58 protein-coding genes and 2 pseudogenes (1 of these 60 running past the window's edge) are annotated in these 56,813 nt (G+C 42.8%); 23 read left to right on the top strand and 37 right to left on the bottom strand.

What is annotated here, in order from left to right:
* On the top strand, positions 1-42 hold the 3' end of the coding sequence (locus tag NHN17_RS12625) for an AroM family protein (RefSeq protein ID WP_255042915.1). Its footprint begins 630 nt before the window's first position; only the last 42 of its 672 coding nucleotides appear in the window; its start codon lies off the left edge, out of view; it ends in the stop codon at positions 40-42.
* Positions 43-293: 251 nt separating this feature from the next.
* On the opposite strand, the gene NHN17_RS12620 is transcribed toward NHN17_RS12625, so the two are convergent.
* On the bottom strand, positions 294-686 hold the full coding sequence (locus NHN17_RS12620) for a hypothetical protein (protein WP_255042914.1): 393 nt from the start codon (positions 684-686) through the stop codon (positions 294-296).
* 421 nt (positions 687-1,107) lie between these two features.
* On the opposite strand from NHN17_RS12620, the gene NHN17_RS12615 reads away from it, so the two are divergent.
* Entirely contained in the window at positions 1,108-2,055 is a 948-nt protein-coding gene (locus NHN17_RS12615) for a hypothetical protein (RefSeq protein WP_255042913.1), read from the top strand.
* Between the two features lie 169 nt (positions 2,056-2,224).
* On the opposite strand, the gene NHN17_RS12610 is transcribed toward NHN17_RS12615, so the two are convergent.
* The 4 genes from NHN17_RS12610 to NHN17_RS12595 form a co-directional block, all read right to left on the bottom strand.
* The gene (locus NHN17_RS12610; protein WP_255042912.1) at positions 2,225-2,914 is read right to left on the bottom strand and encodes an RraA family protein; all 690 of its coding nucleotides are present in this window, start codon (positions 2,912-2,914) and stop codon (positions 2,225-2,227) included.
* 9 nt (positions 2,915-2,923) lie between these two features.
* Positions 2,924-4,363: a sodium:solute symporter family protein gene (locus NHN17_RS12605; protein WP_255042911.1), complete on the bottom strand. Its 1,440-nt coding sequence runs from the start codon at positions 4,361-4,363 to the stop codon at positions 2,924-2,926.
* 98 nt (positions 4,364-4,461) lie between these two features.
* A complete protein-coding gene (locus NHN17_RS12600; RefSeq protein ID WP_255042910.1) occupies positions 4,462-6,183 on the bottom strand; it encodes an IlvD/Edd family dehydratase in 1,722 nt (573 codons plus the stop codon).
* Between the two features lie 155 nt (positions 6,184-6,338).
* On the bottom strand, positions 6,339-7,031 hold the full coding sequence (locus NHN17_RS12595) for a FadR/GntR family transcriptional regulator (RefSeq protein WP_255042909.1): 693 nt from the start codon (positions 7,029-7,031) through the stop codon (positions 6,339-6,341).
* A 443-nt stretch (positions 7,032-7,474) separates the two neighbouring features.
* On the opposite strand from NHN17_RS12595, the pseudogene tnpA reads away from it, so the two are divergent.
* Positions 7,475-7,827, top strand: a pseudogene (gene tnpA / locus NHN17_RS12590) (IS200/IS605 family transposase); the annotation flags it as partial.
* 323 nt (positions 7,828-8,150) lie between these two features.
* On the opposite strand, the gene NHN17_RS12585 reads toward tnpA, so the two are convergent.
* Positions 8,151-8,402, bottom strand: coding sequence for a hypothetical protein (locus tag NHN17_RS12585; RefSeq protein WP_255042908.1), 252 nt, complete (start codon positions 8,400-8,402; stop codon positions 8,151-8,153).
* Between the two features lie 880 nt (positions 8,403-9,282).
* Here NHN17_RS12585 and NHN17_RS12580 point away from each other — a divergent pair.
* The gene (locus tag NHN17_RS12580; RefSeq protein WP_255042929.1) at positions 9,283-10,746 is read left to right on the top strand and encodes a cobyric acid synthase; all 1,464 of its coding nucleotides are present in this window, start codon (positions 9,283-9,285) and stop codon (positions 10,744-10,746) included.
* Positions 10,747-10,808: 62 nt separating this feature from the next.
* Positions 10,809-11,348 (top strand): GNAT family N-acetyltransferase, encoded by a 540-nt coding sequence (locus tag NHN17_RS12575; RefSeq protein ID WP_255042907.1) that lies wholly within the window; start codon positions 10,809-10,811, stop codon positions 11,346-11,348.
* A gap of 79 nt (positions 11,349-11,427) precedes the next feature.
* On the opposite strand, the gene NHN17_RS12570 is transcribed toward NHN17_RS12575, so the two are convergent.
* The 4 genes from NHN17_RS12570 to NHN17_RS12555 form a co-directional block, all read right to left on the bottom strand.
* Positions 11,428-12,321: an amino acid ABC transporter permease gene (locus NHN17_RS12570; protein ID WP_255042928.1), complete on the bottom strand. Its 894-nt coding sequence runs from the start codon at positions 12,319-12,321 to the stop codon at positions 11,428-11,430.
* A 27-nt stretch (positions 12,322-12,348) separates the two neighbouring features.
* The gene (locus tag NHN17_RS12565) at positions 12,349-13,125 is read right to left on the bottom strand and encodes a transporter substrate-binding domain-containing protein (protein WP_373689562.1); all 777 of its coding nucleotides are present in this window, start codon (positions 13,123-13,125) and stop codon (positions 12,349-12,351) included.
* A gap of 118 nt (positions 13,126-13,243) precedes the next feature.
* Positions 13,244-14,074 carry an amino acid ABC transporter permease gene (locus NHN17_RS12560; RefSeq protein WP_255042905.1) on the bottom strand — a complete coding sequence of 277 codons (831 nt, stop codon included), beginning with the start codon at positions 14,072-14,074 and terminating at the stop codon, positions 13,244-13,246.
* Between the two features lie 10 nt (positions 14,075-14,084).
* Positions 14,085-14,822, bottom strand: a complete 738-nt coding sequence (locus NHN17_RS12555) for an amino acid ABC transporter ATP-binding protein (protein ID WP_255042904.1) — start codon at positions 14,820-14,822, stop codon at positions 14,085-14,087.
* Between the two features lie 288 nt (positions 14,823-15,110).
* Between NHN17_RS12555 and aroG the strand changes: the two genes are divergently transcribed.
* Positions 15,111-16,163, top strand: a complete 1,053-nt coding sequence (aroG, locus tag NHN17_RS12550; RefSeq protein WP_255042903.1) for a 3-deoxy-7-phosphoheptulonate synthase AroG — start codon at positions 15,111-15,113, stop codon at positions 16,161-16,163.
* A gap of 57 nt (positions 16,164-16,220) precedes the next feature.
* Here the strand turns inward: aroG and NHN17_RS12545 are convergent, their stop codons facing one another.
* From NHN17_RS12545 to NHN17_RS12475, 15 genes are all read right to left on the bottom strand, one after another.
* Positions 16,221-17,312 carry a tetratricopeptide repeat protein gene (locus NHN17_RS12545; protein ID WP_255042902.1) on the bottom strand — a complete coding sequence of 364 codons (1,092 nt, stop codon included), beginning with the start codon at positions 17,310-17,312 and terminating at the stop codon, positions 16,221-16,223.
* 22 nt (positions 17,313-17,334) lie between these two features.
* Positions 17,335-18,300: a type II secretion system F family protein gene (locus tag NHN17_RS12540; RefSeq protein WP_255042901.1), complete on the bottom strand. Its 966-nt coding sequence runs from the start codon at positions 18,298-18,300 to the stop codon at positions 17,335-17,337.
* A 1-nt stretch (position 18,301) separates the two neighbouring features.
* The gene (locus NHN17_RS12535; protein WP_255042900.1) at positions 18,302-19,273 is read right to left on the bottom strand and encodes a type II secretion system F family protein; all 972 of its coding nucleotides are present in this window, start codon (positions 19,271-19,273) and stop codon (positions 18,302-18,304) included.
* Positions 19,273-20,649, bottom strand: a complete 1,377-nt coding sequence (locus NHN17_RS12530; protein WP_255042899.1) for a TadA family conjugal transfer-associated ATPase — start codon at positions 20,647-20,649, stop codon at positions 19,273-19,275. The genes NHN17_RS12535 and NHN17_RS12530 overlap by 1 nt, the downstream gene beginning before the upstream one ends.
* Before the next feature lie 2 nt (positions 20,650-20,651).
* Positions 20,652-21,887, bottom strand: a complete 1,236-nt coding sequence (locus NHN17_RS12525; protein ID WP_255042898.1) for a CpaE/TadZ family protein — start codon at positions 21,885-21,887, stop codon at positions 20,652-20,654.
* A gap of 8 nt (positions 21,888-21,895) precedes the next feature.
* Positions 21,896-22,381, bottom strand: coding sequence for a TadE/TadG family type IV pilus assembly protein (locus tag NHN17_RS12520; protein WP_255042897.1), 486 nt, complete (start codon positions 22,379-22,381; stop codon positions 21,896-21,898).
* A complete protein-coding gene (locus NHN17_RS12515) occupies positions 22,381-22,827 on the bottom strand; it encodes a TadE/TadG family type IV pilus assembly protein (RefSeq protein ID WP_255042896.1) in 447 nt (148 codons plus the stop codon). The genes NHN17_RS12520 and NHN17_RS12515 overlap by 1 nt, the downstream gene beginning before the upstream one ends.
* A complete protein-coding gene (locus tag NHN17_RS12510; RefSeq protein ID WP_255042895.1) occupies positions 22,827-24,122 on the bottom strand; it encodes a pilus assembly protein TadG-related protein in 1,296 nt (431 codons plus the stop codon). Before NHN17_RS12510 ends, NHN17_RS12515 begins: the two co-directional genes overlap by 1 nt.
* A 32-nt stretch (positions 24,123-24,154) precedes the next feature.
* Positions 24,155-24,409, bottom strand: a complete 255-nt coding sequence (locus NHN17_RS12505) for a hypothetical protein (RefSeq protein WP_255042894.1) — start codon at positions 24,407-24,409, stop codon at positions 24,155-24,157.
* Positions 24,410-24,419: 10 nt separating this feature from the next.
* Positions 24,420-25,895: a type II and III secretion system protein family protein gene (locus NHN17_RS12500; RefSeq protein ID WP_255042893.1), complete on the bottom strand. Its 1,476-nt coding sequence runs from the start codon at positions 25,893-25,895 to the stop codon at positions 24,420-24,422.
* Positions 25,896-25,913: 18 nt separating this feature from the next.
* A complete protein-coding gene (gene cpaB / locus NHN17_RS12495; protein ID WP_255042892.1) occupies positions 25,914-26,693 on the bottom strand; it encodes a Flp pilus assembly protein CpaB in 780 nt (259 codons plus the stop codon).
* Positions 26,686-28,014: a DUF8689 domain-containing protein gene (locus NHN17_RS12490; RefSeq protein ID WP_255042891.1), complete on the bottom strand. Its 1,329-nt coding sequence runs from the start codon at positions 28,012-28,014 to the stop codon at positions 26,686-26,688. The genes cpaB and NHN17_RS12490 overlap by 8 nt, the downstream gene beginning before the upstream one ends.
* A gap of 18 nt (positions 28,015-28,032) precedes the next feature.
* Positions 28,033-28,539, bottom strand: coding sequence for an A24 family peptidase (locus NHN17_RS12485; protein ID WP_255042890.1), 507 nt, complete (start codon positions 28,537-28,539; stop codon positions 28,033-28,035).
* Positions 28,540-28,599: 60 nt separating this feature from the next.
* On the bottom strand, positions 28,600-28,839 hold the full coding sequence (locus NHN17_RS12480; RefSeq protein WP_255042889.1) for a Flp family type IVb pilin: 240 nt from the start codon (positions 28,837-28,839) through the stop codon (positions 28,600-28,602).
* Between the two features lie 290 nt (positions 28,840-29,129).
* A complete protein-coding gene (locus tag NHN17_RS12475) occupies positions 29,130-29,648 on the bottom strand; it encodes a DUF4136 domain-containing protein (protein WP_255042888.1) in 519 nt (172 codons plus the stop codon).
* A gap of 514 nt (positions 29,649-30,162) precedes the next feature.
* On the opposite strand from NHN17_RS12475, the gene NHN17_RS12470 reads away from it, so the two are divergent.
* The 4 genes from NHN17_RS12470 to NHN17_RS12455 all read left to right on the top strand — a co-directional run bounded on the left by NHN17_RS12470 (position 30,163) and on the right by NHN17_RS12455 (position 32,486).
* Positions 30,163-30,666 carry a hypothetical protein gene (locus NHN17_RS12470; RefSeq protein WP_255042887.1) on the top strand — a complete coding sequence of 168 codons (504 nt, stop codon included), beginning with the start codon at positions 30,163-30,165 and terminating at the stop codon, positions 30,664-30,666.
* A gap of 65 nt (positions 30,667-30,731) precedes the next feature.
* The gene (locus NHN17_RS12465) at positions 30,732-31,538 is read left to right on the top strand and encodes a crotonase/enoyl-CoA hydratase family protein (RefSeq protein ID WP_255042886.1); all 807 of its coding nucleotides are present in this window, start codon (positions 30,732-30,734) and stop codon (positions 31,536-31,538) included.
* Positions 31,539-31,578: 40 nt separating this feature from the next.
* Positions 31,579-32,154 carry a rhomboid family intramembrane serine protease gene (locus NHN17_RS12460; RefSeq protein ID WP_255042885.1) on the top strand — a complete coding sequence of 192 codons (576 nt, stop codon included), beginning with the start codon at positions 31,579-31,581 and terminating at the stop codon, positions 32,152-32,154.
* Complete coding sequence (locus NHN17_RS12455) at positions 32,148-32,486, top strand: DUF1840 domain-containing protein (RefSeq protein ID WP_255042884.1); 339 nt, start codon at positions 32,148-32,150, stop codon at positions 32,484-32,486. Before NHN17_RS12460 ends, NHN17_RS12455 begins: the two co-directional genes overlap by 7 nt.
* A gap of 9 nt (positions 32,487-32,495) precedes the next feature.
* On the opposite strand, the gene NHN17_RS12450 is transcribed toward NHN17_RS12455, so the two are convergent.
* The 3 genes from NHN17_RS12450 to NHN17_RS12440 form a co-directional block, all read right to left on the bottom strand.
* Positions 32,496-33,143, bottom strand: a complete 648-nt coding sequence (locus NHN17_RS12450) for a DJ-1/PfpI family protein (RefSeq protein WP_255042883.1) — start codon at positions 33,141-33,143, stop codon at positions 32,496-32,498.
* Positions 33,144-33,421: 278 nt separating this feature from the next.
* Positions 33,422-34,546 (bottom strand): endonuclease/exonuclease/phosphatase family protein, encoded by a 1,125-nt coding sequence (locus NHN17_RS12445; protein ID WP_255042882.1) that lies wholly within the window; start codon positions 34,544-34,546, stop codon positions 33,422-33,424.
* A 90-nt stretch (positions 34,547-34,636) separates the two neighbouring features.
* Positions 34,637-35,905 carry an O-acetylhomoserine aminocarboxypropyltransferase/cysteine synthase family protein gene (locus tag NHN17_RS12440; protein WP_255042881.1) on the bottom strand — a complete coding sequence of 423 codons (1,269 nt, stop codon included), beginning with the start codon at positions 35,903-35,905 and terminating at the stop codon, positions 34,637-34,639.
* A 256-nt stretch (positions 35,906-36,161) separates the two neighbouring features.
* On the opposite strand from NHN17_RS12440, the gene NHN17_RS12435 reads away from it, so the two are divergent.
* Complete coding sequence (locus tag NHN17_RS12435) at positions 36,162-37,367, top strand: anaerobic sulfatase maturase (RefSeq protein WP_255042880.1); 1,206 nt, start codon at positions 36,162-36,164, stop codon at positions 37,365-37,367.
* Between the two features lie 14 nt (positions 37,368-37,381).
* Positions 37,382-38,878: a sulfatase family protein gene (locus tag NHN17_RS12430; RefSeq protein ID WP_255042879.1), complete on the top strand. Its 1,497-nt coding sequence runs from the start codon at positions 37,382-37,384 to the stop codon at positions 38,876-38,878.
* A 58-nt stretch (positions 38,879-38,936) separates the two neighbouring features.
* Here the strand turns inward: NHN17_RS12430 and NHN17_RS12425 are convergent, their stop codons facing one another.
* The 3 genes from NHN17_RS12425 to NHN17_RS12415 all read right to left on the bottom strand — a co-directional run bounded on the left by NHN17_RS12425 (position 38,937) and on the right by NHN17_RS12415 (position 41,512).
* Positions 38,937-39,608, bottom strand: a complete 672-nt coding sequence (locus NHN17_RS12425) for a Crp/Fnr family transcriptional regulator (protein WP_255042878.1) — start codon at positions 39,606-39,608, stop codon at positions 38,937-38,939.
* Between the two features lie 310 nt (positions 39,609-39,918).
* The gene (gene rodA, locus NHN17_RS12420; protein WP_255042877.1) at positions 39,919-41,001 is read right to left on the bottom strand and encodes a rod shape-determining protein RodA; all 1,083 of its coding nucleotides are present in this window, start codon (positions 40,999-41,001) and stop codon (positions 39,919-39,921) included.
* Positions 41,002-41,083: 82 nt separating this feature from the next.
* A complete protein-coding gene (locus NHN17_RS12415; RefSeq protein ID WP_255042876.1) occupies positions 41,084-41,512 on the bottom strand; it encodes a hypothetical protein in 429 nt (142 codons plus the stop codon).
* Positions 41,513-41,781: 269 nt separating this feature from the next.
* Between NHN17_RS12415 and NHN17_RS12410 the strand changes: the two genes are divergently transcribed.
* Positions 41,782-42,255: an outer membrane lipoprotein gene (locus NHN17_RS12410; protein WP_255042875.1), complete on the top strand. Its 474-nt coding sequence runs from the start codon at positions 41,782-41,784 to the stop codon at positions 42,253-42,255.
* Positions 42,256-42,349: 94 nt separating this feature from the next.
* The gene (locus tag NHN17_RS12405; RefSeq protein WP_255042874.1) at positions 42,350-43,012 is read left to right on the top strand and encodes an alpha/beta hydrolase; all 663 of its coding nucleotides are present in this window, start codon (positions 42,350-42,352) and stop codon (positions 43,010-43,012) included.
* A gap of 83 nt (positions 43,013-43,095) precedes the next feature.
* Here NHN17_RS12405 and NHN17_RS12400 read toward each other — a convergent pair whose 3' ends face one another.
* The 4 genes from NHN17_RS12400 to NHN17_RS12385 all read right to left on the bottom strand — a co-directional run bounded on the left by NHN17_RS12400 (position 43,096) and on the right by NHN17_RS12385 (position 45,030).
* Positions 43,096-43,722: a 3'-5' exonuclease gene (locus tag NHN17_RS12400; protein ID WP_255042873.1), complete on the bottom strand. Its 627-nt coding sequence runs from the start codon at positions 43,720-43,722 to the stop codon at positions 43,096-43,098.
* A 51-nt stretch (positions 43,723-43,773) separates the two neighbouring features.
* Positions 43,774-44,196 (bottom strand): DUF3859 domain-containing protein, encoded by a 423-nt coding sequence (locus NHN17_RS12395; RefSeq protein ID WP_255042872.1) that lies wholly within the window; start codon positions 44,194-44,196, stop codon positions 43,774-43,776.
* A 129-nt stretch (positions 44,197-44,325) separates the two neighbouring features.
* Positions 44,326-44,748, bottom strand: coding sequence for an Hsp20/alpha crystallin family protein (locus tag NHN17_RS12390; protein WP_255042871.1), 423 nt, complete (start codon positions 44,746-44,748; stop codon positions 44,326-44,328).
* 105 nt (positions 44,749-44,853) lie between these two features.
* Positions 44,854-45,030, bottom strand: a complete 177-nt coding sequence (locus NHN17_RS12385) for a hypothetical protein (RefSeq protein WP_255042870.1) — start codon at positions 45,028-45,030, stop codon at positions 44,854-44,856.
* A gap of 76 nt (positions 45,031-45,106) precedes the next feature.
* On the opposite strand from NHN17_RS12385, the gene NHN17_RS12380 reads away from it, so the two are divergent.
* Both NHN17_RS12380 and NHN17_RS12375 read left to right on the top strand, forming a co-directional pair.
* Positions 45,107-45,556: an AraC family transcriptional regulator gene (locus NHN17_RS12380; protein WP_255042869.1), complete on the top strand. Its 450-nt coding sequence runs from the start codon at positions 45,107-45,109 to the stop codon at positions 45,554-45,556.
* A gap of 450 nt (positions 45,557-46,006) precedes the next feature.
* Entirely contained in the window at positions 46,007-47,173 is a 1,167-nt protein-coding gene (locus NHN17_RS12375; RefSeq protein WP_255042868.1) for a sodium:proton antiporter, read from the top strand.
* 133 nt (positions 47,174-47,306) lie between these two features.
* Here NHN17_RS12375 and NHN17_RS12370 read toward each other — a convergent pair whose 3' ends face one another.
* A complete protein-coding gene (locus NHN17_RS12370; RefSeq protein ID WP_255042867.1) occupies positions 47,307-48,692 on the bottom strand; it encodes an MATE family efflux transporter in 1,386 nt (461 codons plus the stop codon).
* Between the two features lie 83 nt (positions 48,693-48,775).
* On the opposite strand from NHN17_RS12370, the gene NHN17_RS12365 reads away from it, so the two are divergent.
* Entirely contained in the window at positions 48,776-49,678 is a 903-nt protein-coding gene (locus tag NHN17_RS12365; RefSeq protein ID WP_255042866.1) for an AraC family transcriptional regulator, read from the top strand.
* A 91-nt stretch (positions 49,679-49,769) separates the two neighbouring features.
* Here the strand turns inward: NHN17_RS12365 and NHN17_RS12360 are convergent, their stop codons facing one another.
* A complete protein-coding gene (locus tag NHN17_RS12360; protein WP_255042865.1) occupies positions 49,770-50,120 on the bottom strand; it encodes a hypothetical protein in 351 nt (116 codons plus the stop codon).
* A gap of 409 nt (positions 50,121-50,529) precedes the next feature.
* On the opposite strand from NHN17_RS12360, the gene NHN17_RS12355 reads away from it, so the two are divergent.
* The 6 genes and pseudogenes from NHN17_RS12355 to NHN17_RS12330 all read left to right on the top strand — a co-directional run.
* Complete coding sequence (locus tag NHN17_RS12355; RefSeq protein WP_373689561.1) at positions 50,530-52,590, top strand: alpha-amylase family glycosyl hydrolase; 2,061 nt, start codon at positions 50,530-50,532, stop codon at positions 52,588-52,590.
* Positions 52,591-52,697: 107 nt separating this feature from the next.
* Positions 52,698-53,018 carry a divalent-cation tolerance protein CutA gene (gene cutA / locus NHN17_RS12350; RefSeq protein WP_255042863.1) on the top strand — a complete coding sequence of 107 codons (321 nt, stop codon included), beginning with the start codon at positions 52,698-52,700 and terminating at the stop codon, positions 53,016-53,018.
* Positions 53,019-53,123: 105 nt separating this feature from the next.
* Positions 53,124-54,071 (top strand): YbgA family protein, encoded by a 948-nt coding sequence (locus tag NHN17_RS12345; protein WP_255042862.1) that lies wholly within the window; start codon positions 53,124-53,126, stop codon positions 54,069-54,071.
* Positions 54,061-54,882 (top strand): MerR family transcriptional regulator, encoded by an 822-nt coding sequence (locus NHN17_RS12340; protein ID WP_255042861.1) that lies wholly within the window; start codon positions 54,061-54,063, stop codon positions 54,880-54,882. The genes NHN17_RS12345 and NHN17_RS12340 overlap by 11 nt, the downstream gene beginning before the upstream one ends.
* Positions 54,869-56,311 carry a deoxyribodipyrimidine photo-lyase gene (gene phrB / locus NHN17_RS12335; RefSeq protein ID WP_255042860.1) on the top strand — a complete coding sequence of 481 codons (1,443 nt, stop codon included), beginning with the start codon at positions 54,869-54,871 and terminating at the stop codon, positions 56,309-56,311. Before NHN17_RS12340 ends, phrB begins: the two co-directional genes overlap by 14 nt.
* A 94-nt stretch (positions 56,312-56,405) precedes the next feature.
* Positions 56,406-56,813: pseudogene (locus tag NHN17_RS12330) on the top strand (transposase); the annotation flags it as partial.

Genomic DNA, 56,813 nt, shown 5'->3' with positions numbered 1-56,813 from the left:
CGACTAGTAGCTAAGATTGTTGCTGAACTATTGAATGCATAATTAGGATCGGTTGAGTCGGTGGCTGCCAGCAATCTTTGGAGTTGGCGCAGGAGAAAGGTCTTGTGTTCCGTCTCCACCGTCGACAATACCATCCCTATCATCTGTTCCATTCCCTGAGTCACTATTAGAGCTGTCACCAGAGCCTCAACCACAACCACTGATCAACTAACCTGTGCATAAAATTTGCTGAAGAAAACCTTGTCTTTTTCGCTGAACGGATTGAGCAAGATATCACTGAGACCTGTATTAACTTAGACTGCCATCTGCCGAGGGCCATAAACACGAGTCAAATTAAGTTGACCACTACAGTCTCCCTTGGTGTACGTTTTTACCTCCACTTCTTGGTCTGACGTATCCCGTTTCTTTGATAGTACCTTGAGTACTTGAGCGGCATCATCCACAGTTAAAAAAAAGCCTCTTATTATTTTCTCAAAGATGGCGAACCGCGAGCCAACTTGAGCACCAGCACGAGCAGCAGCATTAAGTCCTACCAGACCGAATATGGCATCCATGTAGACAGATAACCATAGGGCAAAGATAATCAGCACAATATCCAATTTTAAATGCCACAGCACAGCACCAAACCTCTTTATCCCATTAGTAGGAAGAGGATCTGCTAATTGATATCCATTCCAATAAACCATGCACGGCTACAACAATCACAAGCCAAAACATAGAGATGGTCATGCTCAAAACAATGGCAGAACCAACGTAGAGTAGCGTAAAGAGCCATTTATCATCATGGTCATTGACCCATTCTATAATGTTGTGTTTCAAAGAACTCTCCTTGTTATCTTTGAATCTATGAAATGACGTTATCCGGAAACATCTTTGCAGGTCAAATATAGTGACATGGAAAGTGAGGTTAATCATTCCTGTCTGTCGAATTGAATAACCACCGACTTGATAGACACGCCAGAGTTGGATTCACTACTTCACGGTGAGTAGTCACCTTAACGCTCACAGAAAGAGTGCATTAACAGTGTGGTTATTCCCTTGAGTGCAACTAGTATTATATATGGTGTCTATTCGTTCTACTGCAACTGATCATGGAGGTCGTTTAGTATGAAACACACAGATGAAATTGAATTCTTTGACTCAGATGACATTGAAGTACTCAATGCGAAACATATTAATGCGTTGTCACCTGACGAAAAATCTGCTTTGATTAGTGCCGAAGCAAGGCTGAAAAGCAGTCATATCGAAAAGCAACGTCTCATGAGTATGTATACTGATGAGATTAAGCAATCTGGAAAAACACTGGGCTTTAAGCATCAAAAAGCCTCAACGTCGAAAAAAGAGTTCATAGAGAAATCTCAGGATCCTAACTACTTCAAACACTTGGCTGGGATTAAAGAATATTTCGAGTCTAATGAGAACCTAATCGCTTTCAAAAATACTGGCGGTCTTTTTAACGCGGGTGTGTGCTGGTGGCATTCGCGCTTGCAGCGCGCTGCGTTATACCTTACCACATACAGGCCAAATGAACCGAAATGCTCCAAGAAAGAAGCAAAAAAGATCATCCGCAACCTAATAAAAGGCAAAGAGGTCTTAGAGATTAGCGGGTTCAATAACTTTGCTGAGTTTTCAATCGAATTCAAAGAGGAAATTCAGAAGTATTTAAATCTATGGCAGCTTTTTGATGGTGTCCTGCTTTGGCAGTGGATCAATGGGCTTTCTGGTAGTTATGAGACAACACCTGAAAAGCTAAAAAAGTACATGGATGAGATCTATGAAGAGGTAGCGGTTAGAAAAAGAGTAGCTTACGTAAAATTGCAAATAAAAGGGATCGATTCTCATGCATTATTAATCACTGAAATTGAAAAAACCTCCAATGGTCAGGGGTACATCTTTAATTTCATTGATAGCAACAGTCCTGATTCAGCTTTTACTACTAACTATACCTACGGACAAACTTACCTACACCTATACAATAAATCCGTACCGTATCTGCAAAGAGAGGATGATATCGATAAGTTTCTAAGTGCAATCGATGAGTACAGCACTAGCTGATGATCCTGGCCAGCCACATATAGGATGGCTGGATTAGAAAGCGGGGAGCAGGTCATGACCTTGTGATCAATGCTGACCTAGAGCTGTTGATGGTTTGCTTAAAATCATCTCACTGATAAAAGGCAAACGCAAAATCGATAAGCACTGCGCTTGCCTCTTTTCAATACTATTACATAATCCCGAACTTTTGGAAAGCCTCGACAGTTGTCATACCTTTTTCCAGAGCTTGAAGCACTTCATTTTCACCCTCAGCCTTCTCAAATGCTCCCTGAAAGGCTTCGGTTGCCGCTTCTTGTGGGATAACTAGGACACCATCTCGGTCTCCAAAAATAATGTCGCCATTTTTGACTGATACACCATCAACTTCAATAGGTACTCGCCAGTCAATAACCTTTCCTCGCACGCCTTGATCTTGGGCATAACTCCCAAAGGAGGCAACAGGAAAATTAAGACGTTCAATCTCGTTGGTGTCCCGATGAAAGCCATGCACAACTGCGCCTGCAGCACCACATTGTAAAGCACGGGTTGACATTAGCCCTCCCCACAATGCATATCGGTGTGAGCTGCCTGAACAGATATACACCTCGTTCTCTTTCAGGTCATCGAGGGCTTCAAACATACGACCAAATGGTTGTTGAGTGATTTCAGAATGACCGGGGTGATCGCCGTAAAAATCTGCTTCGAGTACCGGCATGGCACGGCCAATGATCACCATATCATTCCGTATCGGTTTCAATTGAGGTGATAGAAATTGATGGTGGTATCCCATTTTATCTAAAATATCACCGACCAAAGCGACAAATAACTTCTCTTTGGCCAACTTGAATAACTCAGTATCATTGTTCCATTTCATAGACATTTATTCTCCTTAAATTGTTCTTTCTTCTTTTAATTGCATCAAAACTTCTTCCGGGTCGAAATCCTCCCGTCTGGTAGATAGGCTCACAATCACACCACAGAGAATTGCCATGACTAATGCCGGTACAGCAGGGTGCCCAACCGCATTTGATAATGTAGGGAACGTCATTACAGCCAACGAGGTGAGGGAACCGCCGAAAATTGAGGCCAAACCGCCTTGCCAGGTCGCACGGGGCCAAAACCTGCCGAGTATTATTGCGATAGCTAAGCCTGTTGTGATGGTTGAAAGCATCTTGGTTAGGTAAGAGAGAACGTCGTTTGCTGTTATCGAGAACAAGAGGGCTGTTACGATAGTGATGACGAGGCTGAACCGTGAAATTTTCACGACCAAATCACTAGGTGCTTGTTTACCTTTTGTTAGGACAGGATATAGGTCACGGACAAGAATTGATGTTCCTGCCATTGCATCAGAACTGGCTGAAGACATGGTTGCTGATAGGCCAGCGATTACTACAAGCAAGCCAACAGCTGGGGTCAAAATGGTCGCAGCCATTTGGGGGAATGCGAAATTGGCTTTGTCTAGGTCGGGAATGAGTATTGAGGCTGATACCCCGACAATAGCAGGGATAAATGCAAACATGGCACAAACAATACCGGAGACAATAAAGCTTTTCTTAATGGTTTTGGTGTCTTTGCCTGAGTAAATGCGTTGGCGAATTGATGGGGTGGCGATGATGCTAATGGAACTCGCTACAATAATAGCCAGGAACGCTCCCCAACCCATATTATCAATACCAAAAGATAAAATACGCCCGCCAGCCACTTCTTCAAGGGGACTAATCCCACCGACAAGGTAAACCGACACACCGGCCATGATCAGGAACCCGAAGAACAGCACAAACGCCATAATGGTATCTGTCCATACAACTGCGACATAACCGCCGATTACTGTGAATAGGCCAAAACCAATAGCAGTGATTATCTTTGCTGTTGTTAGATCAATACCGGTTGCCCATGATAAGTACATACCACCGCCGACTATATGGCCGCCCAACCAACCAACAGAGGCGAGAAACACCAGGACACCAACAACTGACTTCATAGATTTATTCCCTCCATAATAAAATGCCACTTCTTCGGACATAGTGACGAAGCGTTTTTCCCTGGAGTCAGCAAAAAATATTGCCGTGGCGATTAGACCGATGCCAACCGCTAAGCCATAGACAGCACCAAGCCAGCCGTTATTGTAGCCTGTTCCAACGGCCCCCATAGTGGAACCCGTACCGATACAGGTGGCGATTGTTGTGCCCATTAAGAGAAATGCGCCAAGACTTCGGCCGGCGAGTAAGAAGTCTTCACCGGATTTATGTTTTCGGGAAACCCAAATACCAAACCCGGTTATACCTATGAGGTAGAGTCCAAACACAATAATAAAAGTAACATTGTCCATAATAGTTTCACCTTTTTGGATGTTTGAATACCTGCAAACTTGTTCGTCAAGTTCGCATTATTTATTTGCTCGTTATTGGGGAGGGGACAAAAAACATATTATTCTGGGTGCGGTTCTCGCTTTATTTCTGAGCCACTTCCCCCAACTAAGAAGTCAAGGTCGCCTCCAAGGTGCGATGGTTGCACCGTGTTAATATAAAGTTTGGCGTAGCCTCGGGTCGCTTTGGGTGAGGGGGGGGCCCAACTTTCTTTTCTTTTTGTTAGCTCTTCGTCTGAGATACAGAGATTAAGCTTCCTTTCAGCAACATCCATTTCGATAACATCACCGGTTTGGACATGTGCCAGAGGTCCGCCATCAGCAGATTCAGGACTGACATGCAACACGATTGTTCCAAATGCTGTGCCTGACATCCTTCCATCGGATATACGAACCATATCTCTTACGCCTTGCTGCAGAAGCTTTTTAGGTAAACCAAAGTTGCCGACTTCTGGCATGCCTGGATAACCTTTCACGCCGGCATCTTTAAGCACCAGAATGGTATCTTGGTCAACCGGTAAATCAGGGGCATTTATCTGCTGGTTATATTGTTCGATATTTTCGAATACATAGCATTTTTGTTTAACGGACAATAATTCCGGTGAGGCTGCTGATGTTTTGATAATAGCCCCACTAGGTGCGAGGGAGCCTTTCAGAACGGCTGTGCCAGAATTGGTTTGAAAAGGACGCTCAAAGGTTGATATAACATTGTCATTGTAAGTAGGAAAAGATGCGTAGTTTTCCTGTAAGGTCTTACCGTTTGCCTGAATAACCTGTTTGTGGAGAATATTTTGCAGATTGGTGATCAATGCGCCAAGCCCACCCGCATAGTGGAAGTCTTCCATTAAGAAATCACCAGAAGGTTTGAGGTTTGCCATCAGCGGTATATCAGCGCTGAGTTTATCAAATTGAGTCAGATCCAGCGGTATGCCAAGTCGGCCAGCAATAGCTTGCAAGTGCAGGATGAAGTTCGTTGACCCGCCAATGGCCGCATTACACATAATTGCGTTCTCTAACGCTTCCCGGGTGAGTATGTGAGAGATCCTGAGATCCTCTTTTACCATACCCACAATACGACGGCCTGCGAGTTGAGCAATACGCCGGCGTTCAGCATCCACTGCTGGGATTGTGGCTCCGTTTGGAAGGGTCATCCCCAGTGCTTCTACCATGCAAGCCATGCTCGATGCGGTCCCCATTGTGTTGCAGGCACCATTGGAGCGTGACATTGAGTTCTCGATGGCGTCAAACTCATCTTGGGAAATAATACCTGAGCGCAGCTCCTCACTAAACTTCCACAGATCTGTGCCTGAGCCGATATCCCTGCCTTTGTACTTTCCGTTGAGCATTGCCCCACCACTTACAGCAATGGTGGGTATATCGACACTTGCAGCCCCCATCAAGCAAGATGGGGTCGTTTTGTCGCAATTCACAAGTAACACTACGCCGTCTATGGGGTTAGCCCTGATACTCTCTTCCACATCCATGCTTGCAAGGTTTCGGTAGAGCATTGTGGTTGGCTTCATCAGTGCCTCACCCAATGACATAGCTGGGAATTCAAAAGGAACCCCCCCAGCTTCCAGAACCCCATATTTGACCCTCTCTGCCAAGTCTCGGAGGTGAGCGTTGCAAGGGGTTAGATCTGACCAGGTATTGCAGATACCAATAACTGGCCGGCCATCAAATATATCGTTCGGGTACCCTTGATTTTTCATCCAGCTCCGACTGATGAACCCTGATTTATCTGCTCTTCCGAACCATTCTTGGCTGCGGTGTGTTTTTTTCATTTTCCCTCCTTTACACATATCAACGTTGCTCTGAATAACCAAAAAAAATTAAATAGTGTTGTTTCGGGTATAAATGTCCCTGCCGAAGGACCCAGCATATTTGTTATTTTTCGCTATGCCACGCTGATACGCGTGGCTTAAAGGTTGACTAGCGTTTAAGCGACAATGGTTTGTTTAAGCATCTCCTGACTGTATTCAAAATGATCGGATAAATATCTTCGAAATAGGTCACGGTCTCTATCAATTAATGATTGGATAACTCTCTCGTGCCCTAAATAGGCTTCTTCGTTAGATTCATTTATGTTGTTACCTATCTGCATAATGTTTTTGATTTGTTCTGATAATGACAAATAGATAACGCAAGAGATTGAGTTTTGCGAAATGGAAACTAACTTGTTATGAAAATCAAAATCAAGTTGGGATGAGATAGTATTACAAGAGGCTGCTTTTAATTCATTGTTTATATACTTCAGGGTTACTATGTCATCATCAGTTATATGCTCGAAAATATTATCCACTAGGCTCAGTTCAACGACTTGCCTTAATTTACGCATTTCATGGAATTGCTTTTCGCTTTGTCCAAAACGTATAGAAGCAATAGCAACACTGGCCTTCAAGTTGTCTCTAACAATCATTGGTGGTTTCCGGACGGAAGTTCTGACGACACCGTAAGTTTCAAGTACCCTCAAGGCTTCTCGAACGGTATTACGGCTCGCCCCAAATAGTTCTGCTAGCTCCCGTTCTATGGGGAGGGTATCGCCTTCTTTTAGCTCACCGCAGTCGATCTTCTTGATCACCTGCTTGACGATTAACGAAGATACCGTTTCATTTTTTTCCACGTTGAACATTCAGGTGCTCCTTTTCTGCAGTGTTCTAATGTAGGACATTAGGATATTACAGCTAATTTGTATGAATTTTATGCATCATGAGTCACAGTTTGGTTAAGGTTTATACTTTAAATTTCGTTCTGTGATATCACTAACACTTATTCCAGGCCGACTGACCTGAGCGCTGAAAGTTAGCTGAGACAAATGCATGCTATAAAGTTGTTTGAAATAATTAATCATCTGTTAAGTTAGCAAAAATAGTAACTCAGAAATGCCTAGGAATTAGTCTGCTCTATACGCCTTACTAATTAATCATGGGTAAACCCCCGGCTATGCCGGGGAGACTCGCATAGGTTTTACCTTTACCGCGGTATAGGTACCTTCTGAACTTGACCAAGGGTAAGAAGGAATAACCTATGCGATATTATAAACGTTTGTCTCATATGCGATAGGATTGTAAATACCATATTGTATTTATTTTCAAGAAAAGACAGAAAGTGATATTTGGTGCGATTAGAAAGCATCTTGGTGATGTCTTTCATGAGCTAGTTCAACGGCAAGAGATAGTTATCGAAGAGGGATATTTGATGAAAGATTATGTACATTGCGCCTCAGTATTCCACCCAAATTGTCAGTTTCACATGTAGTTGGTTACATGAAAGGGAAAAGTGCTATATCGATAGCCAGAAACTTCAAAGGAAAACAGAGAAACTTCACTGGTGAGGCGTTTTGGACGAGAGGTTATTTTGTTTCAACCGTTGGTCTTGATGAGAAAATGGTACGAGCGTATATCCGAGTTCAAGAAGAGCAGGATTGACACCGTGACCAGTTGAAGTTTGGAGTTTAATGCGCCTTGGGCGCTTACTTTAGCCCTTCGAGGGCGTCATCTAATAAGCCTCCGGCTTTGCCAGAGGTCATTTAACTGCATGGAATAGTTGGCCCAACCAGACCCAGTTCACAACTCTTTTACTTCTCTGGGACTTCAGTCATTAATACTCGCCCCGTGGGATTATGGGGCGGATACTCTGTTGCGAGCACGTATTTGCTAAAAATCCGGAGTTCACCTAGATGCACAATAATAGTTCGAAGTTGCAGTCTTCAACCTGTTTTCAGTTGTCTATTGGTTAACGCTACTGATCACTAATATTGTTTAACATGCCTAACTGGTGCCACGTACCGATTTCCCTCGGGCAGTTTACAACCGTTGATGAAGACAACTACGTCATTAAGGCTATACCGCTTAAGGTTTCCGACCTGGTAAGTAGGGCAGAAGAACACCCCAGTGTTAACTAGTTTATCAAACTTTTCTTCAGTTATATCGAGCATGCGAGCAATGGTTTCTCCTGAAACGAGCATGATTTCTTCTACTGTTTGGTACTTTGTATTCTCCATGTGTTTCGCCTCGCTGGTTGTGTTTACTTCACTATATCTCTTGCTCGATATGTTTGAAGGATGAGGTGTCGGGGTAAATATGAATGGAGTATGAGCGGACAACTCATTAGTTAATTTAGGGGGGGGATATATAGAACGCCGCACCATTTAACTGGATTGTATAGCCTCCTCAGTTAGGAAAGTTCAAAGCGATTTTCAGTCTGAATTTCCTAAAATCTATCCGAATATTTTTGTTATATTTCATAAGTGATTGATTTTAAAGTGCTGGTACACGTCCGACCGGGCATCATCTAAAGTAAAAGCTTACAAGTTCACTTTGTATTAAAAAATTTGTTTTAAGCAAAGCCAAGTTTTTCACTTAGTGTTACGAGTTGATATCTAATTTCGGATTGTTTGTGAGTGGCCCTAGGCTGTTTTCGCTTAGGCAGAAGGGCATGTTATTTTTACAAACAGATTCCTTTATTTGACTTCACCGTCATTGATATACGCTTGCACATCAACAATGCGATAGTGATAGCGGTTAACAATTTTGTAGGCAGGTAAGTCAAAAGTATCACGCTGAATCCAAACATAAAGTGTGAGCATGTAAGAGGGGGGAGTTAACGTTTGAATATTTCCATTGATGTTTGTTCCTGCTGCGTAGGAAATGATGTGATTATGAGTGCATATATGGGTAGTAAAGTTATAGTTTAATCCATTATGGTATGATGCTATTTCTAATAATGAGCAACAACTTGTACCAAATCTTCTGTGTACCAAAAAGTGTACCAAATAATCTACAGTCAGAAATTTTGGATTGAATTCAATGTGATTGATTAGATGCTCATGTTTTTTTTGTCTCTTATGGTTTGGAGTTAAATTGTTGAATAATAAGTGCTTAATGGTTCAGGGAACCACCTCTGACGCAGGTAAGAGTGTGCTGGTGGCAGGGCTGTGCCGTGTATTAGCACGTAAGAATATTAAAGTCGCCCCATTTAAGTCACAAAATATGGCACTAAACAGTGCGGTAACCAAAGATGGTGGAGAGATCGGCCGTGCACAAGCGGTACAGGCGCAGGCGGCAAAGATTGAGCCGACAGTACACATGAACCCGGTATTATTAAAACCGAATACCGATATTGGTGCGCAGGTTATCGTTCAGGGCAAGGCTTTGGCTGATATGGATGCAGTGGGCTATCACAACTATAAAAAAGTGGTGTTAGGCCCGATCATGGAGTCTTTCGGTATTCTTCAGCAAGAATACCAAACCGTTATTATCGAAGGGGCGGGCAGTCCAGCCGAGATTAACTTGCGTGAAAATGATGTTGCCAACATGGGATTTGCCGAAGAGGCTGATGTACCGGTGATCATTGTGGCAGATATCGACCGTGGCGGCGTGTTTGCGCATCTTTATGGCACACTAGCCTTACTGTCGGAAAGCGAGCAAGCACGGGTAAAAGGTTTTGTGATCAACCGGTTCCGCGGTGATATCAAATTGCTGGAGGGGGGACTGGAATGGCTGGAGCAAAAAACCGGTAAGCCAGTGTTGGGGGTTCTACCTTATCTGCATGGCCTGATGCTGGAGGCTGAGGATGCGATTGATGTTCAGCAGGTAGATGCAGACGGTGATCAATTAAGGGTGTCGGTACCAGTGCTAACCCGTGTCAGTAATCATACTGACTTTGACCCTTTGCGCATGCACCCGCAAGTAAATATGCAATTTATCGGTAAAGGTCAGCAAATTCCGCCATCTGATCTTATTATTATTCCAGGGACTAAAAGTGTTCGCAGTGATTTGGACTACCTTAGGGAGCAAGGTTGGGACCAACAAATTGCCCGTCATCTTCGCTTAGGCGGTAAGGTGATGGGTATTTGTGGTGGTTACCAGATGCTGGGTGAATCTATTGCGGACCTCGATGGTATTGAAGGTGAGCCGGGTACAAGCTGGGGGCTTGGATACTTATCAGTTTCGACAGTATTGGCCCCTCATAAACAGCTGAAGCAAGTAACAGGCAGCCTGACAATACCAGATCAGGATAGTGTTCCTGTCAGAGGCTATGAAATCCATGCTGGCGTGACAGAAGGTGTAGATCAAGATGCGCCAATTTGTCTAGCTGGCAACAAAGACGGCAAGTTTGGTATTGATAACCAGGTGTTTGGTACTTACTTGCACGGTATTTTTGAGCAACAAGAAGCCTGTGATGCTATTTTAAAATGGGCTGGTCTAACTTCAACGTGTTCGCCGGATTTTAATTTGATCCGTGAACAGGGCATCGACCGAGTTGCTGATATGCTCGAGGAGTATATGGATTTTGCAACGCTATGGCCGGGATGGTCAGAACAATTTGGCAAAAAGGAGAGCTAACCCCTCCTTTTGTTAATCACTGAGCCTAGGCCGAGATATGAGCTAGGCTCTGAGAAAGAGGGATGAATATGATTTTAGATGTGTCGCCGAGTATTAAAACTCAACGCCTTTATATCAGACCCTGGGATGAAGACGATATTGCTGGCTTATACCGGATAATGTCCAATCAATCAGTTCATACCTTTACGGAAGAAAAACCTTGGTCTGAAGAAAGGGCGAGGCATGAGTTACAGAAACTCCATGTTGATCTATCAATGGGTAATGGTCGCCGCGGTTACTTTAACTGCCCGCTAATTTTATCTGACTGCGATACCTTGATTGGCCGAGTGGGATTGCATCCCTATGGCGATAATGAATCCACCGCTGAAATTGAATGGGTGATTTGTGAGGATCATTGGCATCAAGGTTATGCAACTGAAATCGGTCGGGCGATATTAGAATACGGCTTTCGCGAGGCCGGCTTTCACAGCATTATCGGCTTTACCTGCATTCGCAATATGTCAGCACGTCAGGTAATGAAAAAAATAGGGATGGAACACATTGGAGACAGAGAGTTACATCACAGAAAGCTCAGTGTATTTCAAATAAAAAGGGAGCCATAAGTTGGCTCCCTTTTGTTTTTCAGTTATTCGCTTCAGTGCGTTTTTACACAACCCATGCTAACTGCTGCCTGATATGTATTTATCGTATCGGGTGATGCTTTTGAGAGTGTTTTTCAAGATAACTGAATAGTACTGAGAGACCAAAGCACAGGATGAGATAACCTGCACCAACCAACAGCCAAATTTCGAATATCAGACCCGATGAATTGGCAATTTCACTGCCAACAAAGGTTAGCTCCTGAATGGAAATCAGCGAGATAATGGATGAATCTTTAACTAAGGAAATGAACTGGCCTGCCAGTGGCGGTACGATACCACTTAAAGCCTGTGGAAAAATGATAAACCTGAATCTGTCTAATCGTGATAGGCCGAGCGAATCAGCGGCTTCCCACTGTCCCTTGGCAATAGCATCGATCCCAGAGCGAACGATTTCAGCGATATAAGCTGCTGCAATGAGCCCCACACATAGGATCCCTGAGAATAAGTTTTCCCACAGTTTGGCTGGACCAAATAAGAAGGACTGCCAAGAGCTGATATCAGTTGGGGTATTTCTCAATACGCTTTCTAAACCCAGGGCTGGAACCAACTGGCTAGAAATGAAAAAGTAGAAGATAAATACAAACACCAGTGGTGGGATATTTCTCACCAGCTGAATATAGGCCTGTGCTGGTAACCTCAAGAAGAACCATGATGAACGGCGGGCTAAACCTAACATTAAGCCGAGTAAACCAGCAAAAACCATACCCCATAGGCTAAGGCGTAATGTTGCCAATAGTCCTTGAAAGAAGTATGGAAGTTCACCGTTGCGACCAGGTGTCATTACGAGAGTAAAAGCTTTATCCCAGTTCCATTGATAATGTATTCCAGCGGATGAACGGTACCAAAGCCAACCAACAGCCGCGACAATTAGCAGGATTAGCACTGCATCCAATTTGCTTAGTTTTAGTCGTGCCGGGAAATTGATTCCCGGCATGACTTGGGTCTTTGTTTGCGACAACACTTATTGTCCTTGTGCGATCTGGTCTTCCCAATCTAAGGTAGTGAACCAGTAATCATGGCGCTCTTTCAACCAGCCGTCTTCGGTACGGAGTAAAATCCAGTTGTTGAAGAAATTAAGCAAGTCAAACTCACCGTGCCGGATAGCAAAAGCTTCAGAACCACGGCTCAAACGCTCATCAAAAGGGATATACAGCTTGTTACTGTACTGAATTGCCATGTGCTCAGGTTTCGGCGATGAGGCGAGGGCAGCGTGGGCATTGCCATTCAATACTTCTTGGAAGGCCTGTGCTTCATCATCAAACTGGCGTAGTTTTGCTTTTGGGAAGTACTTTTTCGCTGTTTGTACGGTAAAAGCACCGCGGCGTACGGCTAGGGTAACACTACGTTTGTTGTAGTCTTCAAAACTTGATTTATCTGCGGCAAGATCTTTGTGGGCGGCAAGCTGAACACCTGAGTGTGCGTATGGGCTGGTAAAAAGCACGCTCATGTTGCGTTCTGGTGTAATAGATAAGCCACCGATAATAACGTCGAATTTACCCGCTAGCAACGCAGGGATAATGCCATCCCAAGCTGTTGGGATAAACTCCAGTTTGAGTCCAGCATCTTTTGCCAAACGGCGGGCAACATCGACTTCAAAACCAACGAGTTCGCCTTGCTTGTCTCTCATCGCCCATGGGACGAATGTCGACAGCCCCACCCGAAGTGTTCCGCGTTCTTTAATTTCAATAAGCGCACTTTTATCAGCGGCTGTCGAGACGGTGGCCATTGTCAGCGCCATAACAGCAATAAATGCTGATAGTAATCGTTTCATGCTTCCTTTCTCCTTGTACGAATGTTTTGTTGATGATTGCTTTGTGAGTGTTGTTTTACTTGTATTTTATTGGTTAATCATTGGCTTAGTGTGATGGTGTGTTGAGCCGATGAGCAAGCCAAGCTGCTAGGCCCGATAGTGTCAGGGTGACCACAAGGTATATACCTGCAACAGTAAACCAAACTTCGAAAGGCATAGCGGTATCCGCGACAATATTTCGCCCTTCGGTTGTAAGGTCGAATATGGCCATCACACTGACTATCGACGAATTTTTGACAAGAGAAACCGCTTCATTGGTTAGCGGTGGCAATATGCGCTTAATCACTTGCGGTAAAATAACAAAACGATAGCTATCTATAGTGGATAAACCTAGGCTATTACTCGCTTCGAACTGTCCTTTATCAATATTTGTTAATCCGGCTCGAAAAATCTCTGCTGTATAAGCGCCTTGGAAAAGAGATAGTGCCAATACCGCTGTTGTAAACCTCTCAAGCCCAAGGACTGGGCCGAAAACGAAATACAACAAGTAGATTTGAACCAATAAGGGAGTGTTTCGAATCAGTTCGATATAACATTTAGCAATGCCTCGGCCCACAATGGAATCAGATAGACGAAGTAATGCGACCACCAAACCAATGGCTAACGTAAAAAATAAACTAACAGCAGAGATGTTCAAAGTGACCTTTAGTCCTTCTAATAACTCTGCAGGGAACCATTGCCCGTCTTCAAAAAACCAGAGGTATTGCGGAATGCGATACCATTGCCAGCGGTAGTTCATCGCATCCGCCCCGGTATCGAGTAACCACATCAAGAAGAAAGCCACTAGGCCAACTTGCAATAACCCCGAAAAGAAAGGTTTGGAAATACGGCCCATAACGTGAAACCACCGTGATGAACCAACAACATTCTGAACCATAGTTAAGCCCTTAATAACTTAAGATCTGTTCAAGGAAAAGTTGAGTTCTCGGATGTTTAGGCGCATCAAATAATTGTGCTGGTGGGGCAACCTCTACAATTTCGCCTTCGTCCATGAAGACCACTCGATCAGCAACTTTTCGCGCAAAACCCATTTCGTGGGTCACACAGATCATGGTCATACCTTCCTCGGCCAGTTCGGTCATGACATCCAATACTTCGCGGATCATCTCTGGGTCGAGTGCAGATGTTGGTTCATCAAACAGAAGGATATCAGGTTTCATGCACAGTGAACGGGCGATAGCCACACGCTGTTGTTGGCCGCCGGAGAGCTGTGCAGGATATTTATCTGCCTGATGAGCAATGTGCACACGTTCCAGGTACTCCATCGCTAATTGATCAGCATCTTGCTTATTCATCTTCCGGGTACGTCGGGGGGCAAGGGTGAGGTTTTCGCGTACCGTCATATGGGGAAATAAATTGAAATGCTGAAAAACCATACCCACCTGGCCTCGAATACGCTTGAGATGTTGTGCATTGAGGCTGTGACCGGCGACCTCAAGTTGCCCTTCACTGAATTGCTCAAGACCGTTGATACACCTTATCAAAGTTGACTTCCCAGAGCCTGAAGGGCCACATATAACCAGCTTTTCCCCGCGGGTAATGGTCAAATTGATGTTCTTTAGTGCCTGGAAATCTCCATACCACTTATTGATGTTCTGAAACGAAATAACAGTTTCTTTGGTCATCCAGACCGCTCCAAAGAGAAGGTTTTATGAGCCTATGTTATTGCTTTGTAATGTGGAATTCAAAGAGATGAACCGATTATAGGCATATAATTGTGAAATCAAGCCTATTACGCATCATGTTGATTAAATAGCCACCGTTTTGAAAAAAAATCACCAAATTGGCTAATTAGCGTTTGCACTGCACATAAAAGACAGATAAGTTAAAGTCAATTGGATTTGGAATATACTGTCAACAAAACTTGTAATTTTAAGTTTACAGTTGATGGGTGCGTAAATTAGGAAGTAACAATGCATAAAACCGATGATGTTCGTATTCGCGAAATTAAAGAACTTCTCCCTCCAGTTGCAGTACTGGAACGTTTCCCTGCAACTGAAAATGCGTCTGAAACGGTATATCAAGCTCGCCAATCGATTCATAAAATCCTCAATGACGAAGATGACCGTCTGTTGGTCATTGTCGGCCCTTGTTCTATTCATGATACAAAAGCGGCATTGGAGTATGGCCAGAAGCTAAGAGCGCTTCGTGAAGAGCTGAAGGGCGAACTTGAAGTTGTTATGCGTGTTTACTTTGAAAAGCCACGTACAACGGTTGGCTGGAAAGGGCTTATTAATGACCCATACATGGATAACAGCTTCCAGCTAAATGATGGCCTACGTATTGGCCGTAAGTTGCTGTTAGACCTGACTGATATGGGTGTACCAACAGCAGGTGAATTTCTAGATATGATCACACCACAGTATATGGGTGATCTGATCAGCTGGGGGGCAATTGGCGCTCGTACCACTGAATCTCAGGTTCACCGTGAGCTGTCATCAGGCCTTTCATGTCCAGTAGGTTTCAAAAACGGTACTGATGGCAACATCAAGATTGCAACTGATGCAATTGGCTCGTCAAGCGCACCTCACCATTTCCTGTCAGTTACTAAATATGGCCATTCTGCGATTGTTTCGACTGCTGGTAACGAAGATTGCCACATCATTTTACGTGGTGGTAAAGAGCCAAACTACAGCCAGGAACACGTGAATGGCATTACAGAGCAGCTTGAAAAAGCCGGTCTGCGTCAAAAAGTGATGATTGACTTCAGTCACGCAAACAGCCTTAAACAGTACCAGCGCCAGTTATTGGTTTCTGAAGATGTTGGCAGCCAGATTGCAGCAGGCAATAAAGCTATCTTCGGTGTAATGATTGAAAGCCACCTTGTTGAAGGTCGTCAGGATATCGTTGAAGGACAAGAGCCGACCTATGGCCAGAGCATCACAGATGCGTGTATCGGTTTTGATGACACTGAGAAGGTACTTCGACAACTAGCTGGTGATGTGAAGAAGCGTCGCGAAAAGTAATTTTTGCAATATATCGAAAAATAAAAAGCCTGATTAAAATCAGGCTTTTTATTTTATCTAGTGGGTTGTATCGGTAATTGAATAAACGGTAGTTTGAGTTTGGTTGCTATCTCTATATTTAGACAATTTCACTGCCGGTGCTGATATTTGTAGCTTTTGGGCTCGCTTGAGGTTCTCTTGGGCTTTTGCATAGAATGTTGGGCTTGTATTAACTGCTCTTTCTAGATAGTTAATGGCAGACTCGTAATCCCCCTCTAACATGGCAAAGTATCCAATATCGTTCAAAGCCTTTTCTCTTGGCATTACATTTGATAAAGCATCAAGGGCATCTTCATATTGCTTTGACTTTATATAAGTAAGTCCAAGGTTAGACCATGCTCGTTTATTGTTAGGGTATAGCGTAGTCGTTCTTCTATTTATAATTTCTGATTGCTTTAAATTACCGTCTAAGTAATAAGAGTATCCAAGGTTAGTCAATGCTTTTTCAGAACGATTGTTAACACTTAAAGCGGTTAGATAAATTTGTTGAGCAGGTTTATGCTTGGCATCAAGATCGGATATTATACCAAGACCGATATATGCACTTAAGGGAGAATTACTATCAATCAATAAGCGTTGAGAGAATAGGTCTTTTTCTGAATCCCAATCAGATTTTCCTTGCCTTTGCTGATCCATCTTTATGGCTCTTAGAAGTTGTTTTTTTGCATTGTCTTGCTCGCCAAGCTTTAGCTCTACAATGCCAACAGAAGCCGCATATTGAATGTTATCTTCGGCAATGAGAGCCGCTCTTGTATAGGCAAGTTTTGCTAGTTCGAAATTCCCTCTTTGTTGGTGGATATAGCCAATCTTATAAAAGGCTTGATCAGCATATTCTTGGGAGGGAAAGCTTAAGGCTCGTATATATTCATATAAAGCGAGATCAGAGTCATTGGCTAAGTAAGCTTGATCACCTCTAAGTAATGCTTCTTTTGCATTCTCAGGAGGAAAGTCACCTGTTAGCCCTAACGTGGATTTTCCTTCATAAAGCTCATGGTTAAAATCTACGCTGTCATTGGTAGAGGCTGTATTATTACTTGAACAGCCGACGAGAAGAGATGATGCTATCGAAAAAATAATTATTTTATTATTGAACAATTTTTTAGCACTCATTATTAAACATCCTTTTACTTGGCTAACGGCTTGCAAACATATCCAATACCTTTACGATAGCAGGGCCTACAGCAACTGCAAAAAAACCTGGCCAAATGCAAGTTACTAATGGAAAAATCATTTTCGTTCCTATTTTGGCGGCTTCTTCTTCTGCTCTTTGCATACGCCGGTCCCGAAATTCATCAGCATAGTCTCTCAATGTATCACCCATGCTTGAGCCAAGTTTTACAGACTGGGTTATTATACTGATTAGACCTTGAAGTTCAGTTAATCCTGTCCTTTCAATAAATTGGTTGAGTGCCACCGGCATTGATATCCCAACCCGAGCCTTTTGACATACAATCTGTAGTTCTTGGCCAAGAGCCGGAGATATAGAGTCAATTTCTTTTGCCACCCTGTTTAATGCTGCTTGGAACCCTAAACCAGCTTCAGTTGAGACGACTAATAGGTCAAGGGCATCAGGGAAGGCGTTCCTCAGATCTTTAGTTCGCTTGTCAGCTAATTTTTTTAAGAACATATTAGGTAGGTAAGAGGTGACAGCGACTGAAAGCAAGATATAAAACACAACTTTCTGCGTAGTCAGCTCAGGTATAAATTTAGTTACAATGATTGAGGTAACTAATGCCAATAAAGATAAGATGATTTTAATTGCGTAGAAAGATGTTAATGCCGAGCTTTTTTCATAACCTGCATGCATCAATAACTGTTTTGTATTGAGCTGTTCAGCTTTTGATTTAGGGGTGACATATTTCTCTATCGATTCGAGGGTGTTTTTCTGCTCTGTTTGCAAACTGCCGGTAAACTGGGGCTTATTGATACTCGATATTTTATTTAAACGGCGTTTTAAGGGCGTTGTTGAATTATTTATGAGAATGCTAATACTGATTGTAAAAGCTACAGCACTCAAAAAAGCGAGGCCCAAAAAAAGCCACTTTGATATGTTTTCATCACCTATATAGGTATTTAATACACTGACCAGATACTCCATACTAAACCTCTATACGTAGTAATTTACGAATCCAGAAAAGGCCAAGCGTCATTAAGATAGCTGTTACCGTTAATACAGTGTGGCCTCTTTCCGACTCTAACAATGGAGCAATGTAGCCCGGGTTACTGACATATAGCATCAAAAATAGAACAAAAGGGACCATCATTAGTACCCACGCTGACATTCTTCCCTCTGCTGAAAGTGTTCGAACTTTCCTCATTAGCCTGAAACGGCTGCGGATAACCGCCGATATTTTATCTAGAGTTTCAGCTAAATTACCACCTGTTTCTTTTTGAATTACGACAGCGCTGTTAAAAGCAAGTACGCTTACAGAAGGGTTGCGCTGTGCTAGGTTAGCGAGTGCGACTTTAATATCGACACCATAATTGAGTTCAACGAAAGTTTTTCCAAATTCAACTGAGATAGGGGGAGGCATTTCTTCACTGACAGTTTTCATAACTTCAGTAAAAGGGTATCCAACAAGCAAAGCACGTTTCATTACATCCAATGCTTCTACAAATTGCTCTTCAAATAGATGGAGCCTTTTTTCTGTTTGTTGTTGAATAAAAACGATAAAAGCTACGATAATGATAGCTGGTGTAGCAACAGCCATTTTTAGGTTTTGTGTTATAAAAAGTACGCTGAACATGGCAAAGAATATTGTAATAGTAAGCCAGATGGCAACCTTGTATGCTTTCCAGTTGAGCCCTGCCAGTGAAAGCCTTTCACTGAGGTACTCACCAAATGCATTATTTTCTAACCAACGCTCTGTAGGTCCAAGATTATCAAGGTAACTCTTTCGTAATAAAGACTGTTGCTGTGGCTTACCAGATTCGGCGATGGCTTCAAGCTGTTTTTTCAGTAGTCGATTTCGATTTGCTCGAGTGCCAGACGCCGATATCAATATAGTTTGCGATATAACGACAACTGCAACAAACAATATAATCAAATATAGTTGTAAATTCAGATCCATTAGAAACTCCCACTGCTTGTTGAATTGAAGTAGGAATAGGGGATATCTATCCCCTTGTGTTTAAAATCATCCATAAAGGATGGAACATTCCCTGTAGCTTGATAATGACCCATGACATTACCATCTTCATCGAACCCTCTTCGGCTAAAATTGAATAATTCAGTTAAAGTGATAACATCGCCTTCCATCGCATTAACCTCGACAATACTGGTAATGCGTCGTTTACCATCTTCCATTCGGCGTAACTGAACCACTACATTAAGTGCAGATGCAATCTGAGATCGAACATTTTTAATCGGCATATTCCAACCTGCCATGGCGAACATATTTTCAATTCTGCCCAAGGCATCACGAGGTGTATTGGCGTGTATTGTTGTCATCGAGCCATCATGACCTGTGTTCATTGCTGCTAACATGTCAACAGCTTCTGCTCCACGAACTTCACCGACAACAATGCGGTCGGGACGCATTCGGAGTGAATTAATAACTAGTTCCCGCTGCCCAATTAATCCTCGGCCTTCAATGTTCGGTGGGCGGGTTTCTAATCTAACCACATGTGGTTGCTGAAGCTGTAATTCAGCGGAGTCTTCAATGGTGACAATACGCTCATTTTTTGGGATGAAAGAAGAGCAAATATTGAGGGTCGTAGTTTTCCCTGACCCTGTACCCCCTGAGATCAAAATGTTCAGTCTGCCTTTAACTATCGCTTGTAAAAAGTGAGCCATTTCTTCATTCAACGAACCGTAGTCAAGAAGCTGTTCAATTTGAAGCTTTTCAACGGCGAATTTTCGAATTGATAGCGACGGTCCATCGATTGCAAGTGGAGGTATTATCGCATTAACCCGCGAGCCGTCTTTTAATCTTGCATCAACCATAGGTGAACTTTCATCAATTCTTCGTCCAACCTGAGATACTATTTTATCGATAACATTTAATAAGTGCCTATCGTCTCGGAAAGTGGCATTGGTGGGTTCGAGCTTACCTTTACGCTCAATAAAAATTTGGCTACTAGAGTTAACCAAAATATCCGAAATCGTTTTGTCTTTTAGTAAAGGTTCTAACGGGCCTAACCCAAGAATTTCATTGCCGATTTCTTCTATAACTCGTTTACGACCATCTGCATTTAGGGGAACGTCTTTTTCCAAAAGTAGCATTGCTGACATTTCAGCAATTTGTTCATGGGCTTGGTCTAATGGCATATTTTCGAGCAAAGAGAGATCCAGTGTGTTAAACAGATCGTCAATAATGGCTTCTTTAATTAACTGCTCCTGAGGATTCACTGTATGGAATGGCGCAGCGTAATTTTCGTCTTTAGCCTCAATTTTATCTAATGGCGCTGTAATTTCTGCTGGTTTGCTTCCTTTCTTTAAGAACATATCTAACTCCTCAAGAATGTAAAGAAGCGTCTAACCCCTTTAGCTTCTATTTCTTGTTTTTCTGTAATTAGGTTAGTGACTTCTTTTAGGGATTTTACTATAGGCTTTTTCTCAAAATGTGTCGCGAGTAATTCCCCCAAGTTTGTCGAAGCACTAACAGATAGATAGTCATTGGGGACTAGCAAAACTGTTTCGCAATGCAATGACTCTTTTATTTCATCAGGTGAGATTTCAAGATTTTTTGAATACCTATTTACAATGACACTAATCTGTTGACTGCTATATCCAAACAAGTGTTTCAATTTTTTTATGAGTATTGAGGCTTCTTTTATTGATGGGATGTTCTGTTGAATAACAATAAAAATATTATCAGCACTTGATAGAGCTGGGTAAATGTTATTGTCCAACCCTCTAGATACATCAACGATTATATGTTGGAATCCATTTTTAATGTGTTCAAGAAACTCCCTGAATGATTCAGAGTCAAAATCAGGGACAGTATCTAATAAGTGTTCTGTACGGTTTGGAATGAATCTAAGTCCAGATTCATGTTTAGTCAATAGGCCTGATGTAGCATACTCATCTAAGGAATCAACCTGAGATAAAGCTTCACTTAATGTGTACTTTGGAGGGGTGGAAAGCAAGCTAGAGGTTGAGCCAAATTGCGCATCGGGATCGATCAACACAGTGGATTCATTTTGTAAGGCAATCATGTGAGCTACGGATGTTGATATAATTGATGATCCCATACCACCTTTAGCATTAATGAATATAGTGGTTTTACCTTGTTTTCTATTAACTGATTTCAAATTTGAACAATTGAAAATTATTTGATCTAATTCTAGTTCATCAAATGGTATCGATAAAACATCTTTTATTTCTAATTTTAAAGCTTTTTTCAAAATTTCAGCACTTGAGTCGTTTGATATTAAAATTATCGGCGTTTGATTTGATAGGTTTGATTTTATTTTTGTAGTAATAGATACCCAGTCAATATCGCCATCAATGATAATCAAGTCAGGTTTTTTAATTTCAGATTTGTTCTTTAATTGTGCACTTAAGCTAAATTGTGTAAATGTGTTGAATTTAACATTTGTCCATTGTAAGAAGTAATCAGCGAGCGGGTGTACGAAATTTTCATTCTCAGAGATTATCCAACCACTTAATGAAACAGGCAGTGGAGTCTTCTTGGTGGTAGATAAGTTATCATTTTTTGATCGGCTCGTTGTTGTATTCATAATTCACCTTAGCAATCAGTGTAACCAGTTCTAGTGACGCCGAGGCTTTCTCTCGGTAAGATAGTTTTAAAATCTGGAGCTGTAAAATTGACATTAAAAGTAGCTAAAGGGATAAATAATGCTATTTTATAGTTGACAATTTTGGCTTCTACAAATTCAATTTGATTAAAGTTAACAGTTTCGGTTATATCGTCAGTGATTTCTAACCCGACACTATCCAAAAAAGTCAATTGTATGTTTTGAGCCGTAAAATCTGGTAAAGGAACATTATCAATAATACTGGCTAACTTGATGTCTTGTTGTTCCGATGTTGTTATCTGGCATACTGTAGCTAAGCGGGCTGTTCGACGTGAAGTTTCATTAAGTACATGCCAGGTGAAAAGCAACCTACCAAACTCAATGATTGCAAATATCAACATGAAAAATAACCCTGCAATAATAGAAAACTCTACCAGTGTGCTTCCTTTTTCCTTTTTTCTATTTAAGGATCTCATTACAGAACCCTCATTGAATAACTGGATACTAATGTGATATTCATATCAATATCATCAGTTACGAAGAAACCAGGGATAACAGCTAATACTGGCTGATAGGGGTAGCTTATTTCAACTTTTACATAATTCCCGTTTAATGAAACTTGCAGATGAGATGTGTCAAGACCGGGAAGAGAAGATGATGAACCGCCATCTACTGAACCATAGACAGCCAAATTCTTTGCTAAAATCTTATCTGAGTCAGAGATAGAGTATAAGCCTGTTGAGCCTTTTATAAGCTCCCCCGATAAGTATCTAGCACTTTCTCGGCTTAGCTTTTCTAGTTCTGCATAGGTATAAAAAGCACGGCCCATCTCAGCTATTGTAAATAGTAAGAATAAAAAGAAAGGAAGTAGAATGGTAAACTCTACAATAGCAACACCTCTGTGCCTGGAAATAAACCGCATCACGAATCTCCACTATCAGGATCAGCGAAAAGTACTATTTTATACGGACCGTCCTCATTGGGTTCTATGCTGGCATTACCGCTATTATTTCTACAATCTTGAATAAACTCACCAACAATCCACGATCCGTCGCCATTGCCGTTTTTGTTGTCTGTTGTTGTCGTTTCGCTGACTGGTTGCGATATAAAAAAGCATGCTAAACCCTGCATCTCAACTTCCATTCGCCCGCCTTTTTTTGAGGCCGTGCTGCAATCAAGAATGGGGACAGTTACGATTCTACGGAAAAAACCATGGTTTTGGCAGGAGGATGAGTTTAGACAAGATTCATAATTTTCTGTTTGGTACTTGGCCATATACTCTGAGTAACTGTATATTTCGCTTGATGTTTTATCAGTGATATATTTACCTGCATCATCGCTGTACATGACCGCTGCAAGTTTGTCTTCGTGATAGTAGGAATTTACATCATGGATATAATCACTATCTTTAAGGCCCGGTATTTTAAAACCTTCAAATCGTGTATCCAGTGCGAGAGTAGGGCCTACCATGTTACCTGTTTCAGTCGTTATTGGTTCTCCTGCCTCTACAGTAAGGCAGCTCTCATACTTCCCAGCTAGCGCTTCTCGATAGGAATCAGCACCGGTTTGCGGGTTACCATCTGCATCTGTTAGCGTTACAGGCATAAAGTTTCCGGGCCCAAGTTCTGAAGGGTTTGATGATGAGGCTTTGAGAACATGCATTGTGCCGCTGGAATACCCAGCAATGTTGTCACTGCTTGAGTCATCTCCAGCGCAGATACTCAGTGGCACTATGTTGCAAGAACGACCAAGGCTAGAGCTTGGACCAGCCACTGCAGAAGCTCGTGTGCTCAAGTCAATATTCATTACGGAAACGAGAAAATCCGGAATATTTACATTTTCTATACGTACTCTTACGTAGGTTGAGTCTGTGGTTGCGGTACTGCTATCGAAAGGAAGTGTTTCTGAATATTCAAACGTAATAGTTGCGGACTCAAGGGAAATTGCACTAAAACCATCATATGAGAGGTTGTCGTTAATCGTCAGATTTCCTGCTGCTGTTGCTTCTGTCTGATCACCACCGAGGTCAATGGTTTTAGCTGCACTGAGTGCAGCTGCATCGGCCAGGTTCTGTAACTTACCTTTTGATAGTGTTAAGTTCCCTACATCCAGAGCCAATGCACCAGCACCAATGAGGACTGCCATAGCGAGTGTTGCAAATACCACTACAACCCCTTTTTGTTGGTTAGGTGATGTCTTTTGTCTGTTAGCTCGCATATGATGGTTCCCGCTTGAATTCATACAAGGAATTAGTCGCTTACTCCGCTGATAAGCTCTTTATTTTTTACCTTTTTTTGATCGCTGCCTTTTCGTTCACTGTTAAATGACTTACTGGCTTTTTTGCCACTGAAAGCAGGAGACCCTAAAGGAACTCTATTTTCAGCTAAAGGGTCAACGGTTTGTAATCGTTTTAATTGTTGTGTGCTTTTGCCCCACGTAGCATCACCCGCCCAAAGACTCGTGCTGGTAAATATCAGAACAAGAGTAAGTAATCGTAAGTCCATAATGTAACACCTATAAGCTGTGGCCAAATTGACCTTCTGAACCCGCATTGGGTGAAAGAATGACGGCTGATGCATTGGTTGTTGGGGCATAACCGGTTTGTTGCTTCTGCTCTTTCAGCTCACTCATACGGCCAAGCAAATAAAATTCCCAGTCATTTGGCTCTACAAATGAATCTGTCGGAAGAGTCAAATCTTGGCGTCGGACGGGCTTGGCAAGTCGAGGGGTAACTAGAATGACAAGCTCAGTTTCGCCTTTGCGAAATGACTGGCTACGGAACAATTGCCCGATTACTGGTAAGTCCCCAAGGCCAGGAAGCTTATCAACAACATCAGTGACGCTTTCATTGAGTAAGCCGGCAATACCAATCGTTTGTCCATTGCCGAGTTCTACCGTGGTTTTAGCACTACGTTTAGAAAGAGCAGGGACAAAGAATTGAGATGCTGTGCCACCTGGAGAAACAGTTACCGCATTGGTATTGGTGATTTCACTGACTTCAATATTCAATGCTAAGTTAATACTGTCAGGGGAGGATACTGTAGGAACAAACTGCAAACCGACACCAAATTCTTTGAATTCGATAGTAATGTTTTCGTCATTGGGAACGGGGATAGGAAATTCACCCCCTGATAAAAATTCTGCTGTTTCACCGCTTAATGCCGTTAATGTGGGTTCGGCCAAGATTTTTGCTAGGCCATTTGTTTTCGCAATACTGAATGCAGCACTGAATAAAGTACTACCACTGAGGTAACTGGCAAACAATCCGTTATCTTCAATATCCAAGCTTCCAGAAATAGCGTTACTTATAAAGTTTCCTGCATCATCAACTGGTGGTACGACTGGTATACTCGCACCGCCATTGACGCCACCCCAGGTCCAGTTACTATTATTTCTTGCGAAAACAAAGTTTGAGTCAAACTCCCTAATGAGCGAACGCTGAACTTCTGCAACGGTGACTTCCAGCATAATTTGATGTGAACCACCGACATTCATCAAGTTAATAATGCCAATGTCATCACCGGTAAAGGTATTGGCTATTTCTACTGCCATCGCAATTTTTTCAGCACTTGAAACATCACCACTGAGTACCAGTTTGTTTTGACTGGTATAGACTGAGATTTTCTCTTGTGGCATAAATTCGTATAGCTTGGCTTTTAGAGCATTTAGGTCATGAGTCACTTCTACATCAAGTACTGTTATCAGTCTGCCTCGGGAATCCCAAACGATGACATTAGTTGTACCAAGCTGCTTGCCAAGCACATAAATTTTATTGGAGCGTAATATGAGTATATCTGCGACATCAGGGTTACCGACTGATATCTTTTTGGCACTACCAGGTATTTCGACGAGACGTGATTTATTATGTGGGACAGATATGGATTGTGTTCGAGCAGCAAAGCTATAACTGCTAAATACAAATAAGCATATCAATATGGCTATGTATAGTATGGGGCTAGGTATCTGAAATTTATTAACTTCCATATTCATTTCTCCTAAGATTACCGGTTATATGCGAACATTGACACGGCTAGTATCTGTCCCTTTTATGATGGTGACACTATCTGTAGTCCTTCTATAAACCCGTGGTTTTTCTTCAGGATCATTTGGGTTACGCAGTGAAAGTTGTAACTCACCCTTAGATTTGGATGTAATTAAAGACTCTGCTTGCCTAGGCGTCAGTTCTAAAGTGACTGCTCTTACTATGATAGGTTTAGATTCGTCAGTTCTGGCGGTTTGGTCTACAGCCAAAATTTTGATTTTTTTCAGTACTGTTTGAGCTCGGCTAGTGGATTTTTGCGCTGAGATAACATCAACATAATCACCAGGGAGCAAAAATCCGGCAACACCAATCACGTCATTGACCCTAATGGTCACCGCTCGCATCTTAGGTGAAATAAGCGCAGCTAACGTTGTCCCTTCTCCTGGTGAAACTAATCGCTCGTTACGAAGAAGATCGCCGGCAAAAATTTCGTTGCGTGCGAGCTTACCGATAACTTCAGTTATTGATGAGAAGCCCGTGTTTATAACAAGATCCTCAGGATAATATTCTAACTTTACATGCTTAGCCTCTAGCGGCGTACCTAATGGTATATTATTCTGTGCTACGACTCTGGGTACCCGTGGCTCTTCTTTGATTACTTCGATACGCTCTGGCTCAACGGTAACGGGGGGATTTGTAGATATTGCTGCTTGCTTTTTCTCAATCCAATTATTAGCAAGGAATAACGCACCAAGCCCCATAAAAATAGAAATTGAGAGCATAAGAAGAATTTTAACTTTACTCATAAGAGCTAACCTCTGCCTCATTATTTACGAAGTAGCACTCCCAAACTGTTCTTATTAACTCAGGAGTAATAACTTCTTGTAATTGATAAAAGTTTATCTGATTGCTACACATGGCAACTAAGTCTCGTGGATAGCAGGGTAATAATGGTACGTTACAAGGTATATGGAGCTGTTCTATTACGTACTCAATAGCTCCTGAAGCATTAGACAGTGCATGTTTTTGACATTCTCTCAGCCAAAGTGTGGTGTAATCATCAATTGAAATTGGACCAAAATTAATTTTGTAACCAATACGTCTTAAAAAAGCATCATCTGCAAGTTTGGCAGGGTGAATATTAGATGAAAAGACTAATACTTGCTCAAATGGGATATCAAAGTGATCCCCAGAGCATAATGAAAGGTAATCAATACCTTCCTCCAGTGGTATGATCCACCGGTTCAAAATGGCATCGACGGACACTTTTTGTCGACCTAAGTCATCAATGAGTAGAATCCCGTTATTTGCTTTCATTTGCAAAGGAGCGCGATTAACCCTGTGCGCGTGATCCATAGTCACTTCTAGCATGTCAGCGGTAAGCTCTCCGCCGACTACGACTTCTGGACGATGGCACAGCACTAACCGGTTGTCATAACCATCATCAAGTAACAATGAATCAGACTGTTTAGGGGCCGGTGTATGAATGATAGGGTCGAATAACTGAACGATTTGATTACCAATACTTACAGCATAGGGGATATATACATGATTACTGAACAGGCGTACAAGTCTTCTTGAAATATACGTTTTACCTGTACCCGGTAAACCATAAATAAAAATTGCTCTACCTGAATTCAAAGCGGGACCAACAGTACCGACGATGTTTTCTGGTAGGATTAAATCATCAAGACCTGTTCTCAGTATTTCTGGAGAGATTCTTTCATTCTTGGTGGTTTGTTTTAGTACTAATTTTTTATAGTGCTCGAGTGAGATGGGGGCAGGGCCTAGGTAGCCATCTCGTTGTAATTCATGGTGTGCAAGGTTACGCCCTTTGTCTGTTAGGCCATAGCGTATGCTATTGGAGAAACGTCCGTCAGATCTTACTTCAACAAAGGCTTCAGCTTTTTGCTTCTGTAATAATTGCTCGACGATATTACCGCTTAATCCTAACTTTTTGGATAGATTAATAATATCTTCATCTGTTGTTTGTGACAAATGCTTTATTAATAGTATATCTAGTAGGCGAGAAGAAATTCCTGTTTGCTCAACATTTTTTGGCTTGAGAGTTAAAGATTCCTGAGTGCCCAGCAATCTTTTATTAAGCAAGGAAGTATTTATATTCATATCAATTAACTCTCATTGTCAAAAAAGATAAAAATGGCAATATACGGTAGCTAAAAGAATAGCCCCCCCCATTGGTACAGCACTATGAGCGATGGTGTTTTTTTGAGGCTTAAAGTAATGATGGGATTTAACTGAGTCATACCAACGGGTGAGCATTGGTCTTAATTCCCCATAACAAGATAATCTGAGTAAGGCCAGTAACCCTGAGAAGGCAATTGAGGTTGCGATTAAAATTACAGCGTTGTAAGGTCCAATAAAAACACCAAGAGATGCTAATAATTTAGCATCTCCTGCGCCAAATAAACCAAAATGGTATAATAATATGCTAATGCTTAGTGCAACAAATAAACCAATTAATGCATTAGTCGTGATAACTAATGCATTGGAATTAGTTTCAACTATGCCAAATAGTATTTGTATAAAACCAAGTGAAATCAAAATTAAAATAATTTCATTTGGAATCTTACAATGCTTCATGTCATATAAAGCAGCATAATATACGATTAAAATAATTGGCATACTCATAACGCATTCTACCTTGCTTGCGGATATATAATTATTTTTGCAAACAAAAAATATCTATTATCAACCAGCATCAGCACCAGCATCAGCACCAGCATCAGCACCAGCATCAGCACCAGCACCATTGGCGTTTTCTAGAGTCGATTCAAGGCCATCTATTGTGTTACCGACCTCTTCACCCAAATTGGTAAAAGCGGTAACAACAGCGGATGCCACAAGTGCACCAGCTACTGCATATTCAACCGTTGTTAATCCTTCTTCATCATGATAAAAATCAACGAGAAACTGCTTCAATGATTTCATGTTGTTACTCTCTTAATACAAAGTTATTGTTGAAATTTTGTCTTCCGACACTGTAAATTTAGTAACGAGAAACAAAAAATCAAAAACAAATTATTACTTTTTTGTGGTATTTATTATTTTTACTTCTTGTTTGTTTTTAAGTGTATGATTTGTAAGGTTTGGAGGGGTTATCATATTCTTTAAAGTGTCTCACTAATAAGAAAATATGAATTCGATTGATTGTTTCTGAGATTATCGATGATTTGTCTTAAGTATGAGAAATTATCGTTTTGTCTAAATTAATGAATATATTAATTAGGTGGGTATTCTTTAAACATTTCATTGATTTGGGTATCAATGAATGTTTTTCGAGATGATGGAGTCATGGTCTCGGTAAGTCGGCGCTGAGAGGCTGAGCGCCATACAACACTATTGGATTTTGTATCAATAAGTTCGACAACTATTTTTCCATAACGGTATTCTCTAATCTGTGTCGGTGTTGAATAAGCAATGCCAGCACTACGATGCCTGTACCCAAAGCCGAATGACGTGCCGTAGGTTTGAAAGTCACTTTGCTCAACAATAGAGTGTCTAATTAATAAGTCACCATTTTCATTGACGCCAGTGAGGCCTTTAGTATAAAGCTGAGTGGTAATAGCATCCTCAATCCTACTGCCATCTAAGGTTGTCGCTTGGGTGGTTGAGAAGGGGGCAAACTCGTAGGTCTTGTAATTACTGTAATTAACAGCGGCATTATAATCGGTGACTACATCTTTGGTGCAGCCAATAGTAACGAGGATAAATAATATTATAATTAATGGCTTAAACATACAAAGACCTATATCAGCTTGTATACAGACGCGTTGAAAGCTAAAGTTTAGAATGTATTTTCACTAATGATGAATCCATCGTTAAACTCGACCGAAATAGGCGATGTATCCTTTAGCTTATTATGAATATGTAAGCTATGCGGAAATTGGCAATAGATCTCATACTCTTTGTGTAACCCATTGTCTAGAAAAGCATCCAGTACCTCTGTGGTATCTGCAATTAATAATCTTGAATGGGGCTCTAAGTACATATCTGACTCACATCACACTTTTGATCCAATATGTTTAAGCATAGCTTAGCGATGTGCAATTGCTTACAAGTAAGGTGAAAGGAGGGCTAATTGCTTAAGCAGGATAAATTGAATGATAGGAATGAGATAGAGGTAAGTAGAAATTCTCACTATGCTTAATGAATAAAATAAAAGCGTAACCCACTGACAATTAACGCTTCAACGTTGATTTAAAAGCATGATGTCTATTCAGTCGGTAATGTTAGGTAAGAGAAGGTGTGGATATGGGGAAAACAGGTGTGGTACTCATTAGTTGTTTGCTGGTGAGTGCCTGTAGTGGTCAGCGTTATTCAAAGCCCACCGTTAATGAAAGCAAAGATATTGCCAGTCTTTCGGCCCAATATGTTAACGCGACAAGAGGTGGAGGGTGGGACTTTACTTCACTGATCCCCGGAAAGGTTTATCATCCGCGTGATGGCTACATCCATTACCAGCGTTTATGGTGCTTGGATGAAAGTAAAGGATCAATTGAAGACTTCCATAGGTTTATTGCCGACGTTTGTGATAGTAAAGGCGGTGAGATGGCTGAAGACTGGTGTATCTCTGGCAGTCATACATACCCTTTATTCAAGGCAACGATAGAGACCACAGGGACTAAATGTTCTGGCGGGGATGTGGCTGCAAGTGTAGATACCATTGAGCCCATCTCATCCTCAACAACGTCCGAATGGCGGTTACTTGCGGAGAAAAAAGGATTCGTGCCAGCCACAAAGCTGAATACCCAATGAGGTGCTTTGTTGAATTTGTGTTAATGTTCATAATGTAACTGGACAGACCACACAAAGGAGTGCTTATGTCATGGACAAGATTGCTAGTTGAAGAAGAAAACGGCGTTGTCACTGTTGTGCTTAATCGGCCAGATAAGTGTAACGCGTTGGATATGCCGTTATTTCGAGAGCTTGATAAAGTGAGCCGTGATCTTCGCAAAAGAAAAGATGTTCGAGCTGTTATCGTCCGTGGGGCTGGCGGCAATTTCAGTAGTGGGCTTGACGTCAAAAGTGTCGTGACATCTCGCTCAAATGCGATCTCTTTGCTGGCAAAATGGTTACCTGGCAATGCCAACATGGCCCAGAGAGTATCGAGAAATTGGCGAAAAATACCTTGCCCTGTGATTGCAGTATTAGAAGGTAAATGCTGGGGTGGAGGAATGCAGATAGTTTTGGGCGCTGATTTTCGTATCGCTTCCCCGGGGGCAGAACTCTCGATCATGGAGATACGCTGGGGACTGATGCCTGATATGGCCGGTTTGATGTCACTGCGTGAAGTGGTGCCGAAAGATGTGGCAATGCGCTTGACGATGACAGGTGAAATCTTGGAAGCTGAAGAGGCTAATGCGTTGAATCTGGTCAGCGAAGTGGTAGAAGAGCCTATGGTTCGTGCGAATGCTTTGTGCCAGTCAATTATTAATGGTTCGCCAGATGCCATCGCCGCAGTAAAATTGACAACAAATCGTTGCTGGCATAGTTCTGAACGTCGTTTGCTAGCTAGCGAGACCTTTAATCAAATTAGACTTCTATTTGGTAAAAACTTTCATATTGCGGGCAAGCGCCAACGTAAAAAGGTCGATATTGATTACAAATCAAGGCAGTCATTTTGGTAGTATGTCTTTTACGGTAGATCATATTTAATGGTTGTAAAACATGAAGCTGGATCAGAAAGATAGAGACTCAATAAAGTTTATTGTGACTGTTGTGGTGTTAATCACTATTATCCATATCTTCAACGTAATTACTGCGGGCTATCTTTCTGACTTTGGCTTGTTACCTCGTCACTTTAATGGGTTTACTGGAATTATTGCCTATCCATTTCTCCATGGGTCATGGGGCCACCTGATCAGTAATATCCTCTCTTTCTCTGTATTAGCCTTCCTTGTTTCCCGAACGGGCATTGCGCGCTTGATCGCCATCTTTATGGTTAGTTGGGTGGGCAGTGGGTTAGGCGTCTGGTTCTTTGGTCGGATGCATTATCATATTGGCTTAAGCGGCATCATTTATGGTTTATGGGCATATTTATTGATGTACGCCATTATGTATCGCAGTGTGAAATCTATCGCGATTGCTATTTTGGTCATGTTTTTCTACGGCTCGATGATTTGGGGCTTTTTACCTACCCGTGAGTGGATCAGTTATGAGAGCCATTTATTCGGAGCGATATCTGGAGGGTTTGCAGGATATCTTTATGCCCGGCGAGATAAAAGGAGGAAGGAATCATGCTAGTGACTTTTAAGTGCAAGGTGCATGGTAATGTTGTGATGTTTGGTGACATTGCTAAGCAGCTACTGAGGCTCATGGGGTATTGTGAAAACATTCCCGGTGCGCTGGATCCGAAAGACATTGATGAGGCACTATCTAGGCTGACCACTGAGGTAAATCGCCTTCGTCAGTTAGAAGAACAAGCTTCTGATGCTGATGCGGTTGATGTCGATGATGTGGCGGATCTAGATATGGAGCCAGTGGTAGGTCTTCATACAAGGGCTACACCGTTGATCGAAATGCTACAAGCAGCGAAAGACGCAAATTGCCATGTGATGTGGCAAGAGGGATGTTAAGAACACCTTCTATTCTACGATATGAAGTGGTGCGAATGGGTCGTCCTCAGAATCATTGAGCCAAAGGTACTCCATCGTAATAGCCAGTTTTCTGGCTGTTTCTTCATTGATGTATGCTTTAATCACAGCAATGAACATATCAAAGCATGCAGTCTGGCCTGATGAGGTAAACACGCGCTGATCTTGAGTCCAACGTGCGACAGGTGCCCATTTAACTTGCTTTCCAAATTGAGTAACCCAGTGATAATGTTGCTTGTTAGTTGTTGCTACATGGCCTTTAAGTAGTCCAGCCTGTGCCAGTAGGGCTGAGCCAATGCAAGATGAGCAAAGCAGAGTGTCGTGGCGATTTTGTTTTGTCAGCCAATCCACCATTCGTTCATCATTGATGGCTTTTTCGATACCGTTGCCGCCCGGTACATAGAGAATGTCATAAGTCAGCAATGCCTGATAGCTCAGGTCAACATTGAGTGGGATACCTTGTTGGCTCGTCATTACCTCACTATTATCAGAAACTAACAGAATATCGAACTTTTCTGGCAAAGCGTGGAATAGCGAGATTGCCGCCGATACCTGAAGCAGGTCAAAGCCTTCAAATAATAAAATCGCTAATGTGTCGCGAGAGGGTACGTCCGGTTGCTGATGCTCTGACATAGACATATTGTGTGTATTGGTTGCCTTAATTTAAGCGTAGCTTTGAGTTATGCCAGAGGCGTTCGCAAGATTGCGTATCTGGTATAATCATCTATACCAGCTTCCGCTTCGCAGTGTGTTGCTAAGAGTACTTGGATTTAATCCTAGTTCATACTGTGGCATATGAGTAGTCTGTCAAATTTAGTGGTATTGGGGTTATATGTCTATAGGACGTTAAAGCCCTTCGCTGTGGAGGGCTTGGTATTTTCGGGGGCGGAAGCGTTAAACCGTTTTTTTATTCATAATTATTGGCGGATGCGAAGCGTGATCATCACAATGGCATGATCAGTACTGTGGCTATCGATATCATAAGACGAGTTGATAAGGTGACGGTCATAAAGGTGGTAGTCATAAACTTCCGCCATACTTTCACTGAAGCCAGGATCAAACTCCCCACTCAGTAAAATGTAATCGAGTACCATGCCTTTTGCGCCGTAATAGAAGGTATACGGAGCAGGGCGCTTTGTTGTGACTGGAGGGGGAAGATCCGCGATATTATCCACTGAACCATTCTGTTCGACGTCAATATTTTCACGGTGGCAGAGGCTTGATTGAAACAGCTGCCAACTATGTTGTAGACGATAGCGCTGTGAAATTGATCGTGAAAGATCATCTTTTATTTGCCGTGCACTATCAGACAACAAGTGGTGTAAAACACTTGTCTCTAATTCATCATTAAAGTCACCCATTAGCATAACTGGATACCCCGATTCGGTTTTACGTGACCAGATAGCATTGATTAGGTGTGCAGCCTCGGCGCTTCTTTGTTGGGTCGAAGCCCATTGACCAAGCATTTCTGATCGTAAAACCTCAACGGCTTTTTGATAAGCAGAAACGTCAGGCGTATTTTGCCGAGAGAAACTGTCGTCGGAAATAGATCTTTTTGACTTGAAATGAACCACATAGCAGTCGCATAGGCCAATTTGTGGTAGTTGAATTGTTGCTCTTAGTGGTTTGCGGCTAAATTCAAACTTGTTGCTGAGCCTAAGGGGTGTATTGAGGTGAGGCTCTTCTGTGACGGCTTGTAGATCTGTAATGGGGAAGCGTGATGCAATGGCAACCACTGGGCTGTCATAAATGTAGTCTCCTTCAATGTTCGGCGAATCGACAACGCCGAAGTAGGGATAACCGGCATTCTGGGTCAGCGCTTTTAATGATTCAGCGGAGAAAACTTCTTGAAAGCCGATAACATCAGGTTGCTGTTCCGTTAAGTAGGTTTTGATCCAAGCTTGTTTTTTGTCCCATTGTTGCTGCGAATAGATATTTTCGAAGTCATAAAAGGCATCGGGTGGGGCGAGGTAATTACATAAATTAAAAGTGGCTATCTTGATTGTGGTATTTGTGTCTTTGGCATCGACTGAATTCTGCAAGTTGCTTTCCACATGATCTACTGTCCTGTAGTTATGATACACCCAAGTCACTGAAAGGTGCAGTGACTTGGATATAAGCTTATAAACAGGTTATGTATTCAGTGCCTGCTCTAAATCTTCAATAATATCGTCGATATGTTCAATGCCCACAGAGAGACGGATCATCTCTGGGCTAACTCCTGCTTGTGCCTGCTCACTTTCACTTAGCTGTCGGTGAGTGGTTGATGCTGGGTGGCATGCTAGTGACTTAGCATCGCCGATATTTACTAGGCGTTTGAATATTTTCAGGGCGTCGTAGAAACGCACGCCGGCTTCATAGCCATCTTTCAGGCCGAATGACAGAATGGCAGAAGGTTTACCTTTCATGTATTTTTCTGCCAGTGGGTAGTATGGCGAATCCGATAATCCGGCATAACTAACCCAGCTCACTTTGTCGTGTTGTTTTAGGAACTCTGCGACTTTCAGCGCGTTCTCGGTATGGCGCTCCATGCGAAGAGGGAGGGTTTCTAACCCTTGCAGCAACATAAAGGCATTCATTGGTGATAAAGCCGAGCCGGTATTACGAAGAGGTACAGTTCGAGCGCGGCCAATAAAGGCTGCTTCACCAAAAGCTTCGGTATAGACAACACCGTGATAAGACGCTTCTGGCTGGTTAAATACGGGGAAGCGTTCCTTGAACTTGGCCCAAGGGAACTTACCGGAATCAACGATCATCCCACCTAATGTTGTGCCATGGCCGCCAACATATTTAGTCAGTGAGTGGACCACTATATCGGCACCGAACTCAATGGGTTTACATAAGGCCGGTGTCGCAACAGTATTATCGACGATCACAGGTACGCCTTGTTGGTGAGCAAGCTCTGCAATTTTTTCCAAATCGATAATATTCCCTGCTGGGTTACCAATGCTCTCGCAGTAAATCGCCTTGGTGTTCTCATCGATCAGAGCGGCTAAGCTCTCAGGCCTATCGTCAGGTGCGAACCGTACTTCAATCCCTTGTTTTGGCAACATATGGGCAAATAGCGTGTAAGTGCCACCGTAGAGTTGAGGTGTAGAAATGATGTTATCACCAGCTTCAGCAAGAGTTTGGACGGCATAATTGATCGCCGCACTACCAGCGCTGACGGCAAGGCCGGCAATCCCGCCTTCTAGGGCTGCCATGCGTTTTTCCAAGACATCATTGGTCGGGTTCATAATGCGGGTGTATATGTTACCCGGTACCGCTAAGTTAAAGAGGTCAGCACCATGTTGAGCATCATCAAACTCATAGGCAACGGTTTGATATATGGGCGTAGCGACTGATTTAGTTGTTGGGCAGGTTTCGTAACCACAGTGTATCGAGAGTGTTTCATCTTTCATATTGTAAGTCCTGTTTCTTCCATGATAAACGACGGAGCAATTAAAAATTATGACGAATGTTTAAATGTATTACAGCGAAGCTGCATTTTAAAACTAAAAAAGTTGCTGAAAATCACATAAAAAGAAGAGTGCAGCCATTTTGGACAAATGTCCTATTTCTACCGTTGTAACTTGCCTAACATCCGCACGCAAACGATTAAATACACTGTGGCTGCGGATGAATATACAAACTTGGAACCCTTCAGGCTGCCATGTCATGGCAAAACCGACAGGATCAAAATGCAATATCGATTGTTCGTATTGCTTCTATTTAGAAAAAGAAAATCTGTACCCTGATCGTGGGCAAGACTGGATGATGGGTGATGAAACCTTAGTCACATATATCCAGCAGCAGATTGAGGCTCAAAGCGGCAACGAAGTCGTATTTGCCTGGCAAGGTGGGGAACCAACGTTACGCGGTCTGGCGTTTTTTGAGCAGGCAGTGTTGCTACAGCAGAAGTATGCCAACGGCAAGAAGGTCGTTAATACTTTTCAAACAAACGGTATTTTAATTGATGAAAAGTGGTGTACGTTTTTTAAGCAACACAATTTTTTGATTGGTATTTCGATTGATGGCCCATCAGAGATTCATGATATTTACCGCAAAACCCGCGCCGGAAAACCTACTCACGCGAGGGTTGAAGCTGCAATTGCCTTGTTAAAGCAATATAGGATTGAATTTAATACGTTAACCGTGGTGAGCAAGGCAAATGTTCACCAAGCAATCACGGTTTATCGTTACCTAAAACAATTAGGTAGCCAACACATGCAATTTATTCCATTGGTCGAAAGAAAAGCGACTGAGAATACAGCCAGTGGGTTAACCCTTATCAATCCCGAGAGCAATATTGCAGGGGAGCTTTGTGAGTGGTCTGTTGAACCGACAGCTTTCGGTGAGTTTCTGACGCGAATATTTCATGAGTGGGTCAGGTTAGATATCGGCAATGTGTTCATCCAAATGTTCGAAAATACCTTTGCCTTAACGTGTGAACAGCCAGCTCAAATTTGTGTATTTGCCCCGCAGTGTGGCAGTGCATTTGCTCTTGAAGCCAATGGTGACTTGTATAATTGCGATCACTACGTGTATCCAGAATATAAGCTTGGGAATATCCGCCAAACAAGCATCATTGAAATGAATCGAAGTGATCGTAACCGACTGTTTAGTATGGCTAAATATGACACTCTTTCCGAGGATTGTCGTCGTTGTGAATTTCTTTCACTTTGCCACGGTGGATGCCCCAAGCATCGTTTTGCCATTTCTTCATCAGGCAAGCCAAACCAAAACTACCTCTGTGCAGGCTATAAAGCGTTTTTTCAATATTCGTCGCCTTACATGGCTTTGATGAAAAAGCTATATCAGAACAATTACCCGCCTGCAGCAATTATGCAAATTATCCAAAAGAAAGAATCTCAACAGCAGTAAATGGAGTATGTGCCATGTTTAAATTAAGTGCTATTGCCAAAGGGTGTGCATTGGCGGCCTTGTCATGCTCGCCGTTTGTACAAGCAGCAGAAAATGTGAGTACAAATGATCAGCCTAATATTATTGTGATCATGGCTGATGATCTAGGGCAGTGGGCAACAAGCTTTCGCAATCAAGATATCATTGAAACCCCTAATCTGGATTACTTGGCAGAGAATGGGGTTCGCTTTGAAAATGGTATGACACCGGCCCCGGTGAGTTCGGCTGCTCGAGCCTCCTTCCATACCGGGAAAATGCCTTCGCAACACGGGGTCTATGATTTCTTGGCAGAAGATCCTAAATTCGATGCCAACTGGCTGGATGGCGAGAAGCTTCTTTCTGAGCGAATGAAAGATGAAGGTTATCGCACCGCCTTGATGGGTAAGTGGCATGCGACGACTGACAGTAAAGATCCGATTCGGGGCTTTGACCGCTGGCTGAGTTATGATGCACTCGAAGCGGGTTGGAAGAACCAATACTTACACTCGGGTACGGTACTGTTCTCAAGTGATGGTGAGAATATGGAGTACACCGGTATCCAAGCGCAATTCTTGACAGATGAGACGCTTAAATTTATTGATCAGGACAATGACCAGCCTTTCTTTGTTAGCCTTAACTATGTTGAGCCTCACTTCCCATTCGAAGGTCTCCCTGAACGCTTGGTAACCAAGTATCGCGGTATTGCGCACAAGGTGGTGGCGTTTGGTGGAAATTCTGTGCTCGATCATATGAGCGACTTTACTTTGGTTCCAGATGACCATGAAGAGCAATTAGCTCAATACTTAGCCGCAGTTACATTACTCGATGATCAACTAGGTAAGCTGATTGATGGCCTTGAAGGGCGTGACTTACTTGAGAACACGGTTATTGCATTTGTTTCTGACCATGGCCTATTAATGGGGCAGCATGGTTTATACGGTAAGGTCAATGCGTCGTTCCCATATAACTATTACGAAGAGACAGTACGTATTCCGTTTGTGGTTTCAGGCCCTGAAAAGTACGTAAGGCAGAAACAAGTGCGTGGTGAATTCGTCGACCTTCTTGATCTACATGCTACTGTGCTGGATCTCGCCGCTGGTGATAAGCAATCCTATGACACAAGTTATGGCCCAGGTAAGACACTGCTACCAATGCTTAAAGGTGAGCGAGTTAGAGAGTGGCGTGAGTATCAGTTTGCAGAACGTGGTAATTCCAGAATGATTTCGAATGGTCATTGGAAACTTATTCGCTACTACCCGAACCCAGAAGTGAACAAAGAACCTGAAGATCACTGGTACGATCTAAGCAACCCGATGGGCGAGCGGTATTTGTCTGAGCCACCACGCGAAGAACTACGAGTGAAGATGATTGCTGATCTCGATGCTTTCTTTGAGCAGTACTCAAGCGATAAATTTGACGGACTGAAGATGTGGGAGTTGGCTTACCCTAACTTCACAACGGAAGATATGTTGAAGCACGAACGCTGGAACTAATTCTTTAGCAATTACTCGTTAGCTGGCCGTCAGTACTGTACATAAGTAGTGAGGCCAGCTACTTATCAATTTCTCTCTCCAAAATCTCTGTTAACAGTGAACGATTTCTGACTCGAATAAAGTTTCTACCTACATCAATGGCATCTTCAACTTGTAGTTGCTTGATAACGCGGTTATAAACGCGGATGCTGGTACCAATCCGTTCTGATTCCAGAGTCTTATTGATATAGAGCTTTTCGCCAGGGTTTTGTTCATCAAAAGAGAGCAGTTCGTCAATCACGCAGTATTTGATGGTGTGAAGGATATTTCGGGTCATCTTTTCAACAGACAAATACCATTTCGATGTGATGTGTTTAAAGACAAACTTGGCCAATTCAGGCGTTTGATAAATGAGCTGGGTAAACTGTTTGGTATCAAGGTGGTAGCCAGTACATTCAGTATTTGCGTAAACAGTATAGAAGCAGGGCTTTTCAGAAAAGAGCTCCATTAAGCCAATGAAGCCATTATGCTTATAGGTACCTAATTGGAAGCGTCGGCCGTGCACGGTTTGACGGTTTAAGCTGATTTCACCTTCTAAAATAAACAGTAGCTGCTCGACTTGCTGCCCTTGGCTGAGAAGTATCTGGCCTTTCTCGAAGCGAGCAGGTTTTACCGTTATCTTGTCTTGATGCTGATTCAGGTAGTTAATTAAGGTTTTCGTGTCGTAGATATCTTCTGAAGTAACGAGCATAGTAATCATTGTTCGATGAGTAATAGAGCAGTATGTTGCTCAATGTGTTGTGCACGAAAGGCGGGTTTGATGAATGCTATGAAAGTATACTGCAAATCTATCGTTTTCCAGTGCTGTTTCTTGTCTTATACCAATCTGGATAAGTCGTTGATCAAGTATTTGCACTGGAAAAATCGTTGTTATCAAGGCAGATATAGCAGTAACTAGTCGCTCTAATTACAAAATATCTAACGCAGAGAACAGCGATTTAAACCAGCAAGACTGATCAAATATTTATGTTGGTCGCGCTTTTTAACCTCAGTAATAGCCTCTATTTACTCTTGTAAGGCTGATACAGACACAACGACATGATAATGCCAAAGCACACACCTTGTGTGATCATCGCGGTGCCGCCATAACTAAAGAAGGGCAGAGGGCTACCCATAACAGGCAGCACGCCGCTTACCATGCCCATATTGATAAAGGCATACAAGAAGAAGCTCAATGACAACGCACCGCTGACCAGTCGGTTAAAGGGCGATTCACATTGACAAGCCAGCCAGATAACTCGACCGGTAATAAACAGGTATAAGCCTAACAAAATCATTGTGCCGAGGAATCCCCATTCTTCCGCATAGGTAGAAAAAATAAAGTCAGTATGGCTTTCAGGGATAAAGCCGAGGTGGCCTTGAGTGGCATTCATCCATCCCTTCCCCTTAATACCTCCAGAGCCAATCGCTATCAGCGATTGGATGATCTGATAGCCCGCCCCAAGAGGGTCCGATTCAGGGTCAAGAAATTGGGTGACACGCTTTTTCTGATACGCTTCCATAACGAAGAACCATAACAGAGGAAGGGCAGTGGCAATGCCGCCAAGAAAAGAGCCGATGATCTTCCAACTCATTCCTGCAAAATAGAGGACAAATAGGGCGTAGATAATCGTAAAGATTGCGCCGTCAAGATCAGGCTGAATAAAAATGAGTCCAGCCGGTACGCCTGTAATCAGCAAGCATAGACCGATTTTTTTTAGATCTGGTCGTCCAGCATCAACAACCAATAGCCAAGCAACCATCATTGGTATTGCGACTTTGACTAACTCTGACGGTTGGAAGCGGATAGGGCCAATTGCCAGCCAACGTTGAGAGCCGTTGGTGCTGTCGCCCATAACTATAACGCCAAGTAGTAAGATCACAGCTAAACCATACAGGTATGGTGCGGCATGCTGATATTTAATCGGTGGAATGGCGGACATAACCACCAAACAAGCCAATGCGATTAAGGCGCGGGTAAGATGTCGTTCGAGCATTGGTTCACTGAAGCCGCTAGCACTCCATACGGTGAGAGAGCCGAGTAATATCAGCGAGATGATGGCGATTAACAAGGGATAATCAATTCTTGGTCTGTAATTAAGCATATTCTTATGTTTCGCAAGCAATAACAATAAGCGCATTGCATAAGCAGATGCGCGTAGCGGTTGTATTTATAGTCAGATGTCGTTAAGGCTTGAATCGTTGATGCTCAACGATGGTTCGGTATTGAATATTGGCTTCTTTCCAGCCTCCTAGGCGGTGGTTGACTTTCAACACCATATAGGCGGACAGCGGCAAGGCGGTGGCTGTCATCGCAACCATGACCCACTGCCTGACAAGTTGACGACGATGCGAAGTTTGAACCGCATATTCGACAGACTGTGCACGTTGTTGGAGCTCTAAGTGCCGCTGCGAAGAAGGTGGAGAACTGAGGGTTATCCAGCCAATGGGTTCATGTTTATGGAGCGACGAGAAATACCATTCCTCTTCATCGCCCGATCTTTGCTCTGATGACTCGACTGCAAGCGCTAAGTGATAGCGACTGTGTTCTAGGCCGGGTTGGAAAAGAAAGCTGATGTAGGTTGAGAGAGAGACAAGCGATAGCCCGAAGAGCAACGTAATGAACTTGGAGAGTGAAAGGGTCGTTTTCATTGCCTGTGTCTAAGCTAAAGCGGTTGATAGCTTTATAATCTCTGAGTGCTGGTAAATTATAGTGTTAGTGAAAAAATGCAATGATTTTTGATAGCGCAAGGATTTAAACACAGTTGGCTGCTGGATATTTATCCATTTTACTGCTCATTAAACTCATGTGTCTTGAAGTCGTTTGGGTATAAAGTGTTGCCGCTATACTTAAGTCAGGTTCCTACGAGACATAAGGTGTCAGCATGAAAAAATTGTTTTATCCGCTTGTATTGTTGGTCGGTTTATTGGGATTAGGGATGGCGGGGTGTTCAAGCAATCCGTATGGCGATTCCTATGGCGTAGCTGACACGCGAACAATCCAGCAGGTTCGAACTGGCGTGATCGTAAGAACGGAGCCTGTGACTATTGAAGGGGAAGGTCAAGCGGTTGGGGCCATCGCCGGTGCGGCAGTGGGGGGGATTCTTGGTTCAAAGATAGGGGGTGGTTCTGGTTCTGATATTGCAGCCATTGGTGGTGGTGTCTTAGGTGGTTATGCGGGTAGTAAAGCCGCAGAGGGGGTGACAAAGAGAAATGGTGTGAACCTGACCATCAAAATGGATGATACCGGTGAGACTATCGCGATTGTTCAAGAAGCTAACCCAAACATGATGTTCACTGTCGGGCAGCGGGTGCGAGTGAATGTTGATGGCCGTACGGCACGCGTCGTTCCTGAATAAACAGACCCCCTGAAATAAGCCATTTAAGTGAATAGCTGCTTAAGTGGCTTTACTATAAACTCATGAATTCACTTCATTGCAGGATGCAGACTCAATGACACAACATTTATCTTCCGTAATTGTCGAACCCACAGAAACACCAAGCGCTTCCGTTATTTGGCTTCATGGCCTTGGTGCTAATGGCCATGACTTTGAAGCGATTCTTCCCGAACTAAACCTACCGCCGGAAGTGGCTATTCGTTTTATCTTTCCTCATTCGCCATCAATTCCTGTCACGATTAATGGCGGCATGGTGATGCCTGCTTGGTACGACATCCTTGAGATGGGCGCTGGGCGCAAATTGAATACTGAGCAACTGCTGGATTCTGCTCAAGCCATTTCCAAACTAGTGGATCATGAAATTGCTAGTGGAATAAGGAGCGACCGGATAATTTTGGCAGGCTTTTCACAGGGGGGAGCTGTGGCTTATCACGTTGCATTGACTTACCCTGAACCGTTGGCTGGGTTATTAGCGTTATCCACTTATTTTCCGACAGCGGATGATATTGAAGTTAGCACCGCCAATAAGCAACTCGACATTGAAGTCATGCATGGCAGTTATGATCCTGTTGTCTTACCTGCTATGGGTAAAGAGGCTGTTGAGGCTTTGAAACAGAAAGGCTTTATGCCTAATTGGCGTGAATATCCCATGGAGCATCAGGTTTGTTATCCACAAATCAAGGATATATCAAAATGGCTGCAGGCTAAATTGCTGTAATTAGCTGTTTTAAAAACAGAATGGATACCCAGATAATAATACTTGGGTATCCAATAAAGCAGGGTGGTAGCTATCTATGTGAGTTAGGCTGCAATCTTTTTAAATAATGCCGGAATCGCTGCTTTGCTGGTTTTACTCAATTTTCGCATTGTATCAAACGACACTTTTTGTAGGTTAGTCTGTGTTTTTACTTCACTGACTAAACGTTGCCAGAGTCTTGCCGTCATTTCAGCATCAGCCAAAGCTCGGTGGAATGTACCATCGTTTTCAATGTTAAGTTCGTTAACTAAAGTGCCGAGCTTATGGTTTGGTATATCTTGATAAATGCGTCGCGCCAATAGCATTGAGCAGACAAAACTACCGCTGTACTGGCGGTTTAGCATCTCAAGCTCTGCATCAAGGAATCGCTGGTCGAAAGAGGCGTTGTGTGCAATAAGATTATACCCTTGAATAAAATCAGCAAATTCGTCCATGACTGCATTACAGCTTGGCGCTGACTCTAACATTTCGTTGGTGATGCCGGTGTAGCCTTCGATAAAACTGCTGACACGAAAGCCTGGATTCATCAGTTGCTGGAACTGGTCGATCACGATGCCATTTTGAATCTTTACTGCACCAATTTCGATGGCGCGGTCGCCCATATTTGGCGAAAGGCCAGTTGTCTCAAAGTCGAGTACGATAACAGTATCTGCTGAGTGTTGTGTATACATTAGAAACCTAAGAAATTAGTGTGTGTTACGTGTACTGCTTTTACTTGGATATCAGTATCCACGTTTCTTCCAAAAGTCAGCTTCGTCTTTGGCGTAAAGGTTAAACGTCTTCTCAGCCACTACCTTACTGCCAAGTTCGATTGTCATGCGCCATTTACCGATTTTATTCGCGATCGGGGCCCAAATAGTATCACCTAGGTAAAAATCCCAGTCATTGGTTCTAACATGTAATTCACCATCGAACGGTTCCAATTCATCACCGTCCTCATCAGTAATACCTGGGTGGTAAATACAATAGCGGATCTTCTCACCACGGGCTTTCTTAATATTGACAGTAAAGCCGAACTCGATGTCTATTTCTGCAGGCACATCGGTGGTAAAGGTCTTGATTTTAGGCAAGTGCTTGGATTCGGCATCCCAGGTCGTATGGATACCATACGTCTCGATACTGACAACAGGTTTTGATTTGGCCATGAGGTAAAGAACAGAGTTGCTAAAGGAAAGTGCATTATAAGGCTTAGAGAGAGATGTTTCATTCCAAATTGTGTTAAGAAAAAAAGAGGCTAGCAAACTAGCCTCTTGTTTGGTTCTCGAAGAGCACGATTAATTGATTTCAATATTAGTGCTATCGGGTGACGCGCCTTCTATTTTGGGAACTATAACCGTGAGGACACCATCACTAAAGCGCGCTTGTACGTCTTCCTGCTGGATATTATGGCCTAGATAGAAGCTGCGCATTAATCTTCCTTCATAGCGCTCCTTGCGAATGACTTTGCCATCTTTCTCTTCTTGGTCGTCTTTTTTGGTCACCGCTTCAATAGTCAGCGATCCATTGGATAACTGTACAGAGATATCACTTTTATTGACTCCCGGTAAGTCAGCGGTAATTTCAAAGCTCTTCTCTTGTTCTACGATGTTGATTCGCGGTGAGTAGACATCGGCATCGTGTCTATGCCTCAAAGTAGGGAAGTTGTGATCAAACATATGTGAGAAGTCGAACCATGAATCTCGAGGTACCAAGCTCATAACTGCCTCCGACTGATTGTCTAACTATCTTTAATAGTGTAGTTAGAGGCAGTTGAGCGTGGTGGGGTATGTCACTTGGGGTTGATATATATCAACTACAGAGGACTAATCCCCTCCGTCACCATCGCCATCATGGCTACCGTCAGACGGAGAATCGTCACCAGGGCTACCTTTGGCGTACCGATCAAGCTCTTCAGTTTCCTCATCAGGCATCTGTTGATCAACGATATTGTCCTGGTTGGGCTGGGTAGGGTTAAAGATATTCTTGAGCCATTCAAACATAGGCTAACCTTATTGAGAACCAGTGTGGTTTAATGAAATTACATTGTTAATACTAGTTCGTTGTGTAGGTAATGAGATGAAAAGTGAACAAATTGCCGAAACCCATTTAGCGTATCTCAGGGTCACTGGGCCCTATGGCGAAAACTATGAGCCCGCTGTTGAGCTTTTATACCGTTGGGCAGGAGAGAACCATTTACAAGGTGGGCAGTGCTTGTTTATCTATCACGATGATCCTGAAACAACTGAATTGTCAAAATGCCGGACTGATATTTGTCTTACGGTTCCTGCTGGTACGACTGCGAGTGGTAATGTAGGTATACAGGTTTTATCGGCGGGAAGATATTGTATGTTTCGTGAAATAGTTAGAAGTAAGTCAGAATACCCCAGGTATTGGAAAAAGCTATTGGATCAGGTGAAAATCGCAGGTTTGGAGGTTGATGAGCGGCCATGTTTCGAACTGTATCATAGTTATGATATTGAAACACATGTTGCAGACGTCGGTTTTTACGTAGCGGTGAAAGGCTGAATGTACAGTATTGTTATGGCGTTCCTGCCTTGTGCTGTAGAGTGTGTTTTTTGAATTTAATCAGCAAAGGTTGTATATTTCTGGCTGGAAGTGTAAAAAGTTGCTTCAGTTGATGATGAAATATTATTTCACATCGGTTAGACAGAAAAGACTTGAAGAAAAACCCGAGTTAAGGTTATTATTCGCACTTACAAAAAACACCTCATTTTTTCTCATCTTCGCTAATAAATTAATTTATCTCCTTTTAATATATTTCATAATGTAAACAGCAGAAACAACCGCTTAAGCTTTGTTGATGTTATAAATGCTTGCCATGTTTTCATTACAGAAAAATACTTTTATACACGTTAAATAAAACACTGAAATAAGTTTAATCAATATATTCATACTCAAGAATAAAAATATAAAAGACGTTTGTAGAATGAAGGTTACTCTTAATAAGGTGTCAATGTGAAAAAAGTCATACTCTATTCAATTTTACTTTTGGTTGGCTTGTTCCTATCACAATTACTACCCCTGTACATCGATGGCTATAGCGCCTTGCAACCTATACTGATGGTTGTAACGATGTCGGCATTGGCTTACATCATGATTAATGTAGGGCGTGAGTTTGAGATAGATAAAAACAACCTGAAGCAGTACAGCTGGGATTACATAGTCGCGATGACCACGGCAACATTCCCTTGGATCGCGGTTGTGCTGTATTTTATTTTTGTGTTGATGCCAAGTGACTTATGGTTCAATGCCGGTGCATGGAAAGAAACCCTTGTGATTGGTCGCTTTGCAGCGCCTACATCCGCAGGTGTTCTATTTGCAATGCTTGCAGCTGCTGGGCTTGGTGCAACGTGGATGTTCAAGAAGGCGCGTGTATTAGCCATTTTTGATGACCTTGATACAGTGTTGCTGATGGTTCCATTGACCATTTTGGTTGTCGGCTGGCGTCCTGCACTAGGCTTAACTTTGCTTCTAATGCTTGCGCTGCTCATTATAGGCTACAAGTATCTACATAAGTGGAACATTCCCTCTTCTGCAGGCGTAATTGTTGGCTATTCAGTGTTGATCGCTGGCCTCTGCGAGATATTCTACATCTCAACTGATATTCATTTTGAGGTATTGCTACCAGCCTTTGTGTTGGGCTGTATGATGAAATCTCAGCATGAATCAGCAAAAGATGTAAAACTGTCAACAGCCGTAGCTTGTCTTTTTATGGTGTTGGTCGGTTTGAGCTTACCCCAAATTTTCGGTGCTGTGACGCCAGCAGATAACTCAAGTATTACAACTTCGATGCCAGCAATGGAAATGAGTGAAATTGCTTTTCACGTCATTATGATTTCTATTGTGTCGAATATCGGCAAAATGTTCCCGCTGTTTTGCTATCGAAAAGAAGCAACATTAAAAGAGCGATTGGCACTATCTATTGGTATGTGGCCGCGTGGTGAAGTCGGTGCTGGTGTATTGATGATCAGTATCGGATATGGATTTGGTGGACCTATTGTGACGATCAGTATGCTGTCGTTGGCATTGAACTTAGTGCTGACAGGCTTCTTCATCATGATGGTACGTAGTTTGATTCTAGGCCCAGTTAAAGGAGGCGCATATGAAAAAACGCGAGCTTAAATTACTTGCAGCTGTAATATCTATCTTTTTGTTTTCACTTGTAGTAGGTAGAGCAGCAGCCTAAAAATAAGGTTTATTACGGGCTACGTCTTCCAATAGACGTAGCCCGTTTTTTATTTTGATGAATAGGCAACTATACCGCAGCTGGTTGAGGTTGAACGGTGAGGTTGTTTAACCAACGACGTTTTAAGTACCGGTTAAAGCACAACGACAGTTTGACAACTTCTTCAGTCAGCAGAGCTAAATAAACCCAACCATATGACCACTCACCAATAAATGCACCGTAGGCTGTAAATGGAATACCAATCATCCACATCGCGATGAAGTCCATTCTCAAACAAAATAGGTTTTCCCCGCCAGTCCGAAGAATTCCATTAATGATGATCATGTTTAGCATTCTTAACGTGATACCTATACTAATAACGTACATTGCAGGTTGTGCTAGTGGTATTAAGTCGTCTTGGTCGAGGTTTAACCAAGACAGAACGAACTGGTGGTTTAGATAAAGAAATAGCCCCATACCTAAACCGATAATCAGAACAAACTTCAGGAAAAAGGCAGTCATCGCTTGTGCCTTTTCAAACTCATCCCGGCCCAAAGACTGACCTATCAATACCGAACAAGCTACTGAAATCCCCATGAACACTGAATATAACAATGACTCAAAAGGACCGATCATGCTAAATACTGCCAGCTCTGTCGTGCCCATATGACCAAAAATGATTTGATAGGTTAGGGTACCCAGAGCCCACAGAAGCGCGTTTAACGAATGAGGGATCGCAAGTTTACGGTAAGTCATCCACAATGTTTGGTGATTACGAATCGCACGGCTGACAATGAGCCAATGCTGGCGGTAAACCAGTACGGCACACATCATTAAAACCTGTGCGAATCGAGCAATCGTTGTTGCCAGAGCTGCACCAGCGACGCCCATTGCAGGTATTCCTAATCCGCCTTTGATTAGCAGGAAATTTAGGGCAATATTCAGCGCAATAGTAATAGCACCTAAAATTAAAGGTAGTATGGCATCATCGCTAGCACGCAAGCTAGATTCCAGTGTAATAATCACATGTGTCAGAATCAGAACGGGAAAGCTATACCATAGATACTGGCTGCCTTGCATGATCACTGCCATGTCATTGGTCTGAAGCTGCATAATCTGCGGGGCAAACACGGTGATAACAAAAGTAACGGGTACCATGATGATGGCGCCTAACTTCATTGCTTGAATTGTTACCGTTTTCGCATGAACACTGTCTTTTTTCCCCCAATATTGGGAAACTAGGATGCCATTGGCAGAAGCTAGGCCCGCCATGATCATAATGGCGACAAAATGCCATTTCGATGCAATACCGACAGCCGCAGTGGCTGATTGGCCGAAATCGCTAACCATTAACACATCGGCAAGGGCAAGAATTGCTACCAAGGCACTTTGAATGGCAACGGGAAAAGCTAGCTTTGCAATACGAGTAAAGAGGTCATTTGGCAGTGCTGTTTGTGTTTTTTTAATTGTTGTCATCGTAAGTCTCCGAATCATACCAATTAGAAATAGGTCGGCTTGGTAATGGACGGCAACTATAGCGAAACAGAAAATGGAGTGACATGTTAGAAAGTACAGAAAACCTGTGTGAATCTGTCACCGTGGGTTTTGCCATGGTACAACCGAAAACAGATTGGAATGAAGAAGCTTATCTAGCGCAAGCCTGTAAAGAGCGCTTTCTTACTCAGTCTGATCTTCCTGAGCTGACAGACAGCGGCTTTTTTATGGCCGGACTGGCAGAGTTGGAGGAAGGGTATGAGATCGAACGAGTTGTCACAAGTAATCACACTATATTGCTAACACAAGAAGGTATGGGGCTGCTAACCCTTACGGACAGGCAATATTATTTACTGCCTAATACGCTAACTATTTTGCCGGCTGGTTTGCCATTTCGGTTTGAATTGGCAGATAAAAAGAAAGGTTGGAAAATGGCTTGGGTACTGCTTAAGCCTGTAGAAAAATGGTTGCCATTGGTGGCAAATGGCCAGCGAGTCGAGCATACCCCGATCTGTGAGCAAGTGTGGTCAGTTATGAATTTATTACACAGCGAAATTGGCGGTAGGGCGAGCTACAGAAAGCTGTTTGCGAGTGAATTATCACGTTTGATGCTGGGTAGTGCGAACCTTGCACCATCAAACTCGGTTTTGCGTGTTCAAAGTGTAATTAATGATATTGAATCACAGCTTCACCTAAACTGGACCGTAAAAGGCATTGCTAAGCAGTGTTATCTTAGCACCGAGCAGCTAAATAGGATCATAAAGCAGCTTTATAACTGTTCAACACAGCAACGTTTGATTCAGCTTCGCATGGAAAAAGCAGTAGACTTACTTCATTATCAAGAATGGACGATTGGTATGGTCGCACAACGGTTAGGTTATCAAGACCCATTCAACTTCACTCATCGTTTTCGTCAATATCACGGCTGTTCACCAAGGGAATACCGTAAGCGGTTGTTTGCGGGATAATGGCCCTTTCAGAGGCGTAGAGCTTCATTGGCATAACAGGTCTTATCGGCGTGAGTGATTATCCGGCCGATAAGACTCAGATGTACGTTGATTAACTGCGTTTAGGCTGCTGGTAAGTACGACCTGCGGCTTGATAAACGTCTTTTGTTTTTACATCGAACATGTCGAGGAAGAACCAAGCAACAAACTTGATGACATCATCACCTACATTCATGATCCACTCAACATACTCTTCTTGCTCGCCTTCATCATTTTCTTGTAGTGAAACATGGTAAATGCGTTGTTCACCGTCGATTTCAGCCAGATTAAATTGACCGGTTAGTGATGCTGCAGCTTCAGCAATCTCTGTATCCTCATTGGCTTTAAGTGCCTCAAGAACTTGTGGAACAGAGTCCAATTCGCAAAGGGCTTTAACCAGCGTTTCAAATTGGTCATGTTGCATGAGTTGGTACCTATCATTAAGCAAAAATTAATTACGCGTATTGTATCAGTGTAAATCAGATGGGAGACAAGTTTATGATTACACATTGAATGAGTGCTGTTTTTTTATACGTTTTGGGATGGGGTTGCATTTATTTTTATATTTGAGCGCTTATTCACGAACATTGCACTCCATACAAAAAGTGACATGAAAACTAGCCCTTGCTAACAGTATGTGGTTTGGAAAGTTGCTAGGGGTGCTGCGTGATTTTGCTTTGTATCTCATTTTGTAGGAGATCCCTTCCTTTTAATCCTAATGTGATGTTGGTTTCCACCGCTTATTCCTTCATATGGCTTCTACGCCCCCTCGTCTACGCCTTTCTCTACGGTTAGAGGGGAGGGTATAGGTCATCTAAAGATATGAATAATAGATAAAACAAAAACAAACTTGGAGACTCGATGTGAAAAGGAATCTACGCTCTTTCCTTGCAGTGGCTATCGCTGCATCTTTAACTGCCTGTAATAGCGCAAATAATGCAGTGGATGTGGCTAGCGTAAGCTCAAATGCCTATATGTGCGATAGCACTTTGATGACCAAGGCGGATGACCTGCGTATCTATCAAATCATGGTTGAGAGCTTCGTTAATGGCGATGATGCGATAGGACACGGTACTGGCTATGGAACGAGCCACCATAAGGGTGATTTACAAGGCATCATAGATTCACTGGATTACATTGAGTCATTGGGTGTAAATGCGATATGGCTGACGCCAATCTTTGACTCTATTCCTGTTGATGGGCAAGACCATTGGGCAGATAGATTGGATGCAACGGGTTACTTTACCAGTAACTATTTTGCTGTCGATCCGCGTTTTGGCACCATGGAACAGGCAAAAGAGCTGGTTCAAAAGGCCCATGAAAAGGGGCTTTATGTCTTTTTTGATGGTGTATTTGGTCACCATAAAGACAATGTTGTTCCTTCGCCGCAAGGACGCCTACCTGTCGGTGATAGTAACCCAGTTAGCTATCCTGAGAGCTTGGCTTTCTATCAAGAAGTCGCTACCTACTGGATTGAAGAGCTAAAAATTGATGGCTGGCGCTTAGACCAAGCTTACCAGGTGCCAACCGAAGCTTGGACTGCTATTCGAGCCAGTGTTGATGATGCATCGAAGTCTGTCACTTACGTTAATGCTGAGGGTGAGACCGTTAACCCGCTTGGCTACATGGTCGCCGAGATCTGGAATAACGAGAATTACATTAAGGAAACCGGTTATGGCGCGGAAGGGGACCCTGCGTTGTGTTCAGCCTTCGATTTCCCTGTCCGCTACCGGGTCGTTGAGACGTTTGCTGCTAATGAAAATGGTGTTGGTAACAAAGGTGGCAAATGGTTAAACGAAGGTATGAACTTACACAGTCTATATCCTTCACACGCTCAGCCGAATTTGATGTTGGGTAACCATGATTTGGTTCGATTTGGTGACTTGCTGCAACGAGGCAATATAGCCTCACCGGAACAAGCTGAATATTGGGAGAGACATAAAGCGGCATTGTCTTTCCAAGCCGCCTATTCTGGTCCAATAACCCTTTACTACGGTGAAGAAATCGGTGATGAGCTTGAGGGGTATGCGCATAAAGTGGAACAAGACTGCGCTGTTCGAGGGCTTTGTGATGACCACGTTGCCCGCACCAGTGCCAATATTGATGGTATAACGGTTGATCTCAATGCGAAGCAAAGTGATTTAAAACATTACGTTTCTCAATTAATGGCTTTAAGAGCCGCTCACCCTGCACTTAGCCGTGGTGAACGCATCAATATCGTTGCCAACGAAACGGTATATGTCGACCATAAACAAGCTGATGACGACGTTTTAGTTTATATGGTCAGCACATCTTCACATCAAGATACTGTGGTATTGAAAGCCAGCGAGATTGCATCAGAAGGTCAGCTGGTGGATTTGATGACGGGCAAAGTGTACAGCACTCTCAATGGTGAATATCAAATCAGCCTTGCACCTTTTGAGGCCAAGTTTTTGTCGATAGAACAGCCATCAGCGGCCGGATTGACAAAAGTAGTCACTGCTGCGGCGGCTTCTTCACTGATGGGGGAGGGCTTCATGGCTCAATGTGATAATCCTGTTGTGGAAGGTACTGGTCCAGTTGGCAAAACCTTGTATGTTGTCGGGGACTTTGTTGATGCTGGTTGGAAGCACAAATCTAATCGCGCCTACAGCTATGTTGGTGACAACACGTATCAAGTTGTTGTTGATGAGCAAGCCGGTGCATTTAGGATGCAATATGCGAGTAAGGATTGGTCGCCACAATTCACTGCGGATGGACTTGAGCTATCTCCTGGGAAGGTCGCCAACCTCAAACGTGGTGGCTATGGCAAAGACACTGCAGTGACTCTGCCTGAAACAGGAAAGTACGTCTGGAGTCTCAAGTTTTCGGACAGTGGCGATCCTGAACAGTTAATGGTTTCTAAATGCCCGTAATGTCGAGTTATTAAAATTTCTTAGACGGTATTTAAAAGAGGGAGCTTCGTGTTCCCTCTTTTGTTATTGTTTACAAACAATGTTTGTAGCTGTGGAGGCAGGTAGAAATGAATGAAAAGTGTGTGGTGATGACAACGTTTTCTGATGGTGCGATTGGTGAAAAAATCATTCACTCATTGATAGAAAAACGTTTGGCGGCATGCGTGCAAGTACAGTCAATTGAAAGCTACTATCACTGGCAAGGGAAAGTAGCTAAAGACCAAGAAAAGCTAGTCATCATCAAAACGACGTCGGCACTGTATGCACAGGTAGAAGCCGATATTCTTGCTAATCACGATTACGAAACGCCAGAAATCATTCAACTGCCTATAACCGCTGGGTATCGCGACTACTTGCAATGGATAGAGAGTGAGTGCCGAAATACTTAATTATGCATATGGATGCTCTTATACGAAAAAAATATTTGTATAACTGATCCATTCTACTACTCTTCGTTGTACAAGATATTAGTTTTGTACAAGGTAGGGATAGTCATGCAAATACCAGTTGGAATTAGCGCCTGTGTGTTGGGTGAGAAAGTAAGATTTGATGGTGGGCACAAGCTCAACCGTTTTATGGTTGATGAGCTGTCTAAGTATCTTACCTTTAAGCCCGTTTGCCCTGAAGTGGGTATTGGAATGCAGGTACCACGTCCTGCTATTCGCTTGCTGCAACTGCCTTCAGAAGAAGTTCGTCTAGTTGATAGCAAAAATCAAGATGTCGATTACACCGACAAAATGGTTGCCTTTGCCCAGCAGAAAGTGTCGCAGTTTGATGATCTCTGTGGCTATGTGGTCTGTGCTAAATCACCAACCTGTGGCATGGAACGGGTAAAGCTTCACATTCCTAACAACAATACCATCCCTGGTGGTTCAGTTGGTATCTACACCCGCGAACTTATGGCCCAAATGCCATGGCTACCTGTTGAAGAAGACGGTCGATTGAACGACCCTGTCCTTAGAGAGAACTTTGTTTTTCGTATCTTTGCTTTGAATGATTTTTATCATTCAGTGCGTGACCAACTTTCTGCAAATGCCGTTGTCAAATTTCATTCTCGCTATAAGTTGGTGCTTATGGCCCATAACCCAGTCGCATACAAAGCGTTGGGCAGCATGGTGGCTCATATCAGCGAATGGGATATTAATGAATTTTACCTCGAATACCGTTTGCAGTTTATGGCGGCGATAAAAGAACGCGCATCAAGAAAAAATAAGACCAATGTATTAATGCATCTGCAAGGCTATTTCAAACGCTCACTGACTAAAGAGCAAAAGCAGGAACTTTCTGATTTGATCATGAGTTATAAAGATGGACATCAGCCTATTCTCGTACCAATGGCATTGATTAAACATTACTTGCGGGAGTATCCGGATCCATATCTACAATTACAAACTTTTATTGACCCCTATCCGGAAGATTTGAAATTACGCTATGGACTCTGAAAAAAAATATTACGCAATAAAAGACGTTTCTGAAATCACCGGTGTTAACTCGGTAACCCTTAGAGCCTGGCAGAGGCGTTATGGGCTACTGAAGCCAATAAGAACAGATAAAGGACACCGTCTGTATTCTGAACAAGACCTCAGCACAGTAAAAGAAATTGTTGAGTGGCTCAACAAAGGTGTCGCCATCGGGAAAGTTAAGCCCATGCTTGGCAAACTTTCCCCAAGTTTTGGTGATGATCAAAATGAAAGTCAGAAAGCGATACGTAATATTCTGTCTGCTTTGGCGCAATTAGATGCGGTGTCATTAGATAGGCAACTGATACAGTTGATGAAAGAGTACCCAGTTAAGGTGCTGGAAAACAAAATTGTACGTGCTGTTATTCATGAAATACAGCAAGCTAATAACCCCTTACTCGATATACAAAGTGTGATTTGGGCAAGTGTGCTTCAAGAGCGGTGTTTGTCATTGGTTGCGGCATCACGAAAGCGCAATAAAAAAACATGCATTCTGATGAGTTTTGATGAACAACCAAGTTCTCAGTTCTGGCTAAAGTCGGTTGAGCTATCAGAGCTGGGTTACAACGTCACCATACTGCCGAAGTTAAAAGGCAGGCTAACGCCATTGGTGCCTCTTTTAAATTCATGGAGTGATAAGAAAGTAGTTATAGATGGTGATAACAAACTGCCTCAAGATATTTTAAGTCAAATACAGCAGTTACTGAGTGCGACCGATTCAGATCTATTAACGACAGGAAGTATAAACGCTATTCATCCTGAATTACTGGAGTGGCAACATGAGTCAGCATAAACAGGTAGGGTTAGTTTGGTTTCGCTCTGACTTACGTATTGTTGATAATACGGCTTTATCTGAAGCGGCAAAGCGATGCGATCAGCTTATTGGTCTATATATTTCCACGCCGATGCAATGGCATGAGCACCATATTGCACCGATGCAAGTGGATCTAATCCGCCGCCGTTTACCGGTACTGCGTGATCAACTCGCTAGCATTGGAATCCCTTTTGTTTTCAAAGAAGTTTCAGATTTCGAACAGATCCCACAGGTCATCTTGGATACTGTACAAGATCACGGTATATCGCATGTTTTTTGTAATAAGCAATATGAGTGGAATGAACTGCAACGTGATGACAAAACGGGTCATCGACTTGCAGAACAACAGATAAAGTTCAGTGCATTTGATGATTGTTGTGTCATTACACCAGGCAAGGTTCTTACCAAAAAAGGTGAAGCCTTCAAGGTATTCACGCCGTTTAGAAAAGAGTGGCTAAACCTGTTCCGAGCGCTATCACCATCTCCATTGCCAATACCTGAACCTTTAGCTAGCCCAATTAAAAAATTCAAGCAGAATGATATATCGGTTACTTACCCACTAGCTGACAGTATGGGATGGCCTGTCGAGGAAGAAACTATCCGTCAGCGATTGGTAACATTCTGCTATGAGAAAGTCGAAGATTATCATCAGCATCGCGATATACCGTCAATAGATGGTACAAGCTGTTTGTCTCCGTATTTGGCATTAGGCATGCTGTCTCCACGACAGTGTATCGCTGCACTGTTGGCGGTAAGTCCAATGTGCATGGATGAGCCTGAGGGTGGTGCATTTAGCTGGTTAAACGAGATCATTTGGCGTGAATTTTACCGCCATTTATTAGTGGCGTACCCTAGTTTGTGCCGGGGACAACCATTCCAGCAGTGGACACAAAATGTGAAATGGCAGCCATCAAGCGAGTTATTGTCGGCATGGCAGCATGGTTTGACGGGTTACCCAATTGTTGATGCTGCAATGCGCCAACTTAAACAAACAGGCTGGATGCATAATCGATTAAGAATGATTACGGCGAGCTTTCTTACCAAAGATTTATTGATCCATTGGCAAGCCGGTGAACAGTGGTTTATGTCTCAGCTAGTGGATGGCGATTTTGCGTCTAATAACGGAGGTTGGCAGTGGGCGGCATCGACAGGCACCGATGCACAACCGTATTTTAGAGTGTTTAATCCAACAACTCAGGGCGAACGTTTTGATCCAAAAGGGGAATTTATTCGTACTTGGTTGTATGAATTAAAAGACGTACCGGATAAATATATCCATAAACCACACCTTTGGCCTGAAAGTGGAAAAATAAATTATCCCAAACCGATTGTTGATCATAAGCAGGCAAGGTTGTTGGCGATATCGTCATTTAAAGTAGCGAAAGATGAATATAACCCACTAATTTAATAAATTCAGAATGAACTGAGACTGTAGTGGTACGGTGAATTTGGCCACCTGATTAGAGGTGATATCATCACCTCAGAAGCTAACAGGTGACACAATGACAAAACGTAGCAGAAGAACATTTAGCCCCGAGTTTAAACTAGAAGCCGCACAGTTGGTTATTGACCAAGGCTACTCGGTAGCTGAAGCCGCCCAGGCCATGAATGTTGGCAAATCAACCATGGATAAGTGGTTTCGCCAACTTAAAGAATAGCAGCATGTAGTTTCACATAAAGCTTCTCCGATGACGCCTGAACAAATCGAAATCCGCGAATTAAAAAAGAAACTTGCTCGTCTTGAAGAGCACAATGAAATATTAAAAAAAGCTACAGCTCTGTTGATGTCGGACTCACTGAACAATTCTCGATAATCGAGAAACTCAGGCAGAGCTACAGTGTAAAAACACTGTGTGAGGTGTTCAGCGTTCATCGAAGTAGTTACAAATACTGGCGTAAAAGGCCAAAGG

Origin of the sequence: Photobacterium pectinilyticum (assembly GCF_024357955.1) — a bacterium.
Classification (GTDB): Bacteria; Pseudomonadota; Gammaproteobacteria; order Enterobacterales; family Vibrionaceae; genus Photobacterium; species Photobacterium pectinilyticum.
Note: the sequence above shows the minus strand (reverse complement) of the source record. Positions and strands in the feature narration are given on the sequence as shown.

Excerpts from the sequence above, each read along its gene's own strand:
- NHN17_RS12620 (WP_255042914.1), bottom strand. The coding sequence starts at position 686 with ATGGTTTATTGGAATGGATATCAATTAGCAGATCCTCTTCCTACTAAT.
- NHN17_RS12615 (WP_255042913.1), top strand. The coding sequence starts at position 1,108 with ATGAAACACACAGATGAAATTGAATTCTTTGACTCAGATGACATTGAA.
- NHN17_RS12610 (WP_255042912.1), bottom strand. The coding sequence starts at position 2,914 with ATGTCTATGAAATGGAACAATGATACTGAGTTATTCAAGTTGGCCAAA.
- NHN17_RS12605 (WP_255042911.1), bottom strand. The coding sequence starts at position 4,363 with ATGGACAATGTTACTTTTATTATTGTGTTTGGACTCTACCTCATAGGT.
- NHN17_RS12600 (WP_255042910.1), bottom strand. The coding sequence starts at position 6,183 with ATGAAAAAAACACACCGCAGCCAAGAATGGTTCGGAAGAGCAGATAAA.
- NHN17_RS12595 (WP_255042909.1), bottom strand. The coding sequence starts at position 7,031 with ATGTTCAACGTGGAAAAAAATGAAACGGTATCTTCGTTAATCGTCAAG.
- NHN17_RS12585 (WP_255042908.1), bottom strand. The coding sequence starts at position 8,402 with ATGGAGAATACAAAGTACCAAACAGTAGAAGAAATCATGCTCGTTTCA.
- NHN17_RS12580 (WP_255042929.1), top strand. The coding sequence starts at position 9,283 with ATGGTTCAGGGAACCACCTCTGACGCAGGTAAGAGTGTGCTGGTGGCA.
- NHN17_RS12575 (WP_255042907.1), top strand. The coding sequence starts at position 10,809 with ATGAATATGATTTTAGATGTGTCGCCGAGTATTAAAACTCAACGCCTT.
- NHN17_RS12570 (WP_255042928.1), bottom strand. The coding sequence starts at position 12,321 with ATGCCGGGAATCAATTTCCCGGCACGACTAAAACTAAGCAAATTGGAT.
- NHN17_RS12565 (WP_373689562.1), bottom strand. The coding sequence starts at position 13,125 with ATGGCGCTGACAATGGCCACCGTCTCGACAGCCGCTGATAAAAGTGCG.
- NHN17_RS12560 (WP_255042905.1), bottom strand. The coding sequence starts at position 14,074 with ATGGTTCAGAATGTTGTTGGTTCATCACGGTGGTTTCACGTTATGGGC.
- NHN17_RS12555 (WP_255042904.1), bottom strand. The coding sequence starts at position 14,822 with ATGACCAAAGAAACTGTTATTTCGTTTCAGAACATCAATAAGTGGTAT.
- aroG (WP_255042903.1), top strand. The coding sequence starts at position 15,111 with ATGCATAAAACCGATGATGTTCGTATTCGCGAAATTAAAGAACTTCTC.
- NHN17_RS12545 (WP_255042902.1), bottom strand. The coding sequence starts at position 17,312 with ATGAGTGCTAAAAAATTGTTCAATAATAAAATAATTATTTTTTCGATA.
- NHN17_RS12540 (WP_255042901.1), bottom strand. The coding sequence starts at position 18,300 with ATGGAGTATCTGGTCAGTGTATTAAATACCTATATAGGTGATGAAAAC.
- NHN17_RS12535 (WP_255042900.1), bottom strand. The coding sequence starts at position 19,273 with ATGGATCTGAATTTACAACTATATTTGATTATATTGTTTGTTGCAGTT.
- NHN17_RS12530 (WP_255042899.1), bottom strand. The coding sequence starts at position 20,649 with ATGTTCTTAAAGAAAGGAAGCAAACCAGCAGAAATTACAGCGCCATTA.
- NHN17_RS12525 (WP_255042898.1), bottom strand. The coding sequence starts at position 21,887 with ATGAATACAACAACGAGCCGATCAAAAAATGATAACTTATCTACCACC.
- NHN17_RS12520 (WP_255042897.1), bottom strand. The coding sequence starts at position 22,381 with ATGAGATCCTTAAATAGAAAAAAGGAAAAAGGAAGCACACTGGTAGAG.
- NHN17_RS12515 (WP_255042896.1), bottom strand. The coding sequence starts at position 22,827 with ATGCGGTTTATTTCCAGGCACAGAGGTGTTGCTATTGTAGAGTTTACC.
- NHN17_RS12510 (WP_255042895.1), bottom strand. The coding sequence starts at position 24,122 with ATGCGAGCTAACAGACAAAAGACATCACCTAACCAACAAAAAGGGGTT.
- NHN17_RS12505 (WP_255042894.1), bottom strand. The coding sequence starts at position 24,409 with ATGGACTTACGATTACTTACTCTTGTTCTGATATTTACCAGCACGAGT.
- NHN17_RS12500 (WP_255042893.1), bottom strand. The coding sequence starts at position 25,895 with ATGAATATGGAAGTTAATAAATTTCAGATACCTAGCCCCATACTATAC.
- cpaB (WP_255042892.1), bottom strand. The coding sequence starts at position 26,693 with ATGAGTAAAGTTAAAATTCTTCTTATGCTCTCAATTTCTATTTTTATG.
- NHN17_RS12490 (WP_255042891.1), bottom strand. The coding sequence starts at position 28,014 with ATGAATATAAATACTTCCTTGCTTAATAAAAGATTGCTGGGCACTCAG.
- NHN17_RS12485 (WP_255042890.1), bottom strand. The coding sequence starts at position 28,539 with ATGAGTATGCCAATTATTTTAATCGTATATTATGCTGCTTTATATGAC.
- NHN17_RS12480 (WP_255042889.1), bottom strand. The coding sequence starts at position 28,839 with ATGAAATCATTGAAGCAGTTTCTCGTTGATTTTTATCATGATGAAGAA.
- NHN17_RS12475 (WP_255042888.1), bottom strand. The coding sequence starts at position 29,648 with ATGTTTAAGCCATTAATTATAATATTATTTATCCTCGTTACTATTGGC.
- NHN17_RS12470 (WP_255042887.1), top strand. The coding sequence starts at position 30,163 with ATGGGGAAAACAGGTGTGGTACTCATTAGTTGTTTGCTGGTGAGTGCC.
- NHN17_RS12465 (WP_255042886.1), top strand. The coding sequence starts at position 30,732 with ATGTCATGGACAAGATTGCTAGTTGAAGAAGAAAACGGCGTTGTCACT.
- NHN17_RS12460 (WP_255042885.1), top strand. The coding sequence starts at position 31,579 with ATGAAGCTGGATCAGAAAGATAGAGACTCAATAAAGTTTATTGTGACT.
- NHN17_RS12455 (WP_255042884.1), top strand. The coding sequence starts at position 32,148 with ATGCTAGTGACTTTTAAGTGCAAGGTGCATGGTAATGTTGTGATGTTT.
- NHN17_RS12450 (WP_255042883.1), bottom strand. The coding sequence starts at position 33,143 with ATGTCTATGTCAGAGCATCAGCAACCGGACGTACCCTCTCGCGACACA.
- NHN17_RS12440 (WP_255042881.1), bottom strand. The coding sequence starts at position 35,905 with ATGAAAGATGAAACACTCTCGATACACTGTGGTTACGAAACCTGCCCA.
- NHN17_RS12435 (WP_255042880.1), top strand. The coding sequence starts at position 36,162 with ATGGCAAAACCGACAGGATCAAAATGCAATATCGATTGTTCGTATTGC.
- NHN17_RS12430 (WP_255042879.1), top strand. The coding sequence starts at position 37,382 with ATGTTTAAATTAAGTGCTATTGCCAAAGGGTGTGCATTGGCGGCCTTG.
- NHN17_RS12425 (WP_255042878.1), bottom strand. The coding sequence starts at position 39,608 with ATGCTCGTTACTTCAGAAGATATCTACGACACGAAAACCTTAATTAAC.
- rodA (WP_255042877.1), bottom strand. The coding sequence starts at position 41,001 with ATGCTTAATTACAGACCAAGAATTGATTATCCCTTGTTAATCGCCATC.
- NHN17_RS12410 (WP_255042875.1), top strand. The coding sequence starts at position 41,782 with ATGAAAAAATTGTTTTATCCGCTTGTATTGTTGGTCGGTTTATTGGGA.
- NHN17_RS12405 (WP_255042874.1), top strand. The coding sequence starts at position 42,350 with ATGACACAACATTTATCTTCCGTAATTGTCGAACCCACAGAAACACCA.
- NHN17_RS12400 (WP_255042873.1), bottom strand. The coding sequence starts at position 43,722 with ATGTATACACAACACTCAGCAGATACTGTTATCGTACTCGACTTTGAG.
- NHN17_RS12395 (WP_255042872.1), bottom strand. The coding sequence starts at position 44,196 with ATGGCCAAATCAAAACCTGTTGTCAGTATCGAGACGTATGGTATCCAT.
- NHN17_RS12390 (WP_255042871.1), bottom strand. The coding sequence starts at position 44,748 with ATGAGCTTGGTACCTCGAGATTCATGGTTCGACTTCTCACATATGTTT.
- NHN17_RS12385 (WP_255042870.1), bottom strand. The coding sequence starts at position 45,030 with ATGTTTGAATGGCTCAAGAATATCTTTAACCCTACCCAGCCCAACCAG.
- NHN17_RS12380 (WP_255042869.1), top strand. The coding sequence starts at position 45,107 with ATGAAAAGTGAACAAATTGCCGAAACCCATTTAGCGTATCTCAGGGTC.
- NHN17_RS12370 (WP_255042867.1), bottom strand. The coding sequence starts at position 48,692 with ATGACAACAATTAAAAAAACACAAACAGCACTGCCAAATGACCTCTTT.
- NHN17_RS12365 (WP_255042866.1), top strand. The coding sequence starts at position 48,776 with ATGTTAGAAAGTACAGAAAACCTGTGTGAATCTGTCACCGTGGGTTTT.
- NHN17_RS12360 (WP_255042865.1), bottom strand. The coding sequence starts at position 50,120 with ATGCAACATGACCAATTTGAAACGCTGGTTAAAGCCCTTTGCGAATTG.
- cutA (WP_255042863.1), top strand. The coding sequence starts at position 52,698 with ATGAATGAAAAGTGTGTGGTGATGACAACGTTTTCTGATGGTGCGATT.
- NHN17_RS12345 (WP_255042862.1), top strand. The coding sequence starts at position 53,124 with ATGCAAATACCAGTTGGAATTAGCGCCTGTGTGTTGGGTGAGAAAGTA.
- NHN17_RS12340 (WP_255042861.1), top strand. The coding sequence starts at position 54,061 with ATGGACTCTGAAAAAAAATATTACGCAATAAAAGACGTTTCTGAAATC.
- phrB (WP_255042860.1), top strand. The coding sequence starts at position 54,869 with ATGAGTCAGCATAAACAGGTAGGGTTAGTTTGGTTTCGCTCTGACTTA.